The 54,220-nt window shown below is 61.2% G+C and carries 64 protein-coding genes (2 of these 64 running past the window's edge); 7 read left to right on the forward strand and 57 right to left on the reverse strand.

Annotated features, from left to right (window positions below):
• Positions 1-372: the start of an exonuclease SbcCD subunit D C-terminal domain-containing protein gene (locus EL199_RS10530; protein WP_040355482.1), read on the reverse strand. It extends 840 nt beyond the left edge of the window; the window shows 372 of its 1,212 coding nt (coding positions 1-372); its start codon is at positions 370-372; its stop codon lies off the left edge, out of view.
• Positions 373-624: 252 nt separating this feature from the next.
• Positions 625-1,056 carry a copper resistance protein NlpE gene (locus EL199_RS10535; protein WP_004141541.1) on the reverse strand — a complete coding sequence of 144 codons (432 nt, stop codon included), beginning with the start codon at positions 1,054-1,056 and terminating at the stop codon, positions 625-627.
• A 169-nt stretch (positions 1,057-1,225) separates the two neighbouring features.
• Between EL199_RS10535 and carB the strand changes: the two genes are divergently transcribed.
• From carB to EL199_RS10550, 3 genes are read left to right on the forward strand one after another with little or no spacing between them, the layout of a single operon-like run.
• Complete coding sequence (gene carB / locus EL199_RS10540) at positions 1,226-4,426, forward strand: carbamoyl-phosphate synthase large subunit (protein WP_040355475.1); 3,201 nt, start codon at positions 1,226-1,228, stop codon at positions 4,424-4,426.
• A 10-nt stretch (positions 4,427-4,436) separates the two neighbouring features.
• On the forward strand, positions 4,437-5,519 hold the full coding sequence (locus EL199_RS10545; RefSeq protein WP_004141538.1) for an AAA family ATPase: 1,083 nt from the start codon (positions 4,437-4,439) through the stop codon (positions 5,517-5,519).
• Entirely contained in the window at positions 5,519-6,166 is a 648-nt protein-coding gene (locus EL199_RS10550; protein WP_004141533.1) for a DUF4276 family protein, read from the forward strand. The genes EL199_RS10545 and EL199_RS10550 overlap by 1 nt, the downstream gene beginning before the upstream one ends.
• A 414-nt stretch (positions 6,167-6,580) precedes the next feature.
• Here the strand turns inward: EL199_RS10550 and EL199_RS10555 are convergent, their stop codons facing one another.
• The 20 genes from EL199_RS10555 to EL199_RS10645 form a co-directional block, all read right to left on the reverse strand.
• On the reverse strand, positions 6,581-7,567 hold the full coding sequence (locus EL199_RS10555) for an ABC transporter substrate-binding protein (RefSeq protein ID WP_050768092.1): 987 nt from the start codon (positions 7,565-7,567) through the stop codon (positions 6,581-6,583).
• Positions 7,568-7,703: 136 nt separating this feature from the next.
• Positions 7,704-8,285, reverse strand: a complete 582-nt coding sequence (locus tag EL199_RS10560; RefSeq protein ID WP_004141525.1) for a formyltransferase family protein — start codon at positions 8,283-8,285, stop codon at positions 7,704-7,706.
• Positions 8,282-9,394 (reverse strand): ATP-binding cassette domain-containing protein, encoded by a 1,113-nt coding sequence (locus EL199_RS10565; protein ID WP_004141523.1) that lies wholly within the window; start codon positions 9,392-9,394, stop codon positions 8,282-8,284. Before EL199_RS10565 ends, EL199_RS10560 begins: the two co-directional genes overlap by 4 nt.
• Positions 9,391-9,528 (reverse strand): hypothetical protein, encoded by a 138-nt coding sequence (locus tag EL199_RS12855; RefSeq protein ID WP_169306933.1) that lies wholly within the window; start codon positions 9,526-9,528, stop codon positions 9,391-9,393. The genes EL199_RS10565 and EL199_RS12855 overlap by 4 nt, the downstream gene beginning before the upstream one ends.
• Positions 9,503-9,688 carry a hypothetical protein gene (locus tag EL199_RS10570; protein ID WP_004141522.1) on the reverse strand — a complete coding sequence of 62 codons (186 nt, stop codon included), beginning with the start codon at positions 9,686-9,688 and terminating at the stop codon, positions 9,503-9,505. The genes EL199_RS12855 and EL199_RS10570 overlap by 26 nt, the downstream gene beginning before the upstream one ends.
• Before the next feature lie 220 nt (positions 9,689-9,908).
• Positions 9,909-10,289 carry a hypothetical protein gene (locus EL199_RS10575; RefSeq protein ID WP_004141519.1) on the reverse strand — a complete coding sequence of 127 codons (381 nt, stop codon included), beginning with the start codon at positions 10,287-10,289 and terminating at the stop codon, positions 9,909-9,911.
• Complete coding sequence (locus EL199_RS10580; protein ID WP_004141517.1) at positions 10,286-10,684, reverse strand: regulatory protein GemA; 399 nt, start codon at positions 10,682-10,684, stop codon at positions 10,286-10,288. The genes EL199_RS10575 and EL199_RS10580 overlap by 4 nt, the downstream gene beginning before the upstream one ends.
• Positions 10,685-10,768: 84 nt before the next feature.
• On the reverse strand, positions 10,769-11,209 hold the full coding sequence (locus EL199_RS10585) for a hypothetical protein (RefSeq protein WP_004141514.1): 441 nt from the start codon (positions 11,207-11,209) through the stop codon (positions 10,769-10,771).
• Between the two features lies 1 nt (position 11,210).
• Positions 11,211-11,690: a hypothetical protein gene (locus EL199_RS10590; RefSeq protein ID WP_004141511.1), complete on the reverse strand. Its 480-nt coding sequence runs from the start codon at positions 11,688-11,690 to the stop codon at positions 11,211-11,213.
• The gene (locus EL199_RS10595; RefSeq protein WP_004141509.1) at positions 11,687-11,971 is read right to left on the reverse strand and encodes a hypothetical protein; all 285 of its coding nucleotides are present in this window, start codon (positions 11,969-11,971) and stop codon (positions 11,687-11,689) included. Before EL199_RS10595 ends, EL199_RS10590 begins: the two co-directional genes overlap by 4 nt.
• Positions 11,968-12,330 (reverse strand): hypothetical protein, encoded by a 363-nt coding sequence (locus EL199_RS10600; protein WP_004141507.1) that lies wholly within the window; start codon positions 12,328-12,330, stop codon positions 11,968-11,970. Before EL199_RS10600 ends, EL199_RS10595 begins: the two co-directional genes overlap by 4 nt.
• A complete protein-coding gene (locus tag EL199_RS10605) occupies positions 12,327-12,497 on the reverse strand; it encodes a hypothetical protein (RefSeq protein ID WP_004141505.1) in 171 nt (56 codons plus the stop codon). Before EL199_RS10605 ends, EL199_RS10600 begins: the two co-directional genes overlap by 4 nt.
• The gene (locus EL199_RS10610) at positions 12,494-13,006 is read right to left on the reverse strand and encodes a host-nuclease inhibitor Gam family protein (RefSeq protein ID WP_004141503.1); all 513 of its coding nucleotides are present in this window, start codon (positions 13,004-13,006) and stop codon (positions 12,494-12,496) included. Before EL199_RS10610 ends, EL199_RS10605 begins: the two co-directional genes overlap by 4 nt.
• A 35-nt stretch (positions 13,007-13,041) precedes the next feature.
• Positions 13,042-13,533 carry a hypothetical protein gene (locus EL199_RS10615; protein WP_004141501.1) on the reverse strand — a complete coding sequence of 164 codons (492 nt, stop codon included), beginning with the start codon at positions 13,531-13,533 and terminating at the stop codon, positions 13,042-13,044.
• Positions 13,530-13,736, reverse strand: a complete 207-nt coding sequence (locus EL199_RS10620; protein ID WP_004141500.1) for a hypothetical protein — start codon at positions 13,734-13,736, stop codon at positions 13,530-13,532. The genes EL199_RS10615 and EL199_RS10620 overlap by 4 nt, the downstream gene beginning before the upstream one ends.
• 9 nt (positions 13,737-13,745) lie before the next feature.
• The gene (locus EL199_RS10625; RefSeq protein WP_004141497.1) at positions 13,746-14,855 is read right to left on the reverse strand and encodes an ExeA family protein; all 1,110 of its coding nucleotides are present in this window, start codon (positions 14,853-14,855) and stop codon (positions 13,746-13,748) included.
• Positions 14,852-16,612 (reverse strand): DDE-type integrase/transposase/recombinase, encoded by a 1,761-nt coding sequence (locus tag EL199_RS10630; RefSeq protein ID WP_050768091.1) that lies wholly within the window; start codon positions 16,610-16,612, stop codon positions 14,852-14,854. Before EL199_RS10630 ends, EL199_RS10625 begins: the two co-directional genes overlap by 4 nt.
• Positions 16,613-16,645: 33 nt before the next feature.
• The gene (locus tag EL199_RS10635; protein ID WP_004141493.1) at positions 16,646-17,569 is read right to left on the reverse strand and encodes a coiled-coil domain-containing protein; all 924 of its coding nucleotides are present in this window, start codon (positions 17,567-17,569) and stop codon (positions 16,646-16,648) included.
• A gap of 10 nt (positions 17,570-17,579) precedes the next feature.
• Positions 17,580-17,882, reverse strand: coding sequence for a helix-turn-helix domain-containing protein (locus tag EL199_RS10640; protein ID WP_004141491.1), 303 nt, complete (start codon positions 17,880-17,882; stop codon positions 17,580-17,582).
• Positions 17,883-17,920: 38 nt separating this feature from the next.
• Complete coding sequence (locus EL199_RS10645; protein WP_004141488.1) at positions 17,921-18,181, reverse strand: hypothetical protein; 261 nt, start codon at positions 18,179-18,181, stop codon at positions 17,921-17,923.
• A 140-nt stretch (positions 18,182-18,321) separates the two neighbouring features.
• Between EL199_RS10645 and EL199_RS10650 the strand changes: the two genes are divergently transcribed.
• The gene (locus tag EL199_RS10650) at positions 18,322-19,176 is read left to right on the forward strand and encodes an XRE family transcriptional regulator (protein WP_004141485.1); all 855 of its coding nucleotides are present in this window, start codon (positions 18,322-18,324) and stop codon (positions 19,174-19,176) included.
• 102 nt (positions 19,177-19,278) lie between these two features.
• Here EL199_RS10650 and EL199_RS10655 read toward each other — a convergent pair whose 3' ends face one another.
• The 28 genes from EL199_RS10655 to EL199_RS10790 form a co-directional block, all read right to left on the reverse strand.
• The gene (locus EL199_RS10655; RefSeq protein ID WP_004141483.1) at positions 19,279-19,785 is read right to left on the reverse strand and encodes a hypothetical protein; all 507 of its coding nucleotides are present in this window, start codon (positions 19,783-19,785) and stop codon (positions 19,279-19,281) included.
• Between the two features lie 111 nt (positions 19,786-19,896).
• Positions 19,897-20,118, reverse strand: coding sequence for a DUF7210 family protein (locus tag EL199_RS10660; protein ID WP_040355471.1), 222 nt, complete (start codon positions 20,116-20,118; stop codon positions 19,897-19,899).
• Between the two features lie 25 nt (positions 20,119-20,143).
• Positions 20,144-20,899 (reverse strand): phage tail tube protein, encoded by a 756-nt coding sequence (locus EL199_RS10665; RefSeq protein ID WP_004141478.1) that lies wholly within the window; start codon positions 20,897-20,899, stop codon positions 20,144-20,146.
• Positions 20,896-21,369, reverse strand: coding sequence for a phage tail terminator protein (locus tag EL199_RS10670; RefSeq protein ID WP_004141476.1), 474 nt, complete (start codon positions 21,367-21,369; stop codon positions 20,896-20,898). Before EL199_RS10670 ends, EL199_RS10665 begins: the two co-directional genes overlap by 4 nt.
• The gene (locus EL199_RS10675; protein WP_004141475.1) at positions 21,369-21,842 is read right to left on the reverse strand and encodes a phage protein Gp36 family protein; all 474 of its coding nucleotides are present in this window, start codon (positions 21,840-21,842) and stop codon (positions 21,369-21,371) included. Before EL199_RS10675 ends, EL199_RS10670 begins: the two co-directional genes overlap by 1 nt.
• Positions 21,839-22,294, reverse strand: coding sequence for a hypothetical protein (locus tag EL199_RS10680; RefSeq protein ID WP_004141473.1), 456 nt, complete (start codon positions 22,292-22,294; stop codon positions 21,839-21,841). The genes EL199_RS10675 and EL199_RS10680 overlap by 4 nt, the downstream gene beginning before the upstream one ends.
• Positions 22,295-22,306: 12 nt before the next feature.
• Positions 22,307-23,254, reverse strand: a complete 948-nt coding sequence (locus EL199_RS10685) for a major capsid protein (RefSeq protein WP_004141472.1) — start codon at positions 23,252-23,254, stop codon at positions 22,307-22,309.
• A gap of 9 nt (positions 23,255-23,263) precedes the next feature.
• Positions 23,264-23,584 (reverse strand): capsid cement protein, encoded by a 321-nt coding sequence (locus EL199_RS10690; protein ID WP_004141470.1) that lies wholly within the window; start codon positions 23,582-23,584, stop codon positions 23,264-23,266.
• 3 nt (positions 23,585-23,587) lie between these two features.
• The gene (locus EL199_RS10695) at positions 23,588-24,559 is read right to left on the reverse strand and encodes a hypothetical protein (protein ID WP_040355469.1); all 972 of its coding nucleotides are present in this window, start codon (positions 24,557-24,559) and stop codon (positions 23,588-23,590) included.
• A gap of 248 nt (positions 24,560-24,807) precedes the next feature.
• Positions 24,808-25,260: a phage virion morphogenesis protein gene (locus tag EL199_RS10700; protein WP_004141467.1), complete on the reverse strand. Its 453-nt coding sequence runs from the start codon at positions 25,258-25,260 to the stop codon at positions 24,808-24,810.
• A 138-nt stretch (positions 25,261-25,398) separates the two neighbouring features.
• Positions 25,399-26,670: a phage head morphogenesis protein gene (locus EL199_RS10705; RefSeq protein WP_004141466.1), complete on the reverse strand. Its 1,272-nt coding sequence runs from the start codon at positions 26,668-26,670 to the stop codon at positions 25,399-25,401.
• A complete protein-coding gene (locus EL199_RS10710; RefSeq protein WP_004141465.1) occupies positions 26,667-28,115 on the reverse strand; it encodes a DUF935 domain-containing protein in 1,449 nt (482 codons plus the stop codon). The genes EL199_RS10705 and EL199_RS10710 overlap by 4 nt, the downstream gene beginning before the upstream one ends.
• 2 nt (positions 28,116-28,117) lie before the next feature.
• On the reverse strand, positions 28,118-29,554 hold the full coding sequence (locus tag EL199_RS10715; protein WP_004141464.1) for a terminase large subunit domain-containing protein: 1,437 nt from the start codon (positions 29,552-29,554) through the stop codon (positions 28,118-28,120).
• Between the two features lies 1 nt (position 29,555).
• On the reverse strand, positions 29,556-30,095 hold the full coding sequence (locus EL199_RS10720) for a DUF3486 family protein (RefSeq protein WP_004141461.1): 540 nt from the start codon (positions 30,093-30,095) through the stop codon (positions 29,556-29,558).
• The gene (locus tag EL199_RS10725; protein WP_004141459.1) at positions 30,095-30,415 is read right to left on the reverse strand and encodes a VpaChn25_0724 family phage protein; all 321 of its coding nucleotides are present in this window, start codon (positions 30,413-30,415) and stop codon (positions 30,095-30,097) included. Before EL199_RS10725 ends, EL199_RS10720 begins: the two co-directional genes overlap by 1 nt.
• On the reverse strand, positions 30,412-30,762 hold the full coding sequence (locus EL199_RS10730; protein WP_004141457.1) for a DUF2730 family protein: 351 nt from the start codon (positions 30,760-30,762) through the stop codon (positions 30,412-30,414). Before EL199_RS10730 ends, EL199_RS10725 begins: the two co-directional genes overlap by 4 nt.
• On the reverse strand, positions 30,749-30,961 hold the full coding sequence (locus EL199_RS10735) for a TraR/DksA C4-type zinc finger protein (protein WP_004141455.1): 213 nt from the start codon (positions 30,959-30,961) through the stop codon (positions 30,749-30,751). The genes EL199_RS10730 and EL199_RS10735 overlap by 14 nt, the downstream gene beginning before the upstream one ends.
• On the reverse strand, positions 30,931-31,194 hold the full coding sequence (gene lysC, locus EL199_RS10740) for an Rz1-like lysis system protein LysC (RefSeq protein ID WP_004141453.1): 264 nt from the start codon (positions 31,192-31,194) through the stop codon (positions 30,931-30,933). Before lysC ends, EL199_RS10735 begins: the two co-directional genes overlap by 31 nt.
• Entirely contained in the window at positions 31,191-31,493 is a 303-nt protein-coding gene (locus EL199_RS10745; protein ID WP_004141451.1) for a hypothetical protein, read from the reverse strand. Before EL199_RS10745 ends, lysC begins: the two co-directional genes overlap by 4 nt.
• Positions 31,481-32,098 (reverse strand): transglycosylase SLT domain-containing protein, encoded by a 618-nt coding sequence (locus EL199_RS10750; protein WP_004141449.1) that lies wholly within the window; start codon positions 32,096-32,098, stop codon positions 31,481-31,483. Before EL199_RS10750 ends, EL199_RS10745 begins: the two co-directional genes overlap by 13 nt.
• A 2-nt stretch (positions 32,099-32,100) precedes the next feature.
• Positions 32,101-32,379 carry a lipoprotein gene (locus EL199_RS10755; RefSeq protein WP_004141446.1) on the reverse strand — a complete coding sequence of 93 codons (279 nt, stop codon included), beginning with the start codon at positions 32,377-32,379 and terminating at the stop codon, positions 32,101-32,103.
• Positions 32,380-32,528: 149 nt separating this feature from the next.
• A complete protein-coding gene (locus EL199_RS10760) occupies positions 32,529-32,759 on the reverse strand; it encodes a hypothetical protein (protein WP_004141444.1) in 231 nt (76 codons plus the stop codon).
• Positions 32,760-32,762: 3 nt separating this feature from the next.
• On the reverse strand, positions 32,763-34,586 hold the full coding sequence (locus EL199_RS13045; protein ID WP_197719333.1) for a hypothetical protein: 1,824 nt from the start codon (positions 34,584-34,586) through the stop codon (positions 32,763-32,765).
• Between the two features lie 42 nt (positions 34,587-34,628).
• Positions 34,629-34,949, reverse strand: a complete 321-nt coding sequence (locus tag EL199_RS10770; protein WP_004141431.1) for a hypothetical protein — start codon at positions 34,947-34,949, stop codon at positions 34,629-34,631.
• A gap of 1 nt (position 34,950) precedes the next feature.
• Complete coding sequence (locus tag EL199_RS10775; protein ID WP_004141429.1) at positions 34,951-35,814, reverse strand: hypothetical protein; 864 nt, start codon at positions 35,812-35,814, stop codon at positions 34,951-34,953.
• A 102-nt stretch (positions 35,815-35,916) separates the two neighbouring features.
• Positions 35,917-39,540, reverse strand: coding sequence for a hypothetical protein (locus EL199_RS10780; protein WP_004141426.1), 3,624 nt, complete (start codon positions 39,538-39,540; stop codon positions 35,917-35,919).
• A 19-nt stretch (positions 39,541-39,559) separates the two neighbouring features.
• A complete protein-coding gene (locus EL199_RS10785) occupies positions 39,560-39,961 on the reverse strand; it encodes a hypothetical protein (RefSeq protein WP_004141424.1) in 402 nt (133 codons plus the stop codon).
• Positions 39,958-43,308 (reverse strand): phage tail tape measure protein, encoded by a 3,351-nt coding sequence (locus EL199_RS10790; RefSeq protein WP_004141422.1) that lies wholly within the window; start codon positions 43,306-43,308, stop codon positions 39,958-39,960. The genes EL199_RS10785 and EL199_RS10790 overlap by 4 nt, the downstream gene beginning before the upstream one ends.
• 281 nt (positions 43,309-43,589) lie before the next feature.
• Between EL199_RS10790 and cutA the strand changes: the two genes are divergently transcribed.
• A complete protein-coding gene (cutA, locus tag EL199_RS10795; RefSeq protein WP_126316079.1) occupies positions 43,590-43,922 on the forward strand; it encodes a divalent-cation tolerance protein CutA in 333 nt (110 codons plus the stop codon).
• Here cutA and hemF read toward each other — a convergent pair.
• The 5 genes from hemF to carA form a co-directional block, all read right to left on the reverse strand.
• Entirely contained in the window at positions 43,864-44,823 is a 960-nt protein-coding gene (hemF, locus tag EL199_RS10800; RefSeq protein WP_004141417.1) for an oxygen-dependent coproporphyrinogen oxidase, read from the reverse strand. The genes cutA and hemF overlap by 59 nt on opposite strands.
• A gap of 155 nt (positions 44,824-44,978) precedes the next feature.
• Positions 44,979-45,620 carry a leucine efflux protein LeuE gene (gene leuE / locus EL199_RS10805; RefSeq protein ID WP_004141416.1) on the reverse strand — a complete coding sequence of 214 codons (642 nt, stop codon included), beginning with the start codon at positions 45,618-45,620 and terminating at the stop codon, positions 44,979-44,981.
• Positions 45,617-46,096, reverse strand: coding sequence for a hypothetical protein (locus tag EL199_RS10810; protein WP_004141415.1), 480 nt, complete (start codon positions 46,094-46,096; stop codon positions 45,617-45,619). The genes leuE and EL199_RS10810 overlap by 4 nt, the downstream gene beginning before the upstream one ends.
• 160 nt (positions 46,097-46,256) lie before the next feature.
• The gene (locus tag EL199_RS10815; RefSeq protein ID WP_040355461.1) at positions 46,257-46,823 is read right to left on the reverse strand and encodes a GrpB family protein; all 567 of its coding nucleotides are present in this window, start codon (positions 46,821-46,823) and stop codon (positions 46,257-46,259) included.
• A gap of 136 nt (positions 46,824-46,959) precedes the next feature.
• Positions 46,960-48,087, reverse strand: coding sequence for a glutamine-hydrolyzing carbamoyl-phosphate synthase small subunit (gene carA / locus EL199_RS10820; protein ID WP_004141413.1), 1,128 nt, complete (start codon positions 48,085-48,087; stop codon positions 46,960-46,962).
• Between the two features lie 105 nt (positions 48,088-48,192).
• Here carA and EL199_RS10825 point away from each other — a divergent pair, with 105 nt between their 5' ends.
• Positions 48,193-49,773, forward strand: coding sequence for a S41 family peptidase (locus tag EL199_RS10825; protein WP_004141411.1), 1,581 nt, complete (start codon positions 48,193-48,195; stop codon positions 49,771-49,773).
• Positions 49,774-49,941: 168 nt separating this feature from the next.
• Here the strand turns inward: EL199_RS10825 and EL199_RS10830 are convergent, their stop codons facing one another.
• Positions 49,942-50,676, reverse strand: coding sequence for an MIP/aquaporin family protein (locus tag EL199_RS10830; RefSeq protein ID WP_004141409.1), 735 nt, complete (start codon positions 50,674-50,676; stop codon positions 49,942-49,944).
• Between the two features lie 148 nt (positions 50,677-50,824).
• Complete coding sequence (gene glpK, locus EL199_RS10835; protein ID WP_004141407.1) at positions 50,825-52,315, reverse strand: glycerol kinase GlpK; 1,491 nt, start codon at positions 52,313-52,315, stop codon at positions 50,825-50,827.
• Between the two features lie 220 nt (positions 52,316-52,535).
• Here glpK and uvrB point away from each other — a divergent pair, with 220 nt between their 5' ends.
• Positions 52,536-54,220 carry the 5' portion of an excinuclease ABC subunit UvrB gene (uvrB, locus tag EL199_RS10840; protein WP_048716926.1) on the forward strand. 316 nt of this gene lie beyond the right edge of the window, so only the first 1,685 of its 2,001 coding nucleotides appear in the window; its start codon is at positions 52,536-52,538; its stop codon lies off the right edge, out of view.

Raw genomic sequence — 54,220 nt, forward strand, 5'->3', positions numbered from 1 at the left:
GCCGTCGCGGTCGCGCAGGAGTAGTACTTCGTCGGCGGGTTCGCGCGCGGCGCCGATGACGTGGACGTTCAGCGCGCGCAGGATGTCGCGCGGGGCGTCGAGGAAGGCAGGCGAGTCGTGGTTGCCCGCGGTGATGATGACGTGGCGGCAGTTTCCGGCGGCGATGCGACAGAGGAATTGGTAATACTGCGCCTGGCTGCGTGGCGACGGCGTGGCGGTGTCGAAGATGTCGCCGGCGATGACGAGCGCGTCGATGTGTTCGGCGTCCAGGATAGCGGCAAGCCAGTCGAGGAAGGCGGCAAATTCGTGATGGCGACGGCGGCCGTAGAGGTGGCGGCCGAGGTGGATGTCGGCGGTGTGCAGGAGTTTCAAGGGATGATGCGGTTTAGGGGCTGTTTGCAATTCAGCGAACTAGCCCCTCTCCCTGTGGGAGAGGGGTTGGGGTGAGGGCAGCAAACGATTGAAAAATCGAAATTTCATCTCGTAAGCGGCATTGTCCACCCCCTCCCCATCCCTCCCCCGCTGCGGGCTTCGCCCTGCAGGGGAGGGAGATTTGAATTGTAAACAGCCCCTAGCTTATTCAAGAAGATGCTTGGCATGGGGTGGGGGATAAATCAGCGCGCGTTATTGTTTCTGCAAGCGGTAGTTGGCGTTTTCTTCCGCGCTGCGGCCGCCGGTGCTGCCGTCGGGGTCGCGCATTTCCAGTTGTTTGTCGCCGATGAAGTAGGTGTAGCCGCCGCCGTTGTCGTCAAGGTGAATCAGGGTTTTGTCGTCGCTTTGGCGGTAGCGGCCGGTGACGGTTTCGGGTTTGGCATCGGGTTCTTCAAGGAACAGTGTGGTCAGGGTGTAATGGCCGTCGGCAGCAAGTTCGAGCGTGGTTTCTATGCCGGCGCAGCTGGCGCAGGGCAGTACGCCTTTGTAGGTGCCGACGAAGGCGGACGTGGCGCTTGCTTGGCTGGCGCTGGCAGCGGGTTTGGCGGCTTCGGTTTTTGGCTTGTCGCAGGCGGTGAGGCTGGCGCCGAGAGCGAGAACGAGCGACAGGGTCAGTTTTTGCATGGTGTTTCTCCGGTTGGTTTGGGGAATGTTGGCAGGCGGCGATTCTACCAATGCGCGCGGTGCGCTTGGGTTACGGCTTCGCCAGTCCCCGCCGCGACCGCTTTTTCTCCGCAGCAGTGCGGCTTTTGTGCGAAAATCCGCGCGTTTTTTGTTGTCTCTGGAGTTCCCCATGCCCAAACGTTCCGACTTGAAATCCATCCTGATTATTGGCGCTGGCCCGATTATTATCGGTCAGGCCTGCGAGTTTGATTATTCCGGCGCGCAGGCGTGCAAGGCGCTGCGCAGCGAGGGCTTCCGCGTCATTCTCGTCAATTCCAATCCGGCGACGATTATGACCGACCCGGAGATGGCGGATGCGACGTATATCGAGCCGATTCAGTGGCAGACGGTGGAGAAGATTATCGCCAAGGAGCGGCCGGACGCGATTTTGCCGACGATGGGCGGGCAGACGGCACTCAACTGCGCGCTGGATCTTGCCAAACACGGCGTGCTGGAGCGCTACGGCGTGGCGCTGATTGGCGCCTCGGTGCAGGCGATTGAGACGGCGGAAGACCGCGATTTGTTTAAAAAGGCGATGAGCGAGATTGGTCTCGCGAGCGCCAAGTCGTTCGCGGTGCATTCGCTGGAGGAAGCACGCGCGGCGCAGGCGGAGCTGGGTTTTCCGGTCATCATCCGCCCTTCCTTCACTCTCGGCGGTTCGGGCGGCGGCATCGCCTATAACCGCGACGAATTCGAGCAGATTACCGCGCACGGGCTGGAGCTGTCGCCGACGCACGAGGTGCTGCTGGAGGAATCGCTGCTCGGCTGGAAAGAGTTTGAGATGGAAGTGGTGCGCGACCAGGCGGACAACGCCATCATCGTCTGCGCCATCGAAAACTTTGACCCGATGGGCGTGCATACCGGCGACTCCATCACCGTCGCTCCGGCGCAGACGCTGACCGACAAGGAATATCAGGCGCTGCGCGATGCCTCCATCGCCATCCTGCGCAAAATCGGCGTGGAAACCGGCGGTTCCAACGTGCAGTTCGCCATCAACCCGCGCGACGGCCGCATCATCGTCATCGAAATGAACCCGCGCGTCTCGCGCTCCTCGGCGCTGGCCTCGAAAGCAACCGGCTTCCCGATTGCCTCGGTCGCCGCGCGTCTGGCCGTCGGCTACACCCTGGACGAGCTGAAAAACGAAATCACCGGCGGCGTGACGCCCGCTTCCTTCGAACCGGCGATTGACTACGTCGTCACCAAAATCCCGCGCTTCGATTTCGCCAAATTCAAACAGACCAACAACCGCCTGAACACGCAAATGCGCTCGGTCGGCGAAGTGATGGCGATTGGCCGCACCTTCAAAGAATCGCTGAACAAAGCGCTGCGCGGCCTGGAAAACGGCTACAGCGGCCTGAACCGCCCGGCGCCCGTTGATGCGCTAGCAGACGCGGTCGCCACCCCGACGCCGGAGCGCATCTTTTACGTCGCCGAAGCCTTGCGCCAGGGCATGAGCGTGGACGACGTGTACCGCTTGAGCAGCATTGACCCGTGGTTTGTCGCGCAAATCGCCGAACTGGTCGCCCTCGAACAACCGCTGCGCGACAGCGGACTGCCCTACCTGGACGACGCCGACCGCCTCTTTGCCTACAAACGCGCCGGCTTCTCCGACGCCTTCCTCGCCGAATGCTGCGGCGTGCGCGAGCCGGAAATCCGCGCCCTGCGCACGCGCCACGCCATCCATCCGGTGTACAAGCGCGTCGATTCCTGCGCCGCCGAATTCGCCAGCGCCACCGCCTACCTCTACTCCACCTACGAGCGCTTCTGCGAGGCGGCACCGAGCGACAAGCGCAAAATCATGATATTGGGCGGCGGGCCGAACCGCATCGGCCAGGGCATCGAGTTCGACTACTGCTGCGTGCACGCCGCGCTTGCCCTGCGCGAAGACGGCATCGAAACCATCATGGTGAACTGCAACCCGGAAACCGTCTCCACCGACTTCGATACCGCCGACCGCCTCTACTTCGAGCCGCTGACGCTGGAAGACGTGCTGGAAATCGCCCGCATCGAGCAGCCCGACGGCGTCATCGTCCAGTACGGCGGCCAGACCCCGCTCAAACTGGCGCGTGCGCTGGAAGCGGCGGGCGTGCCCATCATCGGCACCCCGCCCGATGCCATCGACCGCGCCGAAGACCGCGAACGCTTCCAGCACCTCATCGACGAACTCAAACTGCTACAACCGCCGAACCGTACCGCCTCCGACACCGCGGAAGCCCTCGCCAAGGCGCAGGAAATCGGCTACCCGCTGGTCGTGCGCCCGTCCTACGTCCTCGGCGGGCGGGCGATGGACATCGTCCACAACGACGCCGACCTCGAAAACTACATGAAAGAAGCGCTGCACGTCTCGCCCGACGCGCCTATCCTGCTCGACCGCTTCCTTGATGATGCCATCGAAGTCGATATCGACGTCATCTGCGACGGCGAAACCGTCATTCTTGGCGGCCTGATGGAACACATCGAACAGGCGGGCGTACACTCCGGCGACTCCGCCTGCTCGCTGCCGCCCTACCGCCTCGCTCCCGCCATCTGCGAACAAATCGAAGCGCAGGCAAAAGCGCTCGCCCGCGCCCTCGGCGTGGTGGGACTCATGAACGCCCAATTTGCCGTCAAAGGCGACGCCATCTACATCCTCGAAGTGAACCCGCGCGCCTCGCGCACCGTGCCATTCGTCTCCAAAGCGACCGGACGGCCGCTCGCCAAAATCGCCGCGCGCTGCATGGCCGGACAAACCCTCGCCGCCCAAGGCATCCGCGACGAAAAACGGCCGACCCTCTACGCCGTCAAAGAAGCCGTCTTCCCCTTTGCCAAATTCAGCAACGTCGATCCCATCCTCGGCCCAGAAATGAAATCCACCGGCGAAGTCATGGGACTCGGCGCCACCTTCGCCGAAGCCTTCCACAAAGGCATCCGCGGCGCGGGCGAACGCCTGCCCGCCCCCGGCGGCACCGTCTTCATCTCGGTCAAAGACGACGACAAAAACAAGGCGGCCGAAGTGGCGCGCCTGCTCATCGCCGCCGGTTACAAAATCGTCGCCACCGGCGGCACCGCCGCACACCTGCAAGCACAAGGCATCGCCTGCGAACAGGTGAACAAAGTCGCGCAAGGCCGCCCGCACATCGTGGACCACATCATCAACGGCGACATCGCGATGATCATCAACACCACCGCAGGCAAAAAAGCCATCTCCGACAGCTACACCATCCGCCGCGAAGCGCTGATGCACAAAGTCTTCTACCAGACGACCATCGCCGGCGGCCATGCGGTCGCCCTGGCGCTCTCTTTCAGCGACGACGAAAAAGTACGGGCGTTGCAGGAAGTGCAGGCGGGATAAAAGAATTGCCATGTCAAAAATCTACCAATTAACCCTACGAGGTTACAAATCCATACGTGAACTGGAAGACTTTGACCTGCACAATCTCAATATCCTGATTGGCGCGAACGGTGCCGGAAAAAGCAACTTTATTGGTTTTTTCCGTCTGGTCAATGCTATGTACCAGCAGCAATTACAACTCTATGTACAAAAACAGGGTGGTCCGGACGCACTATTGCATTTTGGCCGTAAAGAAACCGACTCTATTCAATCAGAAATTTACTTTGCACGAAATGGGTACAAGTTCAACCTTGTACCAAGCAATGACAACCGTCTAATCTTCGAAAATGAATATAGTTGGTTTCGCGGCGTATATTTCAATTCTCAGCCTAGTGCGCTTCTGGGAACAGGACATGATGAATCCAAACTAAAAGAAGCCAAAGATCAGTATTCTCCCTATGTACGGGATGCATTGGAAAGCTGGCGCGTTTACCACTTCCACGACACCAGCGAAAGCGCTAGGGTTAAACAAAAGCACGCCAGCAATGACAACCTGCAATTCAAAACAGATGCCGCCAACTTGGCTGCCTATCTGCGCCGATTATACAAAGAATACCCGGACGAATATCAGCGCATCGTTGCAACCATCCGCCTCGCGCTGCCGTTCTTCGCCGATTTTGTCCATCGCCCTGGTGAAGCGGAATATATCGAGCTGGAATGGACACAAACCGGTCATCCTGATACCCCGCTGAAAGCGCATATGCTTTCCGACGGCAGCCTGCGCTTTATTTGCCTTGCTACCCTGCTTTTACAACCCGTTGATCTTCTGCCAGATACCATCCTCATAGACGAACCGGAATTAGGTTTGCATCCCTATGCCATCGGCGTCTTGGCGGACATCATCAAACAAGTCGCCGAAGAAAAGCAGCTCATCATTTCCACCCAGTCAGTCGAACTCATTAACGAATTTGATCCGGAAGACGTTATCGTCGTCGACCAAGAAAATGATGCCTCTGTATTCAAAAGACTGTCACGAGAAGCGCTTGATGCCTGGCTGGAAGAATACACCTTGGGCGAACTGTGGAAACAAAATGTCTTCGGGGGACGCCCCTAATGTATAAAACTGTCATTATCCTGGTAGAGGGACAAAGTGAAGAAACCTTTATCCGTGATACCGTCGCGCCTGCTTTTTGGCCATTAAATATCTTTTTGGAGACGCGAAATTTTGCTGGCAATGTTAATTTTGAACGCTTCTGCCTGCATATGCGTAATATCCTTCGAGAACGAGACGACACTATTATTTCTACCATGCTAGATTTATACGGGCTGAATACACACTTTCCGGGATACCTCAATATAAATGGCTCCTCTGATGTTTATCAGAAAGTCGCCACGCTAGAGCAACAACTACACTACTGCATTACTAATAAATATCAATGCCGCCCGGATCGCTTTATTCCCTATATCCAGCCCTACGAATTTGAAGGTCTGCTTTTTTCAGACACCAACGCTTTGATCCAAATTGAACCCGCATGGGAAAAACAAGCGACCGAACTGCAAGCTATTCGCAACGCTTTCAAAACGCCAGAACATATCAATAACAGCTACGAGACCAAACCCTCCAAGAGATTGGAATGTCTGTCGCCCAAATACCGCAAAACCCGCCACGGTCCGATCGCGGCACAAAAAATCACGCTCGCCGTCATTGAGCGTGAATGCCCGCATTTTCATCAATGGATGGAACGCCTACGAGCACTCTAAATAATTTATATAGCAATCATCCGAAAATCCCATACGGTGTTTTGTTGCTGGGGTTATAGAGTGTGCCTTGGCGCACCATGATACAAAACAAATATTTCCGCGACGTTGCGCCGAGACACACCCTATGGTGTTGTCTCCAGCGGCGCGCCTTGTCTGAACCTTTATGTGGATGGCTATAACACCTGTGCCAACTAGACAAAATAATGCCGCCTTTCTTTCGTCAATATTCTCGGTTTTACTGATTACTGTGAATAAGCGCGTTATTCCTGAATAGTATAGCTATCCCATTTGTATTCCATACAACCTTGTCTCTTTTCCGCAGAAGAAAGGGCTTTCTTCTGCGGATCGTTGTATGGAATACAAATGGGGTCCGCTATAAAAACCCCGCTCATGCGGGGTTTCTTTTCGCTTTAATCAAGCGCGATAAAACAGCCCTGCATCCGGCACTTTGCCGCCGGTGATTTTCGCATTGAGCGCGTGCATTTCCGTGTAGAAGTGCAAAATCTCCGCTTCAATACTGGCCGCAGGAATGGCGGAGAAGCGCGAATGCGGAATACCGGCGGCAAGCGCTTCTTGCGGGAAGGGCAGATATTTCGCCGCCAGTTCCGCCGTTTTTTCAGGGTTGGCTTTGCTCCATGCGACTGCCGCTTTCAAGTCTTCATCCAATGCGGCGATAAAGGCGCTGTTCTGCGCGATGAATTCCTCGGTGAAAAGCAGTCCCGCGAGCGGTACGCGCGCCGCGCTGTTAAACGCTTCGCCCCAGAGTTGCTGCACGTCCAGCGCGCGCGTGATTTCCTTGCCCTTCTCTTTCGCTTTGAGCAGCGCCAGGCTCATCAGCGGTTCGGGCAGGTTGGCGCAATCGACTTTGCCGCTCAGGAACAGCACCAACGCCTCCGGCGGCGTTGCGGTGTAGCTCACTTGCGCCGCGGAAAAATCCAGCCCCGCCTTTTTATAGAGGATTTGCAGGAGCAGGTCGGGCATATCGTTTTTGAAGGGGATGACGAGGCTGTGCTGCGCCAGATCGGCAAGGCTGGCAACCAGCGGTTTGCCGTTCGCGACGGGAGCGGCGATGTAGTTCAGCCCCTCGCTCATGATGTTGAACAGTTTGACTTTTTTTCCCTGGTTGTAGAGGTTGGCGGCAACGTAGCTCGGCACGATGGAGGCGGCGATGTCGCCGTTCAATAATCCAGCGCGCAACTGGTCGGGACTGCGCCAGATTTGCACGTCAAACGGGCTGATGTCTTTCGCCTTGCCTTCTTGCGCGGCGATGGCGAGCAGCACGCTCGGCGTGACCGGCGGCCCCCACAGCGTCAGTTTGTTTGCAGACTGCGCGCGCACGGGCAGCGACAGCGCGGTCAATGCGGCGGAAGTGGCGGTGATAAATTGGCGTCGTTTCAGCATGATAGTACTCCGAGTGCAAATGAGAATGGCATTATAGCGCGCCCGTTTGTATTCCATTTAATCCCGCGCGCGATATTTGCGGGTAAAATGCGACATAAATGCGAGTTGCAAAAGTTGTAAATATAGCAACTTTGTCTCAAATATCAGCAAGGGCGGCTGCCGGAAATCCCGGCTCGAATGTCGCCAGTCTCTCATCTTGCGGGAAACCGGCGGCGTCGCCACCCCGCTCAATCTCTCCCAATACGTCCATCATCAACCGCACCCCCATCGGCGCAAGCTCCCGTTGCCATAAGGTCGCTGCGGTATCCTCCGGCCGTATGTGGCACCAGTCCTGTGCCAGCAGCGCGCCCGTGTCTGCGCCGTCGTCCATCCGGTAAACCGTCCCGCCCGTTATTGGCTCCCGCATATGTATCGCCCAGCGCACCGCGTCCCGTCCTCTGTGTCGTGGTAGTAGCGATGGATGGTAGGCGATGACGCCGCTTTTTGCCCGTGCGCGGATTGACGCGGGCAGGTACTGGTGCAGGTGCGCTGCGACAATGACGTCGCAGGGCGGTATGTCCGCAATCTGCGCGCTTACGGCAACACCCTGCCCTGCTGCCGCCTTAGCAAAGCTGCCAGCCGGGTTGGTGACGGCCAATAATATGTCATAGCTGCGGGCTATGCAGGCGGCGAGTATTTCAGTGGCCAGCCATTTTTGCCCGGCAATCACTACTCTCATACGTCCTCCCCCAAGTAGCGGAATCCCTGCACGGCGCGCAAATGGCCGCCAAAGCCTGAACCGGCATCCGCTCCCATTGTTTTGCGCAGGCTGGCGGATGAACGCGCTTTGCTGCCGCCGTGGAGCTGCGCCGATACTTGTGTCCATTTCGGGTCACGGCGCAGGGCGGCGGCAAGACCGGGATGACTGGTGTGGAAAAGCGTGCGCAGCGGGCGCGCGTAGCGGTTGTCGCCGTCTAACCAAAGCTGGCAGCAGCCGTTGAGGAAGCGCATTCCTACGCCCGCGCCTTGCCATTCTGGCATGACTACCAAGCGGCAGGCACGCGCCTCGGCCATGCCGGGGCGTGTGGAGAAAGCGATATGGGCTACCGGCTGTCCTCTGACCAGTCCCATGTAGTGGGCGGAGGCTACCATTGGCGGCAGGTCTAGATAGTGATGCGACGCAAACAGGCGCCAGTCGGTCTGACGGCAAGGGTATATTTCCAGGTCGATGCGTGGGCGTTGCCTAGCCCACCCCCATTGGAATGCGCCGCTCTCGGTGTCAAAAACCCAGTCTGGCTGTATCCAGTCAAGGATGTCGTAATGGCAGGATAGCAGTACGGTTTGTGGTCGCCCGGCGATACGCCGCCAGCTCTTGGCAAATGCGCCCGCACCTACTTGTGCAATCTGCCGGTCAACCACAGAGGAAAACTCATCCAGTACGGCAAACGCAGGCGCCTCGCAAATCAGGCGGGCAAGATTGGCACGGAAGCGCTCACCGTTGGAAAGGACGTGGTAGGGGCGCAGCCAGCTGGGGACGGTACCAAGCCCTACTGAGGCCAGCGCGGCGGTTACGTCATCAAAACTACCATCGGGGGCAATGGCATCGACAATCGGACAATCGCGCGGCCATGTCGGGGCATAGAGTTTGCCTAATCGCTTGCCGATGCTGGTTTTACCGCTGCCAGATGGTCCGACGATAACGCCAATTTGCCAAGGCCGTGCGTCCAATGGCAACGCCGCCTCGATATGTACGTCGGCGCCGTTTTCAACGTTAAACAGGGATTTGACCCGTGCCGCGCGGTAGCTGTCAAAATCGGTGCAATGGTGGTGGATGGTGATGGTGGTCATACGTTGACCACCTTGAGACTGTAACCTTCTGCACGCAGCCGTTCGTAGGTGTTGCGCTGCTCGGTTTCGTCTGTGCAGCGGATGATGACTGCATATTGTGGCCGGTACTTAAAGCCGTTTTTGCCATATTTCATGGGCGTCAGGAGCTCCTGTTGTCTGACGCTCGGCGGCATTCTTGTAGGTGATGGTGTAGAGCCGCTTGCAGCGCGGGCATTTAATCGCGATGGTGCCGCGCAGGTCACGACTTTCGGCGAGTAATTTGTTGCAGGTGCAGCGGTGTTGCATGGTCGGCATGTGTCCTCTTGCGTCGCCTGATGTTAATCGGTAGGCTTGCCGCCCTCTCGCGAGAGGAGCGGATCTTGCTCGTGGTGGTCACACACCGCGGGGGCTGGCGCGCTGTTCGCGCGGCGCGCCGGTCGTCCGTTTGCTGTGGAGATTTTCAGGGATGAGCGCCGCTGGCGCGGTTAGACTGGTTTGGGATTTGCCAAAGATTAAGGCAGGCGTTGCGCCTGCCTTATTTTTTGCTGTTGAGCGGTAGCCGCAGCTGGGTGCGGCGCTGGATGAGCGCATCCACTTTTTCTTTGACGCGGAGCGAATAGCCGTCGCTCCAGCCATATTTGCGGTCAACGTCGCGCGACGGCATGCGCCGCAGGTCTTGGTAGGCCATCATCCAGCGGGCGAAGGTGGCGGGCTGTTTGGTGACGTAGAATTTTTCGCCGCTGAAGGTTTCGGCGAGGTGAACCAGCACGCGATTGACCGCCTCGGCGGCGGTCTCGTCGGGGATGCCTGCGGCGACAAGCGCGCTGCAGGTGTGGTCGGCCAGAGCGGCGAAAAATTCGCCGCTTTCGTTGATGTCCGGTTCGGGGATTTGCACGCCCCACTGAAATTCGCTCATGCGCTCTCCGTGGCGCCCTGCAACCAGCCTTCGAGCATGTTGTAGAGCTTGTTGGTCTCGTCGTCGGCAAGGTCGGCGAGGTTATTTTTGCCAAAATGGCGCTTGATATAGCGGTTGAAGCTGCTCTTGTCCTTGCTCTGCACGATGCCGCGCTTACGCAGGTCGTACCATTTGCCGAGGCAGGCGCGTTGCTGGCGGGTGAGCGGGCGGCGCGCGTCCTTGAAAGCGCCGAGGCGGGTCATTTCCATCAGTACGCGGGCGCGCTGTCCGGTACTCATGTCCTTGCTGCTGCTTTTGCCGGTGAGTCGCTGCAGGAAGGCACGGTAGGTGTCGTCATCCATGCCGAGGCGCGCTTTACCGATGTGGATGCGAGCGGTTTGGTTGCCGATATACATGGTCAGCCTCCGAGGGTTTCGAGGGTGGCAGCAAGCAGCGTCTGCGCGTGTTGCAGGTTGGCGATGGCGTGTTCGCGATCGTTGTTATTTAGCGCCATTGAGGTATCTACCAGCGTCACGATCAGGCTGCCGACTACTTCGGCGGTTTTTTTGTTCTGTTTCTGTTCGGTGTTCATGGGCGTTCTCCATTTTTAATTGTCGGGCAAGGTTTTCAAGCAGAGCTTCGGTTTCGGCAGCCTCTTTCGGGTCGCGGGCGGTTTGTGGCGGTGATGGCAGGGCGGGGGGTGGGGGCAGGCGGTCGAGGAAGTGGCGCGGTGCCGGCCAGTCGGTCATCTCGGCGCAGAGGCTACGGAAGGCACACTCGATGCGGGCAACGTCTGCGGGTTGCCAATCCCGCCGTGCCAGTGTTTCCAGCCATACTTCGGCGACGGTGGTAACGCTTTCGGCGGGCGGCGCGCCTCGCAGTCGCAGGGTGACCAGCTTGATGAGGCCAACGATGATGGCGTTGTGGATTTCTTTCGGCATGTCATTTGAGCATCCCGGCAAGCGCACTTACCGCCGCGCCGGTTTTGCTGTTGGTAACGGGGGCGGCGTCCGCCGGGGTGGCGGGTGTCACCACACTGACGGCGGCGGGGCGGTAGTGGGTCAGCACTTCGTAGAGGTATCCGTGGTTTTTCAGCGGCAGGGTGAGTTTGCCGCTGTCGCGGGTGACCAGCACTTCCTGCATTGCCCACAGCCACGCGGCGGGTGGTGCGTCATATACCGCGCCCTTGCGCTCGATGCGCTGCGCCTGTATGTCCGGCAGGATTTCGCCGAGCAGTTTGGCGACGCGGGCGAAGGTCAGCTCGGTCTGCGTTGGGCGAAAGAGGCCGAGGTAGCGCACGGTCAGGGTGGCAAGGTCGCCGCCCAGTTGCACCAAGAGGCGCAGCGCGGTGCGGGCATCGTCGTGGGCAATGAGTGCGTCGAGGCTCAGGGTGGCGCCACAGTTGGGGCAGCGGGTTTTCATGTCCGGCTCCTTTCGGTACGTACATGAGTGATTTCGTCATTTGCTTCGTTGAGTGTACAAATCATGGCGTGCGCCCCGTCGTCTCCATTGAGCTCAAAAACGATCTCTTTTGCCCGCTCCTTGTTTGCCCAGATGATTTGAACAGCGGCTATCCTACCGATGAACCGGCGGATTTGCGCCTCTGCGTCGCCGAGTCTGCGCATGACGTGCTCGGCCAGCCCTTGCAGTCGAAAGAACAGCGCGGCGTGCTTATGTGGCGTGCAGCGAGTGGTAAAGCTCATGACCAGCCCCGTGCTTTAACCAGCGCCTCGGCGGCGGCGACCACTTCCTGCTCAGCGGCGGCGCGGCGGTAGTGGCGGTCGCGCGGATTCAGCTCCGGCGTTTCGCTGGCATGCAGGCTGGCGACGGCCTGCACCAGCTCTCGCTCGTGCGGCAGGGGGACGCCGCGCAGGTGGTCGTAGATGTCCATCACGAACAGCAGGGTGAGTCCGCCAAGGCCAAACAGGGTGATGAGCGCGCCGCACGCGACGTTGCCTGGTTCGGCACTGATGGCGCCTTTGATGACGACCAGCGCCCCCATGGCGACGCAGAGGCAACAAATCAGCGCGGCATGCCGCTCAACAAATTTCAGCGCCTTCATTGTTGCCACCCTTTCAGTTGTTGTAGCAGCAGGTAATCGCTATGGCTCAGGCGCACGGTGTGCCAGCCTTGGCGGATTTCGATGGTGCCGTCGGCGTCGTGCAAGTGATAGCTCAAACGGATGCGGCGGCGCAGCCGCGCGACAAGCCAGTCAATCAGCGTCCTCATGGTTGCACCCCCTCAACTTCGTACGGCGTGATCACAAAGTCCTCGACGCCCTTGACCACGGTGACGCCTGCCACGGTGGCGGCAATGTCCATCTCGGCGAGCATCGCGTCCTTGTTGACCTCCTCCTTGACGCGGACAAAGCGGATGAGACCGAGGGTGCGCAGCGCTTCCAGCACCGCATCTTGTGAGCGGATGCGAATGGACGGCGGGCGCAGGCGCCAGCTCACTTCGCCGGTGATGAGGTTGGCGGTTTTGCCTTTGGCGGTCAGTTCGGCGCGGTTGGCCTCGCACCAAGTCTGGATGCCGGTTTGCAGCTCCTTGACACGCTCGGCAAGCGCATTGATGCCGTCTTTGTGGCGCTCGGTGATAACGGCGATTTCGTCGTTCATGGCGGCGACGGCGCGGGTATGCTCGCGTTGCACGTCACCGAGGTCTTTGATCCAGTTTTGCGTTTCTTCGCGGCTCTGCGGCGTGGCGAGGGTTTGGGCTTTAAGGCGGGTTTTGGCCATGTTTGGTCTCCGGTTAAGATGGTTTTAATGGGCGGTTAAGGCAAATCAGCCTGAGCGGCACGACGCTCGGCCAGATACTGTTGCAGGGCATGGTTTTCGCCGCGCAGCCAGTCAAGGTGACCGTGGGCGATGATGCTGATGCTGTCGCCGGCGGTAATGTCGGCATAGCGGCTGGTTTTGGCGGTTACAAGAGTGCTGTCGTAATAAAAGAGACTGTGGATACCGCTTACGCCGATGTTCATCACCGCCCTGATGTTGTTACCAAAGGTCAGGGCAAGCTCTACAACGCTGTCCTGCCACTTCCCTTCATTGCGGACGGCTTCAACGCGCGGTTCTTCGCCCTGTATGCCCTGCGCAATTTGCAGCGCACACGTCATGCGGTTTTGGATATCGGTCAGCATGGCGTTGAGCTTGTTTGCGAGGGGGTACAGATCTGCGTGGTAGGGGGTGAGCGGGTCGTAATCGCGCTCCCGTAACGCGCGGCGGTAATCCGCCCACAATTGCTTCTCGGCATCTGCGCGGTTCATGCGTCGCCCTCCTCGTCGTCTTCCCAATCTTCATCCTCCTCTTCGGGGGTAACGATGCGCAGCGAGAGCTCGCCGTCTTTGCCGCTGGCGAGTTGCAGGACGGGGGCAATGCGTGTCATGCCTTGTACCTCCATCACTGCGGCCAGTTCCAGCGAGGCGTTTATCCATGCTTGCAGCACGGTTTCCAGGTCTTTTTGATTCATATGGCCTCCTCAAATGGCGTTGAAAATATCGGCGGTGACTTGGCGGTAGCCTAGTTTGGCCGCTTCGTTGAGGGCGGCGGTGACTGTATTGTTGACGATGAGCGGGTAGAGCAGGCTCATCACCTGTTTGCCGTCGGCAGAGGGGCGGGTCAGGCGGGCGACGAGGCCGCTCACGGCGTCGGCGGCGAAGACGTCCTCGAAAGCAACATCAAGGCGGCGCAGTTTGTGGGTGAGGTAATCGGCGACGAAGGCGTTGAGTGGTTGCAGCTCGATTTGTTCGCATCTGCGCACTACTTCGCGCAGGTCGGCATTGCGCTCAGATAGCTTCAGTTTCAGCTCCGGCTGGCCGATGAGGACGATGCCGAGCAGACGGCGCATCCCGTCCTCCAACTCCCAGAAGCGCTTGAGGTATTTGAGCATCGGCACGGTGAGGTCGTGCGCCTCGTCAATGATGAGGCAGTGCTTGTTACCGGCGCGGCTGCTCTCGGTCAGCAGGCGCTGGATTTGCCGCGCCTTGGCCTCCATTGAGCGGCGTGGGGTGGCGGTGCCCTGGCTGACGTCCTCGATAATGGCATCGCAGAGGTGGGCGGTGGTCAGGCGCGCCTTGTCGATGCTTTGCGGCTGGATGACGATAATCGGCTCGCCCGCGTGTTTGATGCCCTCGATTAGGTCGCGCTTGAGCGTGGTTTTGCCCGCGCCGCTCTCGCCGATGATGGCGACGAACCCCGCCTGTTTGGCGGCAAAGAGCATGTTTTGCCGGATGTAGCGCTGCTCGTCGGAGAGATAGACGTCGTCGCGGGTCTGGACGTCATCGACGAAGGGGGATTTGGGCAGGCGGAAGAGCTGACGCGCCTGTTGGGTTAAGACTTGCATGTCGGGGTACTCCCATGTTTTCGGGGTGGTTGGCCAGGCAACGGCGACGGTGATGCCGAGGTCGGCCAGGCGGGTTTCAATTTGCGCGCGCAGGGCGGCGGAGTCGGCGGATTTGGGATATTCGCCGTGGCGGATGATGCGGTTGATGACGGCGACGCTGTAAGGCTTGCCGTCGGGACGTAGTACGCCTGCCGCCAGTTGTGCCTGACTGATGCTGTGCGCGGTGAGGATGTCGGCGAGGGTCATGCAATCTCCTTGGTGCGCGTAAACAGCGCCGGTTGCAGCAGGCATTTCAGCGCGTCTTCAAAGGCGCTCTCCGGCAAGCCATCCGGGTAGGTGGCGCGGATTTCGGCGTTGAGTTCGGGGGTGATGGTCATCTCACTCGCGCAGTAGCGGATGAAATCCATCACCGGCAGGATGCTCTCCTCGCGCGGTGCGGCCGTAGCAGGCACAAACAGCGGATTGACCGGCAGTTGTTGCGGCGCGGTGGCGGCGACTTTGCGCGGTTGGCCGTGGCGAGGAAAGTGCTGAATCTTGCTTGGTGCGGGCGCGCCCGGAAACGGGTTGAGCGTGCCGGCAAAGGCCGGGGCGGATTTGCTGTTGTGCAGTTTGTCCACCTCCTGCGCGTCGCGCGTCCCCCAGGCAATTTCGTCGAGCGTCTTGCGGTTGGTGGTGAGCACGTCGTCAGGCGCCTGTTGAAAATGGCCGTCCACTGGTACGGCATCGGCGGCAAAGCCCCAGTCGTCCACCTCCAGCGGCGCTATCTCGTAGCGTTGCATCTCGCCGTAGCGGTCGGGATGGCTGACCCAGATGCTCGGCGCGGCGTAGGGGTTGACCTGTACCGTGACCGTCTCGCCGATGCGGATGTTGTCCACGTCGGCGACGCGGTAGCGGCGGCTGCCGTAACCGGGGATGGCGTAGCTGATGTGGTAGTTACCGCCAACTGTGCGCTGCTCCGCCTTGCCGGTGAGTAACACGCGGCAAAGCTCCAGCGGCGGGCGGGCAATGAGCTGCTCCGGGGTAATCTTGCGCCACGCGGCAAAGCGGGTCATGCCGTGACGGCTGTGGACGTGGGTCGCCTGAAAATGGCGCTGCCAGCGCTCGCAGGCGGCGTTGAGCTGCTCAATACTCTCGATGTGGGCAAAAGTGAGGCGGCTCTCGAAGTTGGTTTCGATGAGGTCGTTGTGCTTTTCGACACTACCTTTGGCACGACTGTTACCTTTGACGTGGGCGTGATGCTCGATGCCCAGCCCTTCCAGCAGGGCAAGGATGAGCGATGACTGGTTGGCGCTGCCCTTGTCCCAGTAAAGGATTTTCGGCACGCCCTCGAAAGGGTTGTGCTGCTTGTCCTTACTGCCCATCGCGCGCATCAGGAAATCAAACATGGTCTCGGCGTTCTCGCCGCTGACGTTGTAGTAGCGGCAATAGAAAGCGCCGGTGCAATGGTCAACGCAGACGTAGCGCAGTACGCGGTCACGGGCGATTTTGGCGAAGTTGTGCGGCTTGTTTTTGTAAAACTGCGCCTCATCCATCACCGCCAAGCCCTTGCCTGCCTTCAGGTAGTAGAGGACGCAATAGGACGGGTCAATCTGCCACATGTGGTTTGGATGGCGGCTCGCCAGTTGTACGTGTGGGGCGGCGCGGCGCATCTGCGCGCCGGAAAACCCGCGTTCGCGTAGTTGACGATTGACGGTGGATGGGCTGTACTGGCGCGCAGCGAGGCCGTTGGCGGCGGCAATCTCGACTGCGGTTTGGGCGCTGGCAAGGCGTTTGCCGGTTTTGCGTGTGGCGGCGTGCTGGATGGCAGCGATGCTGGCAAGCTCGTCATCGCTGATAACGCTGCTGCCTTTGTCAGTGCGGGTTTTGCGGTTGCTGTTGTAGCCCAATTTTCGCAGGGCGCGATAGACCGTGGTCTTGCTCTTGCCAACAAAAGCAGCGGCGGCATCGACGATGGCGTCACGACCACCATGCGGCGCGGCTTCCAGTTTTGCGATCAGTTCCATCAGATATGCCTCGTTCATAGGGGTGAGGGGGGGTTATTTCAGTTCGTTGGCCTGTGCAGCTTGTTCGGTGTCAAACCCGCCCTGCATCCAGCTGTCGTCAGGGTTGGCGACATCGCCGAGGCCGTATTTCAGTTGCAGGTCTTCAACGGCGGCGCGCAATTCGTGCAGGAGGTTGGCGGCGTGGCGGGTGCAGGCGGCATCGTCTTCGCCGAGCAGGGTGTCAATGGCGTCATCCAGTCCGGCAAGCGGGGCAAGGCAGAGGATTTGCGCCGCGCCCGCGTCGGTCATCTGCTGCTGGCGCTTTTCTTCCATCGTGCGGTGCTGTTGCTTGTGCAGTTGTTTTTCCAGTTTGTCGATGCGCTTGTTTCGCTCCTCAATAATGCGCTCGGAGGCAGCGGCTTCACCGCGCTGGTCTTCCAGCTTGGCTTGCAGCTCTTCGCGCTCCTTGCTGTGCTTGGCCGCCATGTCAGTGATGAGGTCAATGATGGCCTCCTTGTCGCCTGCGGCGACTTCGATTTCGCCGATGACGATTTGCTGGTCGCTCGCGTCCAGACGGCGCAACTTGCGCAGCTCCTGTGTGGTCATTCCGAGCGCGGTTGCCTTGTCGAGCGCTTCTTCGCCGAGCAAGCGGAGGTTGTCGAGTTTTTCTTCGATGCCGCGGCGGCTGCTACCGAGGGCGGCGCAAAATCCCTCCCACGTATCCAGGCGGATTTCGACGCCACCGATAACCATTTTTTGCCCGGCCAGTTGTTTGTAGCGCTTGCCCTCTTTGATTTGGGCAATTTGCGCCAGCGAGAGGCCGTCCAGCATGGCGGCAATCGCTTGCGTGGCTTGCAGGCGACCGAGCAGCTGGTTCATTTCGATTTGCCCGGCGGTCGCGGCGGCGGCGACCAGCGCCTTTTCCGAGGCAGCGGTCTCTTGCCAGACCGCATCAGCGTCTATTTGCTTGTTGCTCATGGGCTACTCCTTACAAGCCGATGCCGTAGCGGCTGGCAGTTTCGTTAAGGCGGTCGCGCGCCTGATTAACGGCGTTAAAAATTTTGAGCGCCTCACGTCCGAGCGCTGGGCTGACGCGCCAGCATTTGTTCGGGAGCTGCTCTGCCAACCCGGCAGCTTCGAGCGCTTGCAAATCACGCAACGTCGCCGCCTTTTGCGCGCCAAAACGGTCGGCAAGCGCTTGGCAACTGATGCCGTTTAATTCATGCCCAAACAGCGCCTTCATCGTTTCATAGCCGCGCAGTTGGGTTCTGGATAGGCCTTGTGTTTTCATTATTTGTTACCGGGTTGCAAATATGTGTAATAATTGCGTCAGTCATTAACTATTTTTGCTAGTTGCTTGACACGCTTGGCGCGCGCCGCCTTGGCGTTGCGCTTGGTTGCGTAGTCGGGAAAAACCTCGTCAAAAGGTCTTCCCAATGCCCGCGCGATTTTGTTGGCAACGGGAGCGCTCGTGACGAGCCGATACGCAACATTGCGAATATGGCTGGCACTGGTGCCGCAAGCCTGCGCCACGAGAGAGAAATTCAACTCTTTTTGGTTAAGTGCCTGTGAAATCTGCTGTCCGTTCATGGTGATATTCGACTGTTTTTGGTTGTTTGAATGTATTGTATTTAGTACATATAACCCTGTCAAATATCTTTCTACTATATTTGTATATGTTTTTGATTTTTTGGGAGAATACAGCTCTCAAAATCTACTAAATTTAACACATGTCTATCGGTAAACGGCTGCTTGAGCAGCGAAAATTAGCGGGCTACAGCAGCCAAGAGCAACTTGGCGACGCCCTCGGCGTGAGCTTTACGACCATTGCCCGCTGGGAAAAAGACCAGTCCCCCATTCCCTCCGACAAGCTGGTCGGGATGAATGCCCTTGGCTTGGACGCGGTGTATATCCTGACCGGCAAAACCGGCGACGTCGCCGGTTTTCAAAAACCGCGCTCCAGAAAAAACAATGAGATAGCGGAATCGCAAAACACAAAACCGGCGACGTCGCCGGTTTTGGGAGATGAGATTGTTGCCGACCAAATGGCGGACGGCACATGGCGTGTGCGCAGCAGTAGCGGTGAGATACTGCGTGGCACGACAGACGAGGTCATCCGCCACCTGCGAGAGCGCGCAGCGCCCTATGAGGCCGGTCGCGACCGTACGCCTGATGTCAATGATTACGCCTGGATTCCGCTCTATGACGTTGAGGTGAGCGCGGGCGGCGGGCGCTTTTTCGACGGCGAAAACGTCCTGACCTACCTCGCCTTTACCAAATACAGCCTGCGCAAGCAGGGGCTGCAGCCGGATATGCTCGCCTGTGTGCGCGTAAGCGGCGACTCAATGGAGCCGACCATCCAGTCCAACGACGCAGTCATGATTGATATGCGCCAGACCACGGCAGACAGCGGCATTTTTGTCTTCCGCCACGGCGAGGTGCTATACCTCAAGCGGCTGATGCGCGAGGGCGCGGGGGTGCGCGTCATCTCCGACAACGAGATCTATCCGTCGTGGTTAATTCAACCAGGTGAGGATATTCAAATCATCGGCAAGCGCGTTTGGCACGCCCGCTGGGGCGAGTAGGGCAACTATCAACTTTTACTCACAAGTTCAGTTGTCAAGGATTCTTTGACAACTGCCAGGCATAAAAAAACCCGGCAATGCCGGGCGGGAATCGGTGTGTGCTTAGCGTTCGCGCAGGGTGATTTGCGGGTCGTGGCCGTCCCAAATATGGCAGGTTGCCTCCATGTTGCGCGGCTGGCCAAAACTATTTTTGGCGGCGAAGGGGATGGTTACGAAGACTTGCCCGTTTTCGCGCAGGCTGGTGACGACGCCGGTGATACTGACATCCACAGAATGCGGGTCTTTGACTTGTTCGTTAATCAGTTTGCGGCAGGTGCGGAAGGCAGCGTCTTTTTCGTGTTCGTCCGTCGTGGCCGCCGCTGGCGCGGCAGCGGGTTGGGCAGATGGAGCAGTGCGGTGTGGAGCGTTATCCAGCGCACTATCGCCAACACCAATTACAGGCAGAGCGAGCGCCAACACCAAACAGACCACGCAGAAACCGCCGTAGCGGAGTAACACATTGGTGCGGGTCTTGCGCGCACCGAGAAATGGCGCCTTGTGTGGTGATTTGAGCGCAAAAAACAATGCCACGACGCCAATAATCGCCAGCGAAAAGAAAAAGCCGAGCATAGACTGTCCCCTTATTGTTGATACTCCGTTCAGGATAACACGCTGTGCCACGTTATAAAAAAGCCGCCCGAAGGCGGCAATCCACGGAGAATTTTTTTTCAACGGTTGGGGTTATTTACGCTTCGAGGTGGCGTCCTCCTCTGTGTCGGGTGTGTCAATAATGACCGCCGTACCGTTTTTGGCCAGCCAGTCGGCGGTGTCAGGCGGGACGGTAACGGTTGCCCCCGCGGCAAAGTCGATATTGCCGATGACGGCGGGGCTGCGCAGGCGCACGGGAACGCCGGAGGGCGTCACCGCAGGCGTCGCGGGTGTTGTGGTGTTTTTGCCAGTCACGGGTGCGGCTCCTTTTGCTCATGGCTTAGTTGTAGAGCTCGACGGTGTAGGGCGCTTCGCCGTTTTTGCCGACCGCCGCCGTACCTTTCATCGTCACCTTGTTGAAGTCGTCGGAGAACCAGTCAAAGTCGCCATCGACCGCCAAGGTGACCGAGGGGATGATGAGTTTGGCGCGTTTTTTCGTGACCTCGTCGCGGCCGTCAAGGATGATTTTGCCCTTGAAGCTGGTGACGCGCGCGCCATCGATGACGGTGCGGGTGGTGGCCAGCGTTTTGTAGCTGACGGTGAGGTCGTCGCCTTCCGCTGCTGCGGTTTCGTCGGTGATTTTGAGCATGCCGATTTCGGCGTTGAGCTCGTATTTGCCCGCCGGGATGGCGGCGCCGCCTTTTTTGACCTCAATGGTTGCCGGGTCGATGTCGTGGTTTTTCAGGGCGTGGTAGCCGTCAAGGCGCGCCTTGGCGGGCTCGTCGGCGATGGTTTGTACGGTGCTGGTCTGCGTTGCCGCCTTGCCCATCATCGCCATGCCCCATGTCAGCGGTTGGAAGGTATCCGTTTCAAAGGTGACCTCTGCCGGTTTGGGTATGGTGATGCTGTCCAGCACCGCGCCGCTGTCGTGTTTGCGATGACTGATGCGGGTTTTGGTTTCGGAGGAGAGCGCTATTTTTACGGAGAGCGGGTTGCCGAGGTAGAAGGCCGCGGAATCGTCGCCCTCCGGGATGAAATAGGGGTTGCCGGTGCCGATAAAGCCGCGGTCGTTGGTGATGCTGTTGAGGTTGCTCATGGGGTGTCCTGGTTGAGATGGATAACGTCAATGGCGAAGGAAAGGGGGTAAAACGCCCAGCCGGAGCGGTAAAAGGCGCTGTCAGCAGCCGTGAGGGTGAAGCGTTTGCCGTAGCCGGGGGTGGTGTTGAGCGCGCCCTCGTCAACGCGCAGCCCCTCGACGTGGCTCATGATGGCGGCGAGTACTTCACCTGCCTCGTCCATGCCCGCGCCTGCGCCGCTGCGTGCCGGGCGGTTGTTCTGCACGGCGAGGATGACGGTGTAGTGCTGCGTCATTTTGTGGTTGCGCCCCTGCACCGACACGTCGCTGTATTTGTCGAAGGCGACGTAAGCGCCCAGGTGCTGCGCAGGCTGGTTGTCCAGTACCTGCTCCAGTTCGTGGTGCTGACCGACGTAGCGCAGGACGCCGCGCTCAACCAGCTTTTGCAGGTGCGCTGTAAGTGCTTTGCGCGGCGCAAATAAATCAGCCATCAGTAACCTCGCAGTTGCTCGTCGGTAAAGACGGCAGCGGGCGCGGTGGTCTGCGCGCTGCCATAGCCGGGGTTGTTTTTGACTGCCGCGCGCCCGGTAATCAAGCGGTTGAAATAGGCGTGGCGGCTGTCGTTGAGCTGTTTGATGACGCTCTCCTCCTCCAACCGCTCGCAAAGGCGGAAGAGCGCCATATCCATGCAGGCGGCGTGCAGGGTTTGCGGCGGCAATTGCAGACCGGGCAGGAGTGCGAGATAGCCGTCAATGTCGCCCGATGCCAGCGTGATTGCCTGCTCGGTGCGCGCTTTGAGCGCGGCGAGGGTGTCCTCGTAACCGGGCGCGGCGTTGCCCGTCTCAAAATAATCGAGCGTCGCCGCAGGCGCGGGCAAAGCGCCGTAATCATTGCCCGCCAGCTGGGTGATAAGGCTGGCGCGGTTGGCGTGGGCGATGAGGTCACGCGCAGTGCAGTAGTTCACGGCTGCGCCCCGGCTTCGCCTTCCGGCGGCGTGTCTACTTCGTCTGCGGGCGCGGTTTCGCCTGCCTCTGCGACCGGGTCAGCGGAGGCTTCTGCGGCGGCGACAGGAGCGGTTAGTAGCGCCCAGGCGGCGTCAAGGTCGGCCTGCGTCAGGTCTTCGTCGCGGATGGCGAGGGCGATGCCGTCCTCGGTGGTTGAGCCTTCCACCTGCTCGCGCAAGAGCTCCAGCGCCTTTTTCAGCGCCGGTTTTCGCTTGAGGTCGAGCGGCGCGAGCAGGTCGGCGATGGTTTGCGCATCAAGGGCAAGCCAGCCTTGTGCGGGAGTGTCGGCGGCGCGCTCGATAACGCCTGCGGCGAGTAGCGGCGCAGCCTCGACCAATGTCAGCTCTACCACGGCAGGCGGCTCGATGCGCTTGCCGCCGTGGCGGATGGGAGAGCGGAGGCGGTATTTCATCACGCGGCCTCCTTACTTGATGGCCGCGGTGTTGGTGAAGAGGAATCCCGCGCCGGGGCTGGTGACTACCGCTTGGTCGGCGAAATGCACCGGGTAATGCCAGGAGCGGTCGCTGTTCTCGAAGTAGCCTTTTTCGACGCGCGGTAGGCCTTGCAGCACGTAGTTGTAACCAAAGCTCGGCTCCTCCATGTTGCGTGCGCCGGCCGGGGCGACGTAGGCCAAAATGGTGTTGTTGCCCCACAGCTCGGTGAAATCGGCATTGGGGTCAGCGACGGTGACCGCCTTGGCGACGACCAGATTCTCGATGTCAAAATAGTTGGCGAGCATCGCGGTGGTGATGCTGTCTTTGCCGCTGTATTTGAATTGCTCGATGATTTTCGGGTGACGCTTGAGTGCCTCGTAGGCATAGACGTCCAGATGCAGGACGTTGGGATATTGGCCGGTACTTTTGCGGATTTTCGCTTTGGCGTCGCTGATGGCTTCGAGCGGGTTGGAGGCGGCGTTGTCCCATTGATCATTACCGGAGAGCGCTTCGGTGTGGCCGGTGGCATAGGCGCTCGCGCTGGTGGCGAGTTTTGCCTTGTTCGCCTCGCCTTCGAGGCGCATTTTTTTCATGACGGTATTGACCGCGCGGGTTTGTAGATTGACGCCCGGCACTTTGGCGCTCTCCTCCAAAAATTCTTCGGCGACTTTGCCTTCGAGCAGGCGGTTTTCCAGCGCGTAGCTTTCGCTGCTGTAGGCGACGCTGACGTTGCGCACGGTTTCGCCGGGGGCGCGCACCGTGTTGGTCACGACATACGCCTCCTTGCCGAATTTGAGAATTTTGCCGCCCATGAGTGGCACGTTTACGTCCGGGAAGAGGTGCTGGCCGGTAAATTGCTGCTCAAGGTTGTAGCCGAGGACGACTTTGGTGAGGACGGTATCGACGACGCGCAGCGCGTTGCGGATGGATTGAGGCATGGTGGCTCCTTATTTCAAGAGGATTTCGACGGTTTTCGGGCTGGTGATTTCGACCACCGTCGCAAAGGCTTCGGCGGCGCTGCCCGCTTTTTCGATGGCGCCTGCGTTGGCCTTGACGCCATCGCCAACGGCGAGGCCGGTGCCGGGGACGTCTTCAAGGCCGATGACGGTGAGGGCAATGGTGTCGCCCGTCTTGCCGTCGTACTGGGCGACGCCTGCGGGCTCTTTGCTGCCGGTGGTGGCGGGCTCGCCGCTCCAGCTGACGATTTGCCCGGCCTTGACGTCGGCGGTGAGGGTCAGTTTTTTGGCAAGGATGGTGTGCTGTGGCATGGGTTACTCCGTAATTTGTGCTGCGGCTTCGGCGTAGCTGATGCCGTGCTGCTCGGCAAAGCTCTGGATTTTGGCGTCGAGTGCGGCGCGGGCGGCGTCGTCATCGGTTCCGCCCGGCAGTTGCGGCTTGGCAGCGGTATTGGGGTCGGCGGCGGTGTGCTCGGCAAAATCGACCGTGACCGGCAAGCGTTGCAAGAGCGCGCGCAGGCTGTCAGCGGCGGGTTTTTGCGTCAATTTGCCGCCTTCGGCAAAGTCATAGGTCGCGGTCTTGTCCATGCCGCGCAGGATGGCGATGACGGCAGGCTTTTCGCCCGGCAGCACCTTGCCAGCCTTGACCAAGCCCTCGGCAAAGTCGGCGGCTTCGGCTTCTTCGCGCGCCGCTTCTTCAGCGGCGAGCGCGTCTTCGCGTTTTTTCAGTTCGGCCTCGCGTGCGGCCAGCGCCTTTTCGCGCTCGGCCAGCTCGGCTTCTTTGGTTTCGAGTTCGGTTTTGTCCATCGGGGTGTTCTCCGGTTGAGGGGGGGCTGGGGTGGGTTCTGGCTCGTCAAAATCGTAGGTGGGCGGCGGGTTATCACCATCGGCAAAATCCGCCAACCCCTTGACGGCGGGCGGCTGCGCGCCGAGAAAGCCGACGTGGCGCAGATAGGGACGGTCGGGAATGGGGTTGCTGGGATGACCGGGCGGATAAAAGGAGGCGGAGCGCTTCTTAAAACGGCCGGCCTTGAGCAGGCCGGCAAAACCCTCATCCACCTGGCTGAAGTTGGCGTAGAGGACGCCGTCGGCGTCGTTGTAGTTGAGCGATTGCACCCAGCCGTAGGCGGGCGCGTTGTCGGCAGGGTGGCCGATAACGGCGGGGGCTTCGTGCAGGGCGGGCTGGTAGCTCTCGGCGATGGCGCGCAGATAGTCCGGGGTGGCGTCCAGGACGTTGCCGTGGCTGTCGGCGTGCTGGCCGGTGCGGAAGATAGCAATGTTGTTCATGTCGCCATTGTCCGCGCGCGCGGCGGTGGCGACGATTAGACTGGTTTGGGATTTTTGGGAGTGGTTTATCCACCCCGGAGGTATGCGGGCAAACCCCACCCCTGCCCTCCCCCACGGGGGGAGGGGGAATATTCGGGCGCGGAGGTTTTTACGGCGTTTGCTAAATGCCCTCGCGGGCGTTTCGGTGGTTAAGGCGGGCAAGCGGTTGGCTTATCGCTTGCAGGGGCGGAAATCGCGTTTTAGACGGGTTACGGTTGTCGCGCGGCGAAAGCGTCCTCGATAATCTCAAGGATGGCGGCGACGTCGTCGTCAGAGACGCCGAGGTAGGGGCGCGCGGGGATAGTGGCCTTGTGCTCCCGCCCTGCCTGCCCGCCGAATTGATGGATGGCGGAATAGACGCGGTTGCTGCCGATGGCGACGGAGACGTCGGTCGCCTGATAGCGCAGGGTGTCGCGCAGATAGCCGCGCAGCTTGAGGATGCGGTCGTGCCCGTGAAAGGCACGCTTCCAGGCGGCATACTCGGCATTGAGCGGCGCCCACGGACGGCCGTCCGGGGCGGTCTGGCTGTCGAAACGTGCGTCGGTGGAGAGCAGCAGCTCCTCGCCGATAGCGGTAAATACCGCCTTGTTCAAAAAACCGGCAGCGGCGAGGCGTTCGAGGTAGGCGATAACGCGCGGGTCATCAAAGGTTAGGGCTGGCATGGTTGTTTTGCGCTATACTTGGCTGACAGCTGCGGGGGTTTCCTACTGGAAAGGTTGGTGATCGCCACCATGATCCTGTTCGAATCAGGCAAACCGCAGCCCCGGCACTCTCCCGACGTGGGAGGGTGCTTTTTTTGTTCACAATTTCCCTTTTATCAGGGTGTAATGCGCCAGTCCCTGCTGGGCTTTGGCGTCCCAAACAAACGTACCGCCGCTGCGCAGGATGTTCAGCAATACGTTTTGTTTTGCCCCCGTCTCCGCATCTTTCACGCGCGACTCATAGCCTAATTTCAGCACCACCTTGCCCTTGTTGCCGCCGAGGTCAAATACATAGAGCAGCGCGGGCTCGCTTTGCGTGGTATCCAGCAGCACCGCCTGCGGGGCTTGCAGATGGTCAGCGATGTGGTGCAAAAAATTGATGGGCAGATGCATCCCCGCTTTGCTGGTGCGCAGGATATGGAGAATGTCCTTGTCGCGCAGGGTGATGACGGCGGTTGCAGGCATAAGTTTGCGGGCGGCGAGGTCAGCAAGGATATCCGGTGCAATGACGCCGATGGATTTGCTTACGCCACGCGCCACCATCTCGCTGGCAACGGTATCGACCATCTTCGTAATTTCTTGCGTGAGCAGCGCCCGCGCTCGCGGGTTATCAAGCACCTGCTGCATGGCATGGGTCGCCAGTTTCGGTGGCACCGCGCTTGCCTTGTCAAAGAGGCGCTGCAAGCCTTCGCGCCCGGCGTTTTTGCCGGGGATACGGTCAAAGCCGGGGTCAATGCCCTTCGGCACGCTGACCACGCGCGGATTGTTGCTGTTTTTGCCGATGAGCTGCTGTTGCCACTCGACGGCCGGCGCTTCGCCCACTTTCAGCCCGCGCCGCTCCAGCGAGCGCTTGCTGTGGGCAAAGACGGTGCATTTGCAGCCGTAGGCGTTCACCGGGTAATGCGTCTGCCACCACGGATCATCGCAATGCAGCACCAAGCCATTCCACGCCTCGTGTTCGGGGCGCGGGTGTTTTTGCCCGTCGCGGTGGCGGTATTCCCAAAATGGCCGCAGGTGTTTCATTTCCTGCTGCTGCTCGTAACGCCCCGCCTGGTAGCTGGCGTGCAGGTTGGTGTCGTAGATGATGCGGCTGCGCCAGTCGCGCCCGCCGTGGTACTGCCAGCCGTATTTGGCGACGATGTCGTCAAAGTCGCGGCGAAATTCTTCCAGGGTGGTGCCGTCGGCGATGGCTTTATCGACCGCCTTGCGGAAATCGGCCACCATGTCGAGGCGGTTGGCTCCGGCGACAACAAAGGCGTGGTCATGCTCGGCGCCGTAGATGTCGGCATAGCTCTCGGTCGGCAGGTCGAGCTTGCGCCGGAAATAGTTAATCTGCTCGGCAAAGGGGAGTTGCGTGTGCGCGAGGCTCATGCGCCTTCCCCCTTGGCTTCATGGCGTCCAGCAAGATGGGCGGCGGTGGTGGCACGGGCGAAGATGTCGGCGTATGCGTCCAGCGGCAATGCGCCCGCCAGTTCGTCAAGGCGTTCGCGGAATTGCAACAGGGTCTCAGATGACGCCAGTTCGGCGCTGATTTGCGCGAGCCATGCTTCGCCGTGTGGGGCAATGTCGCGCGCGAGGCGGCTGCCCATGTCGTCCGGCGTGTCTGCCGGCGCACTTTCGGCAAAATCGTGGGCTTCGCCGTCTGCCGCCTCCGGCAGGGCGCTGGCGGCGGGCATTGCCTCCCACGCGCCGCCAAAGTCCTGCTCCAGTTGTGCCTGGGTCGGGCGGTAGCCGAGCGCGGCAATTTTGGCGTAGGTGTCGGCCAGTTTTTGCAGGTCTTTGGTTTCTTCGGTGCGCAGCCACAGTTTGGGCGGTCGCGCGTTGGGGAAGTTCCATTCGGTCAGCCATACCGCTATCGTCTCGTTAAAGGAGGCGCAGAGCAGGTCGGCATCGGCCTTGACGATGTCGTCTTTGACTTCGTCCTGTATTTCCGCCTTGTATTGCCCGCCGACCGCCTGCGAGGTCATCACCTGTCCCAGTACTACCAGCGCAATCGCCTCGTCCATGTATTCGCACAGTTTGGCGTAGTCGGTGGTGCCTGCCTCGCCCTTGAGCAGCTCAATGGTGGCGCCGAGCGGGGTGACGGTGGCGGCGGCGTTCTTGATGGCGGTGAGCGCAGCGAGCAGTTGCTGTTTGTCGGCGTCGGCGGTGGGGCTGCGCGGGTCGTACTGGCCATGCGGCACGGATGTCGCCGCCTTTTCGTTGCCGACCAGCCAGAATTTGACGTTGGATTTTTTGAACAGCACCGGCCAGTAGAGGAAGTGCGCCAGCCCCAGGCCGTAGGGGTTGTCGGTGGTGTCGCCGCCTGCGGAAAATGTCCAGAATTTGCGCGGCGGCATCACTTCATCGGCGCCGTTGCCGGTGTAGATGAGCTGCCGCGCAAGGTCGTATTTGAATTTGCCCCGGTCGCGGACGAGGACGTTGTCCAGCACTACTTTGCCGTCCTCAATGCCCCACATCACTTCGCCGACGGCCATGCCGTAAAACACGCCCCAGTGCATCGCTTTCAGCACCGCGTCAAAGTTGAGGCGTTGCAGTTGTGCGGCGACAAATTCCGCTGCCTCGACGTCGGCGGCGTTGTCCGGGTCGTGCGGCAAGACTTGCCGCTCCAGTTTGGTCAGCGCCGTTTGCCGCTGCGCCCAGACGCCGCTGACGGTGGTGTCGGTCAAGAGGTCGCGGTAGCCGTTGAGGTCGCCGCCGAGGCGTTGGGTGAGCAGGGTGTCGAGCTGTTCGATTTCGGTGAGGTTGCGTTCTACCGCGACTTCTTGCGACGCGGCAGTTGGGCGGGCGAGGGTTTTGGAGTTGGGTGTGGTCATAGTTAGTAATCCAGATAGGCAGGCTTGGTGTAGCCGTCCTCAATGGCGACGGTTACGGGCAGGGCGGTATTGCTGCGGCTGGCGGCGTAGGCGAGGCAGAGGGCGATGGCGGCGTCGCCGTGGCGCTCGCCCGCTTTGCCGCTGCGCCGTCCCAGTTTGATGACGCCGTCGATGCGCTCCAGCGCGCGCAGGTCGTCGATGATGTCGGCGTCTTTGGGGATGCGTAGCGCGTCATCTTCCAGTGCTGCCACCAGCGGCGGCATATGCTCGCTGTACCAGGCGTTGGAGAGTTTGATTTGTGCGACGCGGTTGCCGTAGCGGTCGTGTGCGGCCTCGGCGAGGTACTCGCCGTTGCCGCTTGCGTCAAACCACGCCGCAGTCAGGCGGGGCAGGCGGTCGAGCAGGTAATAGACGATTTGCCGCTGTTGCGCGTGCGGGATGTTGCGCAACTCGACCGCAAACGGCACATGGCGGCGGGTATCGGCGGCGATTTGCAGCGGCACCAGTACCGAGAGGTCGCCGTGCCGCGCGAAGTCCATGCCAAAGACGTGTTCGCGCGTGCCGTCTAGCGTGGCCAGCAACGGGCGCAATTCGCGCTCGCACCAGTCGGCGATATCGGCCGAGCGCAGCTCTGCCGGGTATTCTGCCCAGCCGTCGGGCTGGGCAAGGCGCAGGATGGGGACGGGGTCGGCACGCAGCTCCAGCAAGCCGCGTGACAGCACCGCGCCGCCGCTGTTGGAGGGGATAACGCGCAGCTCCTCATCGGCATCTGCGCCGTATTGGTCGTAGATGCCCGCCACCCACGCCGCCTCCCCCGCCGCTGTCCACTCCATGCCGCGCACTTGGCAAATGCGCTGGTAGAGGCCTTGTGCGACCGCCTCGTCGAAGGTGGTACGGTGCAGGGCATAGGGTTTGCGCCCAGCGCGGATGTCCTGACAAAGCTGATTGAAGGGGTTATCGACGCCGTCGTGCGTGCTGATGATGGCAACCTTGCCGCCCCACATGAGCAGCGCCATCGCCGCTTTCAAAAGCTCGTTGAGCTGCTCGTGGAAAGCAGCCTCGTCGATGATGACGTAGCCCTGTTTGCCGCGCAGGTTGGAGGGGCGCGACGATAAGGCGGTGATGCGGTAGCCCGACGCGCAGCGGATGACAAAGGTGAGGATGTCTTTGTCGCCGTCGTTGAGGATTTCTTCGCTGACCGCCTCGGCGACCAGCTGGTAATGGCCAATCCAGTCGGCGCTGTCGCGGATAAATTCTTCGGCCATGTCCTTGTTGTAGCCGATGTACCAGACGTCCATGCCGGAGGCAGCCGCCGCTACCAATGCCGCCTCGGCGGCGGTGGACCAGCTGATACCGATACGCCGCGATTTTTCGTAGACACGCACCGGGGTTGGGTCGTTAATCCATTGCATTTGGTAGGGCAGGAGGACGCCAGCCATCTCAGCCCCCCAAAATACGCTGTTTGATGAGTTCGACCGCCTCATCGGATAGCCCTTGCGATTTGGCGGTGGCTTCGACGTCGGCGGCGGCACGCGCCAAGGCGGCCTGCTCGATTTCGCGCTGGCGTTTGTCGTTGATGGTGGATGCGCGCTCCAGCTTTTCTATCGCCTGCGCCAAGTCTTTCAAGAGGCCGGGGTGTGCCGGTTCTTCGTCTTCCGATAATTGCAACGCGGTTTCAAAGGCGAGGTTACGCACCAGCTCGTTCAAAAGCGCCCCGACCTTGCCTTGTGGCTGGTTACCAAAGCGGGCAATCCACATGTCGGCAATCTCGCGCGATTGCTGGATTTTCGCGCCAACCTCGCTCATTTTCAGCGCATAGCGGTTGACCGCGCTCTTGCTGCGCGGCTTTTCGCCCAGCTCGGCGAGAACAGCGTTTAAGCGCTCGGTCGCCTCCAGCTGGGTGATGGCCGGGTCGCGCAGCCAGCCCTGCAACTGTTCCAAGAGCGCAGGCGGCAACGTCTTGATGCTGTTTGCCGCCATCAGCGACGCGCCTCAATGTCGCGCAGTTCGGACGGGCGCAGGTCACGGATACCATGCGCCCGCGCTTTGCCACGCGCGATTTCAAGGCCGCGGTCGGTCAATGTCACCATCGTCAGGTTCGGCGACGGATGGCTGCGGCTGATATAGCCCTGCTCCTCCAGCCAGGCGATTTCGGTTTGCAGCTGGTCGTAGGTGATGTTCTGCCCGGTTTGTTCCAGGCAGAGGTCGAGCATATCGAGCGACAGGCGATAGTCGCTGTCGTATTCAAGCAGGCTCAATATGGCGCGGCGGCGGTAAGCGCGCACGGCGTCTTGCATCATGATTTGTCTCCTTTCAAGAGCACTTCGAGGATGAGTTTGCTGGTGTCATTGACACCATCGAGCGCCCCCTCCATCTTGTGCAGGGTCTCCGCCTGCCGGTCGAGGCGCTTGTGGATGTTGCCGATGGCTTCCCGGTTCGGCAGGTGCTCGAGGCGCGTTTCCAGTTCGGTCAGGCGGTTTTTGACCTGGCCGAGTTCTTCGGTCGCCTTGTCTTCCAGCGCGGCAATGCGGCTGGCATTCGCCTTGTGTTTCGAGAGTATCCAGACGTAGATGGTGATGCCGACGGTAAATGTGGTCTGGATAATGTCAAAAATAAACTTCCATAACGGGATGTTAGGGCTTCCCACGGTGTCTCCTTTCGTAGATTTCCTGGCATTCGCGGCAGCGGATGGCGGCGGGGTTGGCGGCGCGACGTGCGGCGGGTATGGGCTCGCCGCAATCCGCGCACTCCGCCTGTCCGGCCTGCTGTTGCGCCGCCTGAATGCGGGCAAGCGCGTTGGCAGTGGTCGCCTCGATTAGCGCTTCGGCGCGGTCGGCCTCGTCCATTGCTCGCTCCATTGGCGGATGACCGTAAGGCGCGCGTTGCAGGTGGTGAGCGCCTGATGCTGCTCGATGAGGTAGCGGGCGACATCGCGCTGCGTCGCGCGCTGCGGGTCGGGTTTTTCCGGGGTGGCAACCGGCGCGGTGAGGCCGGTCGGCACGGCGATGGGGTGGTAGCGCGGGATGTCGCGCGCGCAGGCGGTGAGACTGATGGCAAGCAGCAGGGCAATGGCTCTCATGGCAAATCCTCCAGCGCTTGCCGCAATACCGGCGCCACCGGGGCATCGTCATGCGCCGGGGCTTGTTGCACGCGGTGGATGGCGGGGCGGTATTGCGTCGCTATTTGCGACGTGGTTGCGATTAACGCCTGATAAGCCGCATCGGCGGCGGCGTACTCATCGGCAAGCGCCTTGTTGGCGGCTGTGAGTGCTGCCACCGTCGCCTGCTCGCTCGCAAGCTGTCCGCGTAGGCGGTGGATATAACCGCCGAGGGTGGCGATGATGCCCGTGGCAATCAGGACGGCGGTCAGCGTGCGCATACCATCCCCCCGCCCCAATCGCGATAGAGCGCCTGATGCTGGTAGATGATGGCGCGCGGGTAGCCGCGGTTCTCGGCAATCGCCCATTTGGCACGGCGGCTGTAGCGCTCGACATTGCCCCACCAGCGCAGCGGGTCGGCGCCGCGCTGGGCGGCAAGGCGCTGGTCACGTTGCAACCAGCCGAGGCCGCCGTTATACGCCGAGAGCGTCATCGCCCAGCGCTCGCAGTCATTGGCTGCACGGATGCGCTGATAGAGGTGGTGGTCGTAGGTAACGAGCGCACGGATCGCCCAGCGCGGATCAAAGGCATTGCCGACGGCAAGCGCCTGCGGATAGGCCGTCTTAATCCACGCCTCGGTGTCCGGCGTAAATTGGGCGAGGCCGGATGCGTACTTAGAGCGGGCGTGCGCGCGCCACAGGCTCTCCTGATGGATTTGCCCGGCCATCACCGGCACAGGCGCGTCAATGCCCCAGACGGCGCGCGCTTCGCGGACGAGGTCGCGCTGCCAGACGCGGGAGCGGGTCTGCCAGTCATCGGCGGCGGTTGCCCATTGGCAACCGACCGCCGCGACGACAAACGCGAGGAGTTGTAGGGTGCGCCGCATGATTACAGTCCGATGGCAAAGGCGAGGACGACGGCAGAGACGAGCAACGCGCGGCGAATCATGACCGCCGCAAAGACGATGGGCTCTTGGCGCATTTCAAACGGGCGATAAGCGGCAAAGATGGTGCGGTCGGCGTAGTAGCCAAGGGCAAGAGCGATGCTGATGTAGATGGTTTTGAGCAGCAAGAGGCCAATTTGCTGGCGGGCGATGATGGCTAGGACGACGAGCAGCACGGCGCTGATGACGTACCAGATGGCCATTTTGTTGTGCTTTTTGGGCATGGGAGTCTCCAGTTGATTGACTGAAGACCATGATAAAAATCGCCGCATAAAGCGGCGATTAGACTGGTTTGGGATTTATCCCCCGGAGGGGCGGGGTGGGGTTCGCCTGCATACCTCGCTGTTCGGTAGTCATCCATACGGGCGGGCAATCACACCCTGATTTCCTGCCACTCCAAATCCGGCGCCTTGCCCTCGATGCGCAGGGTGATGGCATCAAAATAGACGCTCTCGCCGATTTGCGTCTGCCCGGTGATAACCACCACGCCGCCGGATGGGGTCTCCCCTACCCACGTGTCCGCGCCCTTGCCTCCAACAATCTTGGCGACGGCGCGGTGGTGCGGGTTGATGAGGTCAATCAGTTGTTGGCGGATGTTGCTCATGGCTTAATCTCCCAGATAGCGATCAATGGTGACGGTCTGCGTAACCACCGGCGCGCCGCCGTCCAGATCCACCGCGACGCTCACGCCCTTGATGATGCCCTGCCATGTTTGCCCCTGCTCCGCAAATGCCCATACCGCGCCGAGGCTTGCCAGCGGCAGCTGGTATTTTTCCGCCCACGGCAGTTGCACGGTTTCGATTTTGTGCGTGCCGGTCTCGCTCAAGGCATGGATGCCCGCGGCGCGCATGACGTCGGTGTCGGTGTAGGCGGCGTGGGTCAGGGTGGAGGCCTCCGGCTGTTGGTCGGTGCCCTCACGATAGACCAGCCCACCCTTGGCCTTGGCTCCACCGATTTGCTCGGCCGCAGGCGTCAGGCGTACCGCGTTGCAGCGCTCGCTGATGCGGCGCTGGCCAGACACGGAGAGGATGAGGTTGGCAGGGATGGTCAGCGCTGGCGTCGGTTTCGCCCACGCGGGCTGCCGCCACACCGGGCGGACAAAGAGCTGCGCCTCGTAGGGATGGCTCTCAACAAAGCCCCCGGCCGCTCTGGCGAGGTCGGCAATGACCTCTATCGGTGTCTGTCCGGAGACGGTGTAGGTGTCGCCGGGGATGAGCCAATCGACCGCTTCCCACGCGGCGATGCGGTAGGGCAGCAGGTTGAGCTGCTCGTCGGCGATTTGTCGCGCGTAGCGGGCGGCGTCGTACTTGCTGTGTCTGCCCTTGGCGTAGTCGGCGCCCAGCTTGGCGGTGATGCTGCGCCCGGTGACGGTGTAGCTGTGGCCGATAAATTTGCGGGTGTCGCGGTAGTCCTCGGCGAGGATGTCCCAGCGCTGGCCGTTGATGCGCAGGGTGATGACGGCCTCATCGCCCGCGGCGCGTTGGTCAATCTTGAGTTTGACAAAGCTGGCGGGCGAGAGGGTGATGTCGCCCTGCCAGCAGTAGGAGGCTGTGTCGGTGGTAAGTGTCAGGGCGAGCAGGTCGAGCGGCTCGCCATTGATGTCGGCGGTAATCTTGTTGTGCATGATGTATCCGGGGAGGATGGGCAGGTCGTTGGTGTTGCCGTCGTGCCAGCAGCGCAGCGGCAGGGCAAGGCGGGCAGAATCCCGCGCCACACGGCGCCGCGTGAATGGCAACGGCAGGCGGTGCGGTGGCGGGCGCAGGCGGCAGGGTGATTGGTCGGGCGGTGGCGGCGGCAGCGGGATGGGGTAATACTCGCAGGGCGGGCGCACCGCGCGTTGGTAGCGCACCGGTTGGCAGGCACGCAGCGGCAAGCCCCAGCCGTGTTGCCGCGTGCAGTTCACCAGCAGCGGTGCGATGCTGACACGTGGCGCGGCGCAGCCTCGCAAGGCGGGCGCGGCGGCGGTGATTGCCACGGTGCAGGTTTTGATGGCGACCGCGGCGGTGCTGCGTGGGGCGGCGCAGTTGGCGATGGCGGGGTTGCCGCCGATGCTGATGCGCTGGCAGTTGGTGATGCGGTAGCTGACGCTAATGCGCGTCGCCTGGCAGTTGCCGAGGCTCGGCACCGGGGTGATGGCATGGCGTTGGCACAGGCCAACGTCCACCACCGGGCGGATATTGGCGGGCAGGCAGTTGGACGTGGGCGCCGGTTGTCCCAGCGCGGGCAGGCAGGCGGTAATGTCGACCGTCGGCGCCACCCGCGCCCCGCTGCAACTGCTGATGCGCACCACTTTGGCCTGCGGTGGCGGTTTGGGTGGCGGCGGGGTGCTGCCGCCTTGCCGGTCGAGCGCAAGCGGCAGGCGGGCGGTGTCGCGGCCGCTCGTATGTTCGCCGAGGGTGAGGGGGAGGCGGTCAGGTTTGAGCGTCGCCATGTGTGGTTATCCTTGCCGCTGCGCGGTGGGTCAAGCCCCACCCTACAACTGCCATGCCGCCCACAGTTGCGCCTGCTCCGCCAGCGTCAGCGCGGTGGCGGGTTTGAGGTCGTCGTAGCAGATGGGCTCGTACTGCCTCTGTGGATGGCGTCCCATGATGAGGTAACGCCGCGCTGGGTTGAGGTAGGGGACGAGGTAGTGGCCGTTGGGCAGGGAGCGTGTCTGCTGCTGCAACAGCAAGGTCTCGGCGTCAAAGACGTAGATGTTGCCGATGCCCGCCGCGCCGCCGACGGTAACGATGCCGTCCTCGCTGCCCGCCATGTAGGCGCGGTGGTCGGGGATGTAATGCGGCTCTAACAGCATGTCAGTACCGCCATTTGTCGGTGCGCACCGCCAGGCGGGCAAAAGTAGTATTTAGGCCATTCCAGCCGTAGCTGTGCAGGATGATGTATTGCGCCCCCTCATCATCAATCAGGGCGAGATTATCGGCGGCGCGGGTGTTGGTATGCACGCCCGGCACGGCGTAGAGGCGCTCGCCTCGTTGCAGCAACACCGGCGCGACGTACTGCCCGGCGGTTTCGCGCGGCGCGGCAAAGAGGCCAAAAAAGTCCTGCGCCTGCGCGCCGGTATCGTCGCGGTAGCTACGCGCCCTCGCATAAGCACGGGCGGAATTAGGATCCTCCGGCCAATGAAACAGGCTGCCATGTGAGCCGTCGTTGTAGGTGCCGCCGCTGTGCGCGAGGATGAGGGCGCGGCCGCCGTTGTCGGCGCTGCTGCTGTCGCCGTAGTAGAGCATCATGCCGTTGCGCCCCACGCTGTCGTAACCGCCCTCCACCCATACGACCACGCCGCGCGCCGTGGCGACCACCGCCCAGCGCCCGCTCCACTGCCCGCCCTGTCCGTGTTTGTAGGGGGTGGCGAGTTCAAGCGCGGGCGGTGCGTTGTCGATGGCAGCGTAATCACGCCAGGCGGCGACGCGGCTTGTGCCGTTGTTGTCGTGGACGAGCAGGTAGCTGTCCAGCTCGCCTGTTTTTGCCGGGGCAAAGAAGCGCTTGCCTGCCGCGGCCTCTTCATGCGGCATTGTCCAGCCCGCGCCGGGTTTGCTGCCGTAGCCGGTGACCAGGCAGGCTTTGAGGATGAGGGAGAGGTTGCTTTTGGTCAGCGCCGGGGCGTCATCGTCGGTTGAGCGATACAGCGTGACGGGCATTTCGAGGTCGTTGGCGTACATGGGATTTCCTGTTGTTGTTCGGGTGGTTTATTCAGCAGCGAGGTGTGCGGGCAGCCCTCACCCCCGTCCCCTCGCCCAAAGGGAGAGGGGGGAAGGTGTCGGTTATACCTCCACCGTATTGCCGCGTAGGCACATGGTGAAGCCGTCGGTCTCGGTCTGTTTGGTCGCCGAGGGCTGTACCGCGCGCAGCACCCAGACGCCGAGGTGGGTGCCGTAGGTGTTGAGGCGCACCGCGTTACCAACCGCCCACGGCGAGGCGCCGTTGTTGATGCCAAACGCGCCCTTTTTCAGGACAAAGTACGGCTTGCCGGTGGCGGCGTTAATCGGCGCGAGGTCTTGCAGCGCGTCAAAGCGGCCGACAAAGCCGAGCGCCTCGCTGTAGAGGTCAAACTGCGTGCCGTCGCGCCAGACGATGGCCCAGCGGTCGGTGGTCGCACCGTCATCGGTCAGGACGAGCGGGTAGTCTTTGAGGTTGAGTTTGGCGGTGATGGCGTCGCCTCTAGGGTCATCCGACCAGACGTTGTCAAAGAGTTTCTGCGACCACGGCGGGCTGTGCCGCACCTCCAAATCGCCGCCGATGAGCGCGCTGGAGACGTAGGTGTCTTCTTTGGGATAGTCACGGCCGACCGGAAATTGCAGTTGCAAGGTGCCGTCAATGTCGGCGACGATGACCCGGTTTTCTTCTTCTCTTGCGTGGTGGGCTGTTATCGGCATCTGATAGGCAGAGAGGTCGAGCGGTGTCGCCCAGGTCAGCGTCCCCGCGTCGAGGTCGTAGTCGTACCACTTGGCCTCGATGGCTCGATTTTTGGCGTCACGCAGGCAGAGGCTGTCAATGTGGTCGCGCGAGAGCCGCACCGTCTGCCCGGCGGTATGCGCGCTGCCGAGGTCATCGCTGAGGCGGTGGCCGATGACGATCATGTCGCCGCGCCGGTAGATGGGCACACGGCCGTCGGCGGGCAGGCGCACCGCGTCGATACCGATGGCCGAGGTGTCGAGTGGCAGGTAGGTGTAGGAGACGGCGTTATAGAGGATGGTGTCGGCATAGACCTGTGCCGGTTGCCAGATTTTGCCGTCCGGGCGCACCGCGTCTGGGTTGTACCAATACTTGCCCTCGTTGCCCGCGGCCACCACCCACTTGCCAAAGCGGACACGGGCAACCCCGGTCTCGTAGTCGATACTGCCCTCAACGTTGCCGCCTGTAATCTTGCCGCCGTTGTCGGCGCGCACGTTGAGCTGCCCGCCGCTGAGCGGGGTCGCGGTGATTTGCAGGGAGGCGGGGCGGATGGGCGAGGCCGGGATGCGCCACACCGCGGTATCGACCGGGTTGGCCGATACCGTGCCAGCGAGCGCCTGCAAGTTGACCGCCCCGGCGGGTGCCTGCTCGATGGTGGCCATGCCGGTCTCGTAGTTGATGCTGCCGATGCGCGCCGCCGCCCCGGTCGCAGGCTCCAGGCGGTAGTAGAGCTCGCCGCGACGGTCAAAATACACCTCGCTGCCAATCGCAAAGCGCACCGAGCCGGGGACGATGCGCTCGGCGTAGGTCGGCAGGAGGTCGATGCGCAGCGTGCCGGAGGCCGCCTTTTTGCTGCGTGCGTCCTCGGACTGCTGCCCGCGAAACTTGGCGCTCACCACAAAGCTGTCGTCAATCGGCGCGGAGGCGAGCGCCTCGACGTACTCGTAACCGGCAAACACCATGCGGTAGAGCGGTTTGACCGTCTGCGTCGTGCCTTGGGTGGAGACTATCTCCTCGCCCATCGGCTGTTTGCGGTAGATGGCTTTGGGGATTTTGACCACCGCGTCCGGCTTAAGTTTGATGACGCCGGTCGTGTAGTTAATCGTGCCACGGCTGACGCCACCGGCATCGCGCAGCGCGCCCGCACCGTCATCGCGCACCGTCACATAGGGGTCGACCTGGCGGGTGTAGGCCTCACCCGCCTGCACTTTGGTGTCGTAGTCCTCTATGAGGACGTTGTACACCAGCTCGACCGAGCGCGGCTTGATTTGTGTCTGGCCGAGGGTGAGGTTGACGTTGCCGCTGCCGTCGCGTGTCGGGGCTTTCCACTCGGCGGTCTGCGGCTGGCCGACGCTGTAATCGACCTTGACGTCGAGGCGTTGCTCGCCGCCGGGGTAGCTGCTGAGGGTGATGTCGCCGCTGCGGTAATCGACCGTCCCCGTCCAGGCGCCGCTGATGTTGCCCGCGCCGTCGTCCTGCGCCGTCTTGGCCGCGCCGTTGTCTGTCCAGCTTAATTTGACGGTGTTGGGGGCGAGGCCGGCCTCGGTGGCAATCAGCATCGTCGCCGTCGGCTGGCTATCGGCGCGGTTGTGGATGGTTGCCTGCGAGCCCCAAGAAAACAGCACCTCGCTACCGACGTCGGGCATCTCGCCGCAGGTGAGCGACACCGAGCCGGTGCGGTAGTTGAGGGTGCCGCTGCCATGCCCGGCCGAGCCGCCGCGCAAGGCGCCAGAGCCGTCGTCACGCAGGTCGTACCAGCGACCTTGCGCACGGTACGACACTTGCAGCGAGCCGGGCGCAGGCACCGGCAGGATGGTGAGGACATAGTTGTAGCTGCGGTTGTTAATCAACACCGGGATGCTGGCGGTGTCCGCTACCTGCAGCAGCTCGGCTGCCGGGCGGAAGTAGAGCGTCCAGACGCCGCCGGAGGAGAGGGTCTCGCTAAAGCGCAGCTCGCCGCGGGCGTAGTCCACCGTGCCGACCGCAGTATCGCCGCGGTAGAGGGTGCCGCCGCGGTCGCTGATGGTGATGCCGTTCGTCGTGAGACGCAGACTGCCGGGGGTGATGGCGTTGCCTGCGTGCAGAACGGTACTGTCATTGATGGCGTTGTAGGCGGTAAGCACCGATTCGCCCTTGGCCGCATCAAAGATGAGCTGACGCTGCCCGGCGGCGGTGTAATCAATCAGCGGCGTCTCCAGCTGCGAGGTCGGCACCAGTTTTTCCATGATGCTCGGCAGGCGGATGGTCTGCGTGTTGGCGCGGATGGCCTCAACCAGCGGTTTGACGCCATAGTAAGAGGCGCTGTCAGAGATGTGCGTCTCCATTAAGAGGCACGGCGGGTCGGCATGGGTGATGGAGGGATAATCGGCGCCGATAAAATCCGCGGTGAGCGCGGTCGAGGTCTCCATCTTGACCACGGCGCGGATAAAATCCTTGCCGTCCGGCGTGGTAAAGGTGCGGTTTTCGGAGGAGACGCGGATAACCTGGATGTACTGCTCCTCGGTGGGGTAGCCCTTTTTGACTTGGCGCAGGCAATAGACATCACCGACCAGCGGCAAGGCCTCATCGGTGCGCTGATACGCCTGGACGATGCGTGAGCCGAGCGATTGCGTCGAGAGCAGGGTCATCTTGCTCTCGATGGTATAGACCGCGTAGGCGGCGATGCGCTTGATGATGTCCTTGCGCCGCTCGCCATAACGCACGCCGCGGTAGAGCAGGTGCGAGACGTTGGCCGCCTTGGCGGGCTTGCTGATGATGACGTGCGCGCCGCCCAGCTTGGCGGCATCGGGTCGGCGCACCGCCGCATGCACTGAGCGCGCCGAGAAGCGGCCGATGGTGCGGTCTTGGTCGGAGACCGGATTAAATAGCTCGTTGTCGGCACCGGTGAGCGGGTCGCGCACCATCAGGCCGCCGCCGTCGTCGCTGTCGGTTAAGTTCTCGGTCGGATAAAAGCGCAGGTCTTGCGTGGTGAGTTGGGTATGGCGTTTGGTCATTATCTGTTACCGGGTTGCATTAGATGGTCATCAGGTGGAGGGTCGGCGCCTCGTACTGCGCCGTGCCGTCTTCGGGGGCGCGGTAGGCGACCGGGGTCAAATCAGAGAGCGCGGGGCGGGCAAAACAGACGTTGAGCTGCCGCCCGTCGGGGTGGGCGAGGGTCATTTCCAGCTCCGGCACGTCCGCCCAGGCGGCGAGGGCCAGCAGCGTGGCACGTGGCAGCCAGATCCACTCGCCGCCGAGAGTGACCGGACGTCCGGCGAGCATCGTCCCCTGCTGGATGATGGCGCTGCCGCCGAGGCTGTATTGCACCTGCGACTGCGCCAGCGCTTGCCAGTCAAACTCGTCACGCCAGCGCATGTCGGCCGGTAGTTCGAGGCTATCGTTGTTGTCTTTGCGGGTGAGTGTCCAAGGTGTCATCGCGGGCTCCGTTTGGCGGCGTTGTAGAGTTCGTTGGCAAAATTCTGTGCGCCGCGTCTCTCGGCGGCGGCAATGCGGTCGTCCCAAACGTCCACCACCTGCTGCGGGCTGATGTCGCCTGCGCCGTGACTGGTGGCGCTGCTGGCCGTCGTGCTGCGCGGTGTGGCGTTACCGCGGCTGCGCGATTCCTGCGCGCGCGCTGCCGCCTCGGCTTTCTTGTCCGCCGCCTGCCGCGCCTTCTCGACGCCGATTTGCCGCTGGAGTTCGAGGGCGCGCTCGTACTGGGCGATTTCTTCGGCGTTGCCACGGATTCGCGCCTCTTGCAGCTTGCCCTCCAGCTCGCGCAGCTTGCGCTGCTGCTCCAGCTTCGCGGTTTTGCTGTCGTCGCCCTTGAGCTGCGCCAGTTCGGCTTCAAGGCTGGCGGCGGTGTCGCGTGCCTGCTGTTGCAGGTCTTCCAGTTTTTTCTTGGCGGCGTCGATGCTGGCGTTGAGGTTTTTGAGGGTGGTGCTGTCCAGCGCCGTGATATTGGAGTGCGCGGCCTGTGCGGCACGGGCGATGTCCTGCATGGAGACGGTGCCGTCGCTGGTACGCTGGTTGAGGAGCTCAGTTGCCTTCTCGGCGCGTTGCACATCGGCGACGTACTGCTGTCCCACCTGCGACATCGCCGCCACCTTGCGCAGGTAGTCGTCGGCATCCATGTGTCCCAGGCTGGTCACCATGCTGTTGATGGCGTCATCAACCAGCCCGATGGCCTCGGCATTGAGCTTGCTGGCGTCGTAGATGGTCATCATCGCCTTTTTCTTTTTCTCGGTGGCTTCAGCGGCCTGTTCGCTGGCTTCGGCTTCTTTTTTCTGTGCGGCGGCGTGTTCTTGTGCCGCTTGCGCTGCTTGTCCATGCGCCTGCGTGGCGGTTTCGCCGATTTTGGCGGTTTTGGCGCGCAGCTCCTCGGTTTTGCTTTTGATTTGGTCGAGGATGTCGGCGTACTGTTTGGCGGAGAGTTCCCCCGCGGCGAAGGCCGCTTTGGCTTCAGTGCCGATGCGTTCCAATCCGCCGAGGTCGGCGCTGTTGAGGCGTTCTTTGAGCGCATCCATTGCGGTTGCCGCCGCATCTGGCAAGCCTTGGATGCCGTCAGCCATGCGCTTGAGCTGGCCTTGCGTCAGCTTGTCCATCGCTACGCCGCTGTCCGTCAGTTGCTGTTTCAGCGCCGCCCATTCTTCCGGCGACGAGATTTTCGCCGCCAGTGCTTCAAAGCCTGCACGGGCCGCGGCGGTCGCATCCAAACCGGCATCCATCGCCTGCTGCACCGCATAGGTGTAGTCGCTCATCGCTTTTTTGGATTTCGCGGAGACGCCGGTAAAGACTTCGTCGAGGTCAACGCCGATGTCCGCAAAAGCATTCTTCGCCGCTTCCGCCGCCTGCTCTTGCGCCGCTTTGGTTTGCTGCGCGGCGTCGACAGCGGCTTTGGTTTGTTTGTCCGCTTCGGTGATGGCTGCGTCCGTGACTTCACGCGCGGCATCAATGGCAACTTGGGCAAAGCCCAATATCGGCTGCTTGGCTGCTTCTACGGCGTCGGCAGTGGCTTGTGGGATTTGGGCGAGGGAGGCACTGGCTTTTTCGGCGGCATCTTGTGCCGTCCCTGCGATGGATTCGCCGCTGGCACGGATGGATTCGCCTGCGTTGTTGATGACATCGAGCAGCGCGTCGCGCGCGTTGTTGGCGACTTCGTTCAGGCTGGCGAGGCGTTCCAGCATGGAGTTCGAGGCGCGGTCGGTGATGCCGAAAAAATCTGTGACGGCTTCGCCCGCGCCCAAGATGCCGAGCGCAACGTTGGCGGCAACCTGCATGATGGTAGTGAGGACGATGCCGAGGGTGGCAAATCCCGCCTTCAGCCCGTTCAGCCCAATGGAGAGCGCCTGGAATGCGCCATTGAGCGCCACGCCGGTTGTTTGTAGCACGGCAAAGCCGCTGCTGACCTTGTCCACCGCCGCGCCAAAGTCCAGCTCCTTGACAAAGCGGATGACCACGTCGGCGCCATGCTCAAAGGTGTCAGCGATTTTCTGGCCAAGCGCTTCAATTTTGCCGCTGGCGACCAGTTCGGAGATAACATCCGCCAGCTCCAGCATTTTCTTTTTCAGCGGTTCGAGGATGGGCGTGGCGAGCTTGAGTTTGACCGCATCCCATGCGCTTTCCAGCTCGGCAAATGCCCCGCCGACGTTGTCGCCCATTTCCTTGGCCTGATTGACCGCAAAGCCGGTGGCATCTTTGAGCTTGTTGTTCAGTTCATCGACCGCCTCAATCCCTTGCCCGACCAGCGCGCGGAAAGCGGGGCCGGCCGCTTCGCCGAGCGCGCTGATGGCCGCCTGCCCCTTCGGCCCGGTCGCCGCCAACTCGCGAATCGCCTGACTGAAATTGTTGGTGCGGATACCAATAGAGGCAAGCTCGCGTCTGAAAGTGCTGGCCGGATTTTGGAATTGGCTCATCATCGCCGCCATCGCCGTACCGGCGCGGCTGCCGTCAAAGCCCGCATCGGCCAGCTTGCCGATGTAGGCGGCGGTTTCTTCGAGGGTGAGGCCGAGGGCGTGCGCGTTTGGCGCGGCGTAGCTCATCGCCAAGCCCATGCCCTTAATATCGGTATTGGCGGAGGACGCCGCCTTGGCAAGGACGTCAGCAACCCGCGCGGCATCGCTCATCGCCAAGCCCATACCGGAGGCGGTTTGTGTGATGTAGCTGGCGGCGTCAGCGAGTTCGAGGCCGTTACCCTGTGCCAGCGCCAGCACCGACGGCAGCGCTTCGATGGCTTCGCTGCTTTTCAGGCCGGCGCGAGCGAGATTTTCCAGCGCCTGCGCTGCTTCCGTAGCGTTATATTTGGTCTCTGCGCCCATCTTCTCGGCAGCGGCGCGCAGCGCTTCCATTTCCTCGGCAGACGCGCCAGAGACAGCTTTTACGGTCGAGAGTTGCGCCTCAAAATCTGCCGCACCGCTGACCGCCTCGCCAAAAAAATCCTTGATTTTCCCCGCGACAAAGGCGACGCCGAGCGCCGCGCCGAAGGCGATGACCGCGCCTTTCAGGCGGTCAAATGCGCCGACATTGCGCTCGGCGCTGTCAGCAAGGCGGTCGGCATCTTCGCGTGCCTGGTTGGTAGCTTCCGCGAGGTTGCGCAGACGGCGCGCGCGTTCTTCCGGGTCAAGGCTGTCCCACTCGGCGCGCAGCCGCGCGGATTCATCGGTGAGCTGGTCGGTGTTGTGCCCGGCGGCGCGCAGGGCTTCGATGACCGCGTCGATACGGTCAAGCCCACGGACACCCGCGGTAATGAGGAGTTCGGTGTGGAGGCGTGTATTGGATGGCATAGTCGCACCTTGATTGGTGCGACCATCTTGCGGACTTTATATATGGGCCGCGATTAGACTGGTTTGGTATTTCCGGCGACGTCGCCGGTTTTTGGCGCTTCGGTATTTGCGACGCGGTTTCAATTTTCCTTCCCGCCGTTTCCCGTTTGTTCCCGATTTTTCCCGTTTATGTCGCTCTCTTCTTCTGGTTTATATCATCCCGCATCATCCATTCAACCCCAATGGGATCCGCTATATACAGCGTTTTGCCGCTTTATAATGCCGCTTTTCCGGAGGTGTGTATGAATGACGTGTTATGCGTGGTGCTCTCTACCGCGCCCGACCGCGAGACAGCCGAGCGCATCGGCGAGGCGCTGCTGCGCGAACGACTCGCCGCCTGCGTGCAGTATGAGGCGGTGCGCAGTCAGTATTGGTGGCAGGGGGAGCTTTGCACGGACGACGAGGTACGGCTTACCATCAAGACGCGGCGGGCGCTCTACGACGCGGTTGAGGCGGCGATTTTGCGCTTGCATCCTTACGACTGCCCGCAGGTGCTGTGCCTTGCGGTCGATGCGGTCAGCGCGGGTTATCAGGCGTGGGCGACGGCGGCGGTGTCAGCCAATCCCGCGGTTTGAGGTAGTCGGCGAGGTGCACTTCCCTGCTGCCCGCCGGTGGCTGGTAGGCGTATTCAAAGCGCACGGCGGGCGGCAAGCTCATCAGGATGGATTCGGCGCGGCCGCCGCTTTGCAGGCCAAAATGCGTGCCACGGTCGTAAAGCAGGTTGAATTCGACGTAACGCCCGCGGCGGTACAACTGAAACTCGCGTTCGCGCGCGCCATAAGCGGTGTTCTTCCGCGCCCGCACGATGGGCAAATACGCGGCGAGATACGCCTCGCCGACGCCCTGGGTGAAGGCGCAGGCATCTGCAAACGGCAACTCATGGAAATCATCGAAGAAAATGCCGCCGATACCGCGCGTCTCGCCACGGTGCGGCAGGTAGAAATAGCGGTCGCACCACGCCTTGAAACGCGGATAGAGCGCCGCGCCATACGGGGCGCAGGCGGCCGCGGCGGCGGCGTGCCAGGCGCGGCAGTCATCATCAAACGGATAAAACGGGGTGAGATCAAAGCCGCCGCCGAACCACCAGGCGCGCACCGTTTCGCCGTCACGGGCGACAAAAAGGCGGATGTTGGCGTGGCTGGTCGGCACATAGGGATTGCGCGGATGAATGACCAGCGACAAACCCAGCGCGCTGAAGGCACAACCGGCGAGCTGCGGCCGTTTTTCCGTGGCGACGGCGGGCAGTGTGGCGCCGTGGACGACGGAAACATTCACCCCGCCCTGCTCAATCACCGCGCCGTTTTTCAGCACCATCGTCACGCCGTGGCCGCGCAGGCCGCCGTCCGCACCATCGCGTTGCCAAACGTCGCGCCGGAAAGGCTGGCCGTCTTCCGCCGCCAAGGCATCCGTAATGCGGCGTTGTAAATCATCAAGAAAGCGGGCGAAGGCGTCGATTTGTGTTGGCGTAATGCTCATGGAATCTCCGGTGAATAAGCGACGGGTGATTTTTATATGAATGACACGAATAAAGCGTTTCTGCGAAACGCCCCACCCTCACCCCGACCCTCTCCCGCCCAAGGGCGGGCGAGGGGGCGAATATACCGCATCATTTTTGCAATTAGGTATTGGAATTAAAGACTCGCCGTCCATAATTTCACGGCAAAGCCGATGAATAACAGCCCCACCCCCGCCATACCTATGGCAGCCAGTGCGCGGGAGCGGGAAAAGAATTGACTCAAGCGGGCGCCGGCGAAAGCAAGAACATTCAAATAGCTGAAACTGACGCATTGCAAAATCAGGCCGAGAACAAGAAAACTCAAAACCGGATTGGGCGCATCGGCGCGCACGAATTGGGTAAAGAAAGAGAGGAAAAACAAAATGGCCTTGGGATTCATCAGGCTCAAGGTCAAGGCGCGGCGGAAAAAGCGCTGTTTCTGGATTTTGGGCGTTACCGGTTGGGTATTGCGCCGCGTTTGCCAGGCAAGCCAACCGCCTTTGAGTAAATTGTAGCCTAGCCAGGCAAGATACAGCCCGCCTGCGAGTTTAATCACGTGGAAAATCGGCGGATAGGCACGCATCAAGGCGCCCGCGCCAAAAATGGTCGAAAGAATCAGAATGCTGTCGCCCAAAATAATACCGGCGATAACGCGGTAGGCATTGCGCGCGCCATATTGTCCGGCGACGCTCAGGCAATAGAGTGAATTGGGGCCGGGTACCAGAATGACGGCAATAACGCCGGCGATGTATTGGTAAAGGTCAATAATGCCGTTCATGGGTTTTCTTTCCGGTTATCAGGCAGACAATATTCCAGCTCCGTTTTGACCAGCGCATAACCGGGACTGCGCAGGCGGACGCAGCGGTTATCGCGGGTAAGGAAGAAGCGTTTTTCCAGAATCTGGCGGTAAGTCAGGACGACGGCTTCGCTGCAATCTTCATCGACGGCGCAGACGGGGATTTTTTCGATTTCTGTGGCAACAGTACGCTCAATCTGCCGGTAAAGGGTGAATGATGCGGCGAATGCGACGAGGTAAATCAGGAAACTGATAAACGGCAGCAGGAAAAGTTTTTTATTGTAAGTATTGCGGTACGGGGGTTTGCGGTAATTCAGGGCAAGATAAATGGCATAGGCGAGATAATAGACAGGAAGCATCAGCAGCAGCGTGCTGAGATAAAATTCTCCGGCAATGGCGCAGGTAATCAGCGCGGCGAGGATAATGAGGAAATTGAAGATAAGGTGTTTTTTTTGCATGATTCAAGGATAGAAAGACAATGCGCCATAAATGATAGGGTTATGCGCTAAGGCATGTTGATAATTCGTTGTGACCGCCGTCGCTACGCGGTTTTCACACCCCCTCCCCGGGCTCCCCCGCTTCGCAGGGGAGGGAGATTTAAATTGTCAAAACGCCCTCCTAAGGCAAGCGGCATTGGTTTTCTGCTTTGGCGCGTGCGGTTATCTCGCGGATAAAGTCGCCTTTGGCAGCGGTATAGCCGTCCCGGTCGTGTTCGTAGCGCTTCAACAGGGAAAGTTTCAGCGCTTCGTATTGTTTGGCTATATCGGGATGCGCTTGCAGGTAGTCGCGGAATTCGTATTCGTCATGATCATCGGGCAAGCGCAAATGGATATGGAAAACGCGTTCGGCAAACCCTTGCGGGGTGTAGCCTTTGTTAAGTGAAATGCGGTTTGCGCTCGCCGACATTTGCAGATAACCGTGTGCGGTGAGAATGGTCGCGGCATTTTGCAATGCCGTTTTATCCGCCACTTCTATCAGAATGTCGATAATGGGTTTCGCCCAAATGCCGGGAATAGCGGTACTACCGATATGGGCGATGGCATGGATATGGTCATGCAGTAAATTTTGTAATTGCCGGGCTTCTACGGCATACCAGTCGCGCCATTCGTCGCGGTGCGGGGTGAGCTGGATGGGAAAGAGCTGCCACAGTTCTTGCAGGCTCATTTCCGTGAGGGGTTTGGTCATGGTTGGTTTTTTAAGTTTCGCTGCTGCGTCAATGAAAATAAAGCCGTCAGCCGCCCTACCCTGCACCGCATGCGTCCTAGGCGCCTTATGCGCTAAAGGTGCGCCGAGACGCACCTATGGCTGAACGGAGCGGGGTTTATGCCTTTTGCGCCCGCATCGCTGCGACGAATTGGCCAAAAAGCACTTCGGCATCATGCGGGCCGGGGCTGGCTTCCGGGTGCCCCTGGAAGGCGAAAACGGGGCGGTCGGTGAAGGCAAGGCCTTGCAGCGAGCCGTCAAAAAGCGAGCGGTGGGTGGCGCGCACGTTTTCCGGCAGGGTCGCCTCATCGACAGCAAAGCCGTGGTTCTGCGAGGTAATCATGACGCGCCCTGTCGCCAGGTCCTGCACCGGATGGTTGGCGCCGTGGTGGCCGAATTTCATTTTCACGGTCTTCGCGCCGCAGGCAAGGCCGAGCAGCTGGTGGCCGAGGCAGATGCCGAAGACCGGGATTTTGCGCGCCAGAAATTCGCGGATGGTGGCAATGGCGCCGGTCATCGGCTCAGGGTCGCCGGGGCCGTTGGAGAGGAAGATGCCGTCCGGCGCAAGCGCAAGCGCTTCTTCGGCGCTGGTCGCCGCCGGTACGAGGGTGACGCGGCAGCCGCTGGCGACGAGCAGGCGCAGGATGTTCGCCTTGATGCCGTAGTCGTAGGCGACGACGTGACAGGCGCCGTCCGCTTGTTCCGGGTAGCAGTCGCGGGCGGCGTCCCAGACGCTTTCCGTCCACGCTTGCGCGCTCTTGATGCCGATGCCGCTCGCCAGGTCTTGCCCGCTCATCGAGGGATGGGCGCGGGCGGCGGCGATGGCGGCGACTTCGTCAATCTCGCCCGCCATCAGGCAGGCGTTTTGTGCGCCGTGCGTGCGCAGACGGCGGGTGATTTCGCGGGTATCGACGTCGGCGATACCGATGATGCCGTGCGCGCGTAGGTAATCCGAAAGCGAGCCGCTGGCGCGCCAGGAGCTGTAAGTCGCGGGCGCGTCGCGCACCACCAGTCCCGCCGCTTGCAGCGCGCCGGATTCGACGTCCAGCGCGTTCACGCCGGTGTTGCCGATGTGCGGGTAGGTCAGGGTGACGATTTGTCCGGCATAGGAAGGGTCGGTGAGGATTTCCTGATAGCCGGTCATGGCGGTGTTGAAGACGAGTTCGCCGCAGCGGCTGCCGTCGGCGCCAATGGCGCGTCCGCGGAAGACGCTGCCGTCGGCAAGGGCGAGTATGGCGTTTTGCATGTGTGTATCCCGTAATGGCGCTGAAATCGCGCGCATTATAGCGAAGTGGCAAGAAAGCGGGTTTGGCGATATTCTTATGCGCTCATTCGCCCCATTGGATTACTCATGAAATTCCGCCACCTCCCGCTCCTTGCGGCCATTTTCTCCACCCTGATTTACGCCCAAACCGCCACCCCGCCCGCCAATCCCCCCGCCAACCTCGATCTCACCCTGACCTCGCTCGACAAGGAAAACGCCAGCGACGACATCCCCTTTGAGGCGCTCAAGACCTTCGTGGACGTCTTCGACACGGTGAAAAGCAACTACATCGAAACGGTGAGCAACGAAGTGCTGATGGAAAACGCCATTCGCGGCATGCTCGCCCGCCTCGACCCGCATTCCGCCTACATGAACGAAAAGGAATACCAAGAATTTGAGCAAAAAAGCGACGGCCAGTACGCGGGCATCGGCGTCGTGCTGGATATCAAGGCCGGATCGATGCGCGTCGTCTCCGCCATAGAAGGCTCGCCTGCCGCGCGCGCCGGTATCCAGAGCGGCGATATCATCGCCCAGGTGAACGGACAGAACGTCTCCGACCTCACCCTCGGCGAAACCGCGCGCCTGCTCGAAGGCGAGGCGGGTACGGAAGTGAAGCTCGTCGTGCAGCGCGGCGACGGCATCACCGAATACAACCTGCTGCGCGAAATCATCGCCACCAGCAGCGTCAGCTCGCGCATGCTCGGCGACGAATACGCCTACCTGCGCATCAGCCAGTTCCAGGACGACACCACCGACGCCCTCGAAAAAGAAGTCGCCGCGCTGCGCGTCAAACACACCCTGCGCGGCGCGGTCATCGACCTGCGCAACAACCCCGGCGGCTACCTTGACAGCGCGGTCGCCACCGCCGACCTCTTTTTAAGCAGCGGCCCCATCCTCTACGTGCGCGGCCGCGACCCCGACCAGGAAGAACAATACATCGCCAGCGACGGCGACATCCTGAGCGGCCTGCCCATCGTCGTCCTCGTAGATGAAGGCTCGGCATCGGGCGCGGAAATCGTCGCCGGCGCGCTGCAAGACCAGCGGCGCGCGGTCATCGTTGGCCAGCCGACCTTCGGCAAAGGCAGCGTGCAGACCGTCATCCCGCTCTATCACGGCGGCGCGGTCAAACTCACCACCGCGCAGTACTACACGCCGTCGGGCAACTCCATCCAGGCCAAAGGCATCGTGCCGCAAGTGCTGCTCACCCCGCTGCGCGTGCAGCAGGATGAAACCGCCGCCATCAACGAACGCGAAAGCGCCCTGCCCTACCACCTCGCCAACCCCACCAACCAGACCGCGCAAAATCCGGCGCAGCCGCCACAAAGCCCGGACCTTGCCAAACAGGACTTCGCCCTCTATGAAGCGCTCAACATCCTGAAAACCATGGCTATCCTGCAGGCAAGCATCGCTCCGGAAACCCAGTTGCCGGAATCGTCCGCCGCCGACGTGCCGCCGCCGACCACCATCACCACCGAAAAAGAAGCGGCGAACCAGACCACGGGCGACAAAACCGCGACGCCTGCCAACGCCAAAGCGGCGACCAGCCCCGCCGCCGAAAGCAAGCCCAACCCCAACGCCACCATCAAACCCGCCACGCCACCCGCTCCGGCGGCAAAAGAAGACAAAGCCAATGCGAACGTCCCGCCCGGCATCAAACCGGCGAAGTGAGCGGTAAGCCATCGCATATAGCGATACACCGAAAGCCTCAGACAAGGCGCGTCGCTGAAGACAGTACGCGGTTGTACGGCGAAGCAACGCAACACCGTATGAGGCTTTCGGGGGATTGCTATAAAAAACCGCCCCGAGGGGCGGCTTTTTATTTCAGGATAAACGCGATTAAGCCAGCGCGTTGTACAGCCAGGCGGCAAGCGCGCCACCGGCGAGCGGGCCGAGAACCGGTACCCAGCTGTATGCCCAATCCGGGTCGGTGCGCAGCGGCAGTAATGAGAGGACGAAGCGCGGGCCGAGGTCCCGTGCCGGGTTGATGGCGTAACCGGTAGTCGCGCCAAGGCTCAAGCCAATCGCCCAGACGAGGATGGCAACCGGCAGTGCGCCGACGGAGCCGAGGCCGACCGGAGTGGCGCTCGCTTCGCCCGGCAGGGTCAGGCTGCCGCCGCTGATGTAGAAGATAACGAAGACGAGGACGAAGGTGCCGATCAGCTCGTTCAGGAAGTTGATCGGGTAGTTGCGGATGGCGGGGTAGGTGCAGAAGCAGGCGCGTTTGGCGTCTTCGTCGAGCGTGACCGCGAAGTGGTCAATGAAGAACAGCCAGACGAGGAAGGCGCCGATAATCGCGCCGATGAATTGCGCGCCGATGTAGGTCGGCACCATGCTCCACGGGGTAGCGCCCTTGATGGCGAGCCCCAGGGTGACGGCCGGGTTCAGGTGCGCGCCGCTGATAGGACCTGCGACGACGACGCCGACGTACACGGCGAACGCCCAGGCGGTGGCTATCACCATCCAGCCGGCGGGGCCGGATTTGGTGTCTTTCAGGCAGCAGCTGGCGACCACGCCGTTACCGAGCAAGACAAGCAGGGCGGTGCCGATGAGTTCTGCGGTTAATACATTCATGTTTTTTCCTTGGTTTTGATTGCAGGAAGGATGCGCCGATTTGCCGATTTCGCCGCCAGACGGCTTTTCACCCTCTCCCCCGCCTTGCGGGAGAGGGGCTGCTTTTCCGCGCCACAGGCAGAAATCGCTCCATCATGCGCGGGCGGGATTATGCCTCAATCCAGTGGCGCGCGGCGTTTACCGCCTTGTGCCAGTAGTGCAGCATTTCTTTGACACGCTCCGGCGGCAGCTGCGGCGTGAAGGTTTTGTCGATTTTCCACTGCTTGCGGATGCTGTCGATGTCTTCCCAGTAGCCGGTAGCGAGGCCGGCGAGATAGGCCGCGCCGAGTGCGGTGGTTTCGACGGTTTTCGGGCGGACGATATCAAAGCCGAAGATGTCTGCCTGCGTTTGCATGAGGTAATCGCTCATGCTCGCGCCGCCATCCACGCGCAGTTCGCGCGTTTGCGCACCGGCGTCGGCTTCCATCGCTTTCACGATGTCATAGACCTGGAAGGCGATACCTTCCAGCGTGGCGCGGGCAAGGTGGCCGTCGGTGGTGCCGCGGGTGATGCCAAAGAAGGCGCCGCGCGCGTAAGAATCCCAGTAAGGCGCGCCGAGGCCGGTCAGCGCCGGGACGAAATAAACACCACCGTTATCCTCAACCGTCGCAGCGAGGGTGTTGATGTCGGCCGAGGTGCGGATAATGCGCGCACCGTCACGCAGCCATTGCACCGCTGCGCCGCCAACGAAAACCCCGCCTTCCAGCGCGTAAGTCGTCTTGCCACCGACCTTCCAGGCGATGGTGGTGAGCAGATTGTTCTTGCTCGTCACCGCTTCATCGCCGGTATTCATCAACAAGAAACAGCCGGTGCCGTAAGTATTTTTCAGCATGCCCTTCTCGGTGCAAAGCTGGCCGAACAGCGCCGCCTGCTGGTCGCCCGCGATGCCGGCAATCGGCACCGGATGCTCCAGATAGCGCGTGGAAACCGTGCCATAAACCTCGCTACTGGCGCGCACCTCCGGCAACATGCTGCGCGGAATATCAAACAGCGCCAGGAGTTCATCATCCCAGTCCAGCGTGTGGATGTTGTAGAGCATGGTGCGGCTGGCATTGCTGGGGTCGGTGACAAACACCTCGCCCTTGGTCAAATTCCAGATGAGCCAGGTATCAATCGTGCCGAAGCAGAGCTCGCCGCGCTCCGCCCGCTTGCGCGCATTCTCGACATTATCGAGAATCCACTTGACCTTGGTCGCGGAAAAATAAGCGTCAATAATGAGCCCGGTCTTGCCGCGAATCCAGTCGCGCTTGTCGTGCAGACTGTCGCAATACTTGGCGGTGCGGCGGTCTTGCCAGACGATGGCATTGCACACCGGCTCGCCGGTGGCGCGGTCCCAGACGACGGTGGTCTCGCGCTGGTTGGTCACGCCGATAGCGGCGATATCCTTCGCTTCCAGCCCGGACTTGGCAAGCGCTTCGGTGAGTACCGCAATCTGCGAGCCCCAAATCTCCTTCGCATCGTGCTCGACCCAACCCGGCGTCGGAAAATGCTGGGTAAACGGCTTTTGGGCAACACTGATCGTCTCGCCGTGGCGATTGAAAATAATCGCGCGCGAGGACGTCGTGCCCTGGTCAAGCGACATGATGAACTGATTTTGCATAAGCAATCCTCGTCTGAAAAACAGAAAACGTCGAAAAACTGCAAAAGATTGAAAGTTTTTCAACAATCGGAAACATAAAATTTTTATCTAACCCGCGCAAGAGTAAACACCGCGAGCCGCGCTATCCCGTTGAAAAGAAGAAAACTAAAAATAGTATAGCGTCCAGTTTTCCACATCCTCGCCTTATAATGCCCCGCACCGCAACCAGTCAGGACACCCCATGAGCGACCGCTTCCAGCTTGTCAGCAACTACCAGCCCTCCGGCGACCAGCCGACCGCCATCGCGCAACTGCTCGAAGGCCTCGAGGACGGCCTGGCCAAACAAACCCTGCTTGGCGTCACCGGCTCCGGCAAAACCTTCACCATGGCGAACATCATCGCCCGCGCGCAGCGCCCGGCGCTCATCCTCGCGCCGAACAAAACCCTGGCCGCGCAGCTCTACGGCGAAATGCGCGAATTCTTCCCGCACAACGCCGTCGAATACTTCGTCTCCTACTACGACTACTACCAGCCGGAAGCCTACGTCCCCGCCTCCGACACCTTCATCGAAAAAGACGCCTCCATCAACGAACACATCGAACAAATGCGCCTCTCCGCCACCAAGGCCATCCTGGAGCGGCGCGACACCATCGTCGTCGCCTCCGTCTCCAGCATCTACGGCTTGGGCGACCCCAGCCAGTACCGGCAAATGCGCCTGCACCTCTCGCGCGGCGAAACCATCGACCCGCATGACGTCTTCTCGCATCTCGCCGAACTGCAATACACCCGCAACGACATCCAGCTCCTGCGCGGTACCTTCCGCGTCAAGGGCGACGTCATCGACATCATGCCCGCCGAATCGGACTGGTATGCGGTGCGCCTTGAACTCTTTGACGACACCATCGAAAACATCCGCTACTTCGACCCGCTCACCGGCGAAATGCACGAAGCCGTGCCACGCATCACCATCTACCCGAAAACCCACTACGCCACGCCGCGCGCGACCGTCTTAAACACCATAGAACAAATCAAGGCCGAACTGCGCGAGCGCGTCGCCGCCCTGACCGCACAAAACAAACTGGTGGAAGCGCAGCGCCTCGAACAACGCACCCGCTTCGACCTCGAAATGATGGTAGAGCTCGGCTACTGCTCTGGCATCGAAAACTACTCGCGCTACCTCTCCGGGCGCGAGGCGGGCGAACCGCCGCCGACCCTGCACGACTACCTGCCGCCGGACGCGCTACTGATGATAGACGAAAGCCACGTCACCATCCCGCAGCTAAACGGCATGTATAGAGGCGACCGCTCGCGCAAAGAAACGCTCGTTGATTACGGCTTCCGCCTGCCGTCGGCGCTGGATAACCGCCCGCTCAGATTCGAAGAATTCGAAGCACTCGCCCCGCAAACCATCTACATCTCCGCCACTCCCGGCGACTACGAACGCGAGCACAGCGGCCAGACCGTCGAACAAGTCGTGCGCCCGACCGGCCTGCTCGACCCCGAAGTCGAAATCCGCCCGGTGGACAGCCAGGTGGAAGACATCCTCGGCGAAATCCGCGAGCGCGTCGCCGCCGACGAGCGCGTCCTCATCACCACGCTCACCAAAAAAATGGCGGAAGACCTCACCGACTACCTGATGGAACACGACGTGCGCGTGCGCTACATCCACTCGGACGTCGGCACCGTCGAGCGCATGGAAATCATCCGCGACCTGCGCCTTGGCACCTTTGACGTCCTGGTCGGCATCAACCTGCTGCGCGAAGGATTGGACATGCCGGAAGTCTCGCTGGTTGCCATCTTCGACGCCGACAAAGAAGGCTTCCTCAGAGGCGAACGCGCCCTCATCCAGACCATCGGCCGCGCCGCGCGCAACGCCCGTGGCAAAGCCATCCTCTACGCGGCGCACATCACCCGCTCGATGCAAGC

The sequence above is a fragment of the Cardiobacterium hominis genome (assembly GCF_900637305.1).
GTDB classification, from domain to species: Bacteria; Pseudomonadota; Gammaproteobacteria; order Cardiobacteriales; family Cardiobacteriaceae; genus Cardiobacterium; species Cardiobacterium hominis.

Bases quoted from the DNA above. Each gene is read 5' to 3' on its own strand.
- EL199_RS10565 (WP_004141523.1), bottom strand. From the start codon at position 9,394: ATGACCACCATCACCATCCACCACCATTGCACCGATTTTGACAGCTAC.
- lysC (WP_004141453.1), bottom strand. From the start codon at position 31,194: ATGAGAGCCATTGCCCTGCTGCTTGCCATCAGTCTCACCGCCTGCGCG.
- EL199_RS10670 (WP_004141476.1), bottom strand. From the start codon at position 21,369: ATGGCTGATTTATTTGCGCCGCGCAAAGCACTTACAGCGCACCTGCAA.
- carA (WP_004141413.1), bottom strand. From the start codon at position 48,087: ATGCAAAACGCCATACTCGCCCTTGCCGACGGCAGCGTCTTCCGCGGA.
- EL199_RS10640 (WP_004141491.1), bottom strand. From the start codon at position 17,882: ATGAAAACACAAGGCCTATCCAGAACCCAACTGCGCGGCTATGAAACG.
- EL199_RS10745 (WP_004141451.1), bottom strand. From the start codon at position 31,493: ATGCGCACGCTGACCGCCGTCCTGATTGCCACGGGCATCATCGCCACC.
- EL199_RS10735 (WP_004141455.1), bottom strand. From the start codon at position 30,961: ATGGACGAGGCCGACCGCGCCGAAGCGCTAATCGAGGCGACCACTGCC.
- EL199_RS10570 (WP_004141522.1), bottom strand. From the start codon at position 9,688: ATGCCGACCATGCAACACCGCTGCACCTGCAACAAATTACTCGCCGAA.
- EL199_RS10585 (WP_004141514.1), bottom strand. From the start codon at position 11,209: ATGCCGAAAGAAATCCACAACGCCATCATCGTTGGCCTCATCAAGCTG.
- EL199_RS10550 (WP_004141533.1), top strand. From the start codon at position 5,519: ATGTATAAAACTGTCATTATCCTGGTAGAGGGACAAAGTGAAGAAACC.
- glpK (WP_004141407.1), bottom strand. From the start codon at position 52,315: ATGCAAAATCAGTTCATCATGTCGCTTGACCAGGGCACGACGTCCTCG.
- EL199_RS10655 (WP_004141483.1), bottom strand. From the start codon at position 19,785: ATGCTCGGCTTTTTCTTTTCGCTGGCGATTATTGGCGTCGTGGCATTG.
- EL199_RS13045 (WP_197719333.1), bottom strand. From the start codon at position 34,586: ATGGCGACGCTCAAACCTGACCGCCTCCCCCTCACCCTCGGCGAACAT.
- EL199_RS10580 (WP_004141517.1), bottom strand. From the start codon at position 10,684: ATGTATATCGGCAACCAAACCGCTCGCATCCACATCGGTAAAGCGCGC.
- EL199_RS10770 (WP_004141431.1), bottom strand. From the start codon at position 34,949: ATGCTGTTAGAGCCGCATTACATCCCCGACCACCGCGCCTACATGGCG.
- EL199_RS10710 (WP_004141465.1), bottom strand. From the start codon at position 28,115: ATGACCACACCCAACTCCAAAACCCTCGCCCGCCCAACTGCCGCGTCG.
- leuE (WP_004141416.1), bottom strand. From the start codon at position 45,620: ATGAACGGCATTATTGACCTTTACCAATACATCGCCGGCGTTATTGCC.
- EL199_RS10645 (WP_004141488.1), bottom strand. From the start codon at position 18,181: ATGAACGGACAGCAGATTTCACAGGCACTTAACCAAAAAGAGTTGAAT.
- EL199_RS10685 (WP_004141472.1), bottom strand. From the start codon at position 23,254: ATGCCTCAATCCATCCGCAACGCGCTGCGCGTCGTCGATACCGTCCTC.
- EL199_RS10560 (WP_004141525.1), bottom strand. From the start codon at position 8,285: ATGAGAGTAGTGATTGCCGGGCAAAAATGGCTGGCCACTGAAATACTC.
- EL199_RS10830 (WP_004141409.1), bottom strand. From the start codon at position 50,676: ATGAATGTATTAACCGCAGAACTCATCGGCACCGCCCTGCTTGTCTTG.
- EL199_RS10700 (WP_004141467.1), bottom strand. From the start codon at position 25,260: ATGCCAGCCCTAACCTTTGATGACCCGCGCGTTATCGCCTACCTCGAA.
- EL199_RS10535 (WP_004141541.1), bottom strand. From the start codon at position 1,056: ATGCAAAAACTGACCCTGTCGCTCGTTCTCGCTCTCGGCGCCAGCCTC.
- carB (WP_040355475.1), top strand. From the start codon at position 1,226: ATGCCCAAACGTTCCGACTTGAAATCCATCCTGATTATTGGCGCTGGC.
- EL199_RS10755 (WP_004141446.1), bottom strand. From the start codon at position 32,379: ATGCCCAAAAAGCACAACAAAATGGCCATCTGGTACGTCATCAGCGCC.
- EL199_RS10575 (WP_004141519.1), bottom strand. From the start codon at position 10,289: ATGAGCGAATTTCAGTGGGGCGTGCAAATCCCCGAACCGGACATCAAC.
- EL199_RS10785 (WP_004141424.1), bottom strand. From the start codon at position 39,961: ATGACACCTTGGACACTCACCCGCAAAGACAACAACGATAGCCTCGAA.
- EL199_RS10825 (WP_004141411.1), top strand. From the start codon at position 48,193: ATGAAATTCCGCCACCTCCCGCTCCTTGCGGCCATTTTCTCCACCCTG.
- EL199_RS10680 (WP_004141473.1), bottom strand. From the start codon at position 22,294: ATGAAATACCGCCTCCGCTCTCCCATCCGCCACGGCGGCAAGCGCATC.
- EL199_RS10695 (WP_040355469.1), bottom strand. From the start codon at position 24,559: ATGAACAACATTGCTATCTTCCGCACCGGCCAGCACGCCGACAGCCAC.
- EL199_RS10815 (WP_040355461.1), bottom strand. From the start codon at position 46,823: ATGACCAAACCCCTCACGGAAATGAGCCTGCAAGAACTGTGGCAGCTC.
- EL199_RS10545 (WP_004141538.1), top strand. From the start codon at position 4,437: ATGTCAAAAATCTACCAATTAACCCTACGAGGTTACAAATCCATACGT.
- EL199_RS10630 (WP_050768091.1), bottom strand. From the start codon at position 16,612: ATGGAACTGATCGCAAAACTGGAAGCCGCGCCGCATGGTGGTCGTGAC.
- EL199_RS10810 (WP_004141415.1), bottom strand. From the start codon at position 46,096: ATGCAAAAAAAACACCTTATCTTCAATTTCCTCATTATCCTCGCCGCG.
- EL199_RS10665 (WP_004141478.1), bottom strand. From the start codon at position 20,899: ATGAGCAACCTCAACAGCATCACCAACGACCGCGGCTTTATCGGCACC.
- EL199_RS10780 (WP_004141426.1), bottom strand. From the start codon at position 39,540: ATGACCAAACGCCATACCCAACTCACCACGCAAGACCTGCGCTTTTAT.
- EL199_RS10590 (WP_004141511.1), bottom strand. From the start codon at position 11,690: ATGAAAACCCGCTGCCCCAACTGTGGCGCCACCCTGAGCCTCGACGCA.
- EL199_RS10720 (WP_004141461.1), bottom strand. From the start codon at position 30,095: ATGGCGGCAAACAGCATCAAGACGTTGCCGCCTGCGCTCTTGGAACAG.
- EL199_RS10775 (WP_004141429.1), bottom strand. From the start codon at position 35,814: ATGTACGCCAACGACCTCGAAATGCCCGTCACGCTGTATCGCTCAACC.
- EL199_RS10690 (WP_004141470.1), bottom strand. From the start codon at position 23,584: ATGCCACAGCACACCATCCTTGCCAAAAAACTGACCCTCACCGCCGAC.
- EL199_RS10620 (WP_004141500.1), bottom strand. From the start codon at position 13,736: ATGAATCAAAAAGACCTGGAAACCGTGCTGCAAGCATGGATAAACGCC.
- EL199_RS10635 (WP_004141493.1), bottom strand. From the start codon at position 17,569: ATGAGCAACAAGCAAATAGACGCTGATGCGGTCTGGCAAGAGACCGCT.
- EL199_RS10650 (WP_004141485.1), top strand. From the start codon at position 18,322: ATGTCTATCGGTAAACGGCTGCTTGAGCAGCGAAAATTAGCGGGCTAC.
- EL199_RS10725 (WP_004141459.1), bottom strand. From the start codon at position 30,415: ATGATGCAAGACGCCGTGCGCGCTTACCGCCGCCGCGCCATATTGAGC.
- cutA (WP_126316079.1), top strand. From the start codon at position 43,590: ATGAATGACGTGTTATGCGTGGTGCTCTCTACCGCGCCCGACCGCGAG.
- hemF (WP_004141417.1), bottom strand. From the start codon at position 44,823: ATGAGCATTACGCCAACACAAATCGACGCCTTCGCCCGCTTTCTTGAT.
- EL199_RS10760 (WP_004141444.1), bottom strand. From the start codon at position 32,759: ATGAGCAACATCCGCCAACAACTGATTGACCTCATCAACCCGCACCAC.
- EL199_RS10705 (WP_004141466.1), bottom strand. From the start codon at position 26,670: ATGAGCCTCGCGCACACGCAACTCCCCTTTGCCGAGCAGATTAACTAT.
- EL199_RS10605 (WP_004141505.1), bottom strand. From the start codon at position 12,497: ATGAGGACGCTGATTGACTGGCTTGTCGCGCGGCTGCGCCGCCGCATC.
- EL199_RS10625 (WP_004141497.1), bottom strand. From the start codon at position 14,855: ATGACCCTCGCCGACATCCTCACCGCGCACAGCATCAGTCAGGCACAA.
- EL199_RS10555 (WP_050768092.1), bottom strand. From the start codon at position 7,567: ATGCTGAAACGACGCCAATTTATCACCGCCACTTCCGCCGCATTGACC.
- EL199_RS10610 (WP_004141503.1), bottom strand. From the start codon at position 13,006: ATGGCCAAAACCCGCCTTAAAGCCCAAACCCTCGCCACGCCGCAGAGC.
- EL199_RS12855 (WP_169306933.1), bottom strand. From the start codon at position 9,528: ATGAAATATGGCAAAAACGGCTTTAAGTACCGGCCACAATATGCAGTC.
- EL199_RS10595 (WP_004141509.1), bottom strand. From the start codon at position 11,971: ATGAGCTTTACCACTCGCTGCACGCCACATAAGCACGCCGCGCTGTTC.
- EL199_RS10750 (WP_004141449.1), bottom strand. From the start codon at position 32,098: ATGCGGCGCACCCTACAACTCCTCGCGTTTGTCGTCGCGGCGGTCGGT.
- EL199_RS10615 (WP_004141501.1), bottom strand. From the start codon at position 13,533: ATGAACCGCGCAGATGCCGAGAAGCAATTGTGGGCGGATTACCGCCGC.
- EL199_RS10600 (WP_004141507.1), bottom strand. From the start codon at position 12,330: ATGAAGGCGCTGAAATTTGTTGAGCGGCATGCCGCGCTGATTTGTTGC.
- EL199_RS10715 (WP_004141464.1), bottom strand. From the start codon at position 29,554: ATGGCTGGCGTCCTCCTGCCCTACCAAATGCAATGGATTAACGACCCA.
- EL199_RS10790 (WP_004141422.1), bottom strand. From the start codon at position 43,308: ATGCCATCCAATACACGCCTCCACACCGAACTCCTCATTACCGCGGGT.